Genomic DNA, 54,840 nt, shown 5'->3' on the forward strand with positions numbered 1-54,840 from the left:
CTCGTCACGGCAGCGCTCGACCCAGCGGGCGACGGCGGTCTTCAGCCCGGAGAACGAGAAGTCGTACCGGTGCGCCGCCATGTCCTTCGGCAGCGTCAGGCCGCGCGGGAACCGGATCGCGGTGGGGTCGCCGTCCGCCGCCGCCCGGTCGATCTGCGGTCCGCCGGGGTACGGCAGCCCGAGGAGTCGGGCGACCTTGTCGAACGCCTCGCCCGCCGCGTCGTCGATGGTCTCGCCGAGGAGCTCGACGTCGCCGACCAGGTCCCGCACGAGGAGCAGCGACGTGTGCCCGCCGGAGACCAGCAGCGCCACGGTCGGCAGGTCGATCTCGGACCCGTCCGGCCGCAGGACGTCCGCGCCCACGTGACCGACCAGGTGGTTCACGCCGTACAGCGGCTTGCCGGTCGCCACGGCGAGCGCCTTCGCGGCACCGACCCCGACCATCAGGGCACCGGCGAGCCCCGGACCCGCCGTCACGGCGACGGCGTCGAGCTCGTCGAGGGTGACACCGGCCTGTTCGAGTGCCTGCTGCAGGGTCGGGGTCATCGCCTCGAGGTGCGCCCGTGCGGCGACCTCGGGGACCACTCCGCCGTAGCGGGCGTGCTCGTCCATGCTCGACGCGATGACGTTCGCGAGCAGGGTGGTGCCGCGGACGATGCCGACGCCGGTCTCGTCGCAGCTCGTCTCGATGCCGAGCACCAGGGGTTCAGTCGCGCTCACCGAGCGCCTCCTGTCCGATCGGGCCCGGGGCGGACCGGGTCGCGGGCTCCAGCGCTGCACGCATCACCCACGCGTCGACCCCGTCGGGCTGGTAGTACCGCGGCCGGGTGGCGATGTGCTCGAACCCGAACCCGGTGTACATGGTCTGCGCGACGGGGTTGTCGGCGCGGACCTCGAGGAAGACCTCGTGGACGCCGCGGCGTCGGGATTCGTCGAGGAGCTCGGTGAAGAGCACCCGGCCGAGGCCCTTCCCCCGCTGCTCGGCGGCGACCGCGATGGTCTGCACGTCGGCGACCGGGTTGCCGGGCAGCGACGACAGTCCCGCGTACCCGACGACCGTCGGCGCCGAGCCCTCGTCGGTCGTCTCGACGACGACGTAGTACCCGTGCGGTGAGTACAGCTCTGCGGACATCTGCGACGTCGACCACGCGTCGGTCGGGAACGAGGCGCGTTCGAGCCACATGACGTCGTCGAGGTCCTGGGGGTGCGCCCGACGGATCCGCAGACCCTCCGGCAGCGCGGTCACCGAGCCACCCGCTTCGGTGCACCGGGCACCGTCACGTCGGGTTCGCGCAGGTACACCGGCGTGTCCGCGGCCAGGGGCGCATCGGAGGTGAGCCGGTCCGCGGCGAGCACCCCGAGCCTCCCGGCCGGGATCGTGGCGGCAGTGTGACGGGGCCAGTCCACGAGGTCGGGACGGGAGGCTCCCAGCACGTCGTCCAGGTCCGCCGGCCTGGCGAGACCCGGGCCGGCGACACGGACGCCGTCGGCGTCGTACGCGCTCCACGCGACCTCACGGCGGCGGGCGTCCGTCAGGACGACGAGCGGACCCTGCTGACCGGCGGCCACGGCGTCGTGGCTGACGAGCGGCAGGAACGGGACACCGCGGGCAGCGGCGAAGGTGCGGGCGGCGGCGATGCCGACGCGGAGGCCGGTGAACGGTCCGGGGCCCATGCCGGCGACGACGCCCGTGACGTCCGCGGGCGTGATGCCGGCGGCACGCAGGACCTCGTCGAGGAACGGCCCGATCACCTCGGCGTGACGGCGGGTGTCCTCGGTCCCGCGCTCGGCGAGGACCCGGCGGGTCGCCGGGTCGACGACGGCGACCGAGGTCCCGGCGGAGGTGTCGATCGCGAGCAGCACCCGACCATCGTAGGCGCGGACCGACGCCCGCCCTACGCTGGCCGGATGGACCGCGATGCCCTGATCGAGCACGTCCGGACACTCCGTGGATCGGCACGGTCGCCTCTCGTGATCGGGGTGTCCGGCCACTGCGGGTCCGGCAAGTCGACGCTCGCCCGTGCGCTCGTCGACGCGCTGCCGGGGGCGGTCCGGATCCGCGGCGACGACTTCCTCGACCCGACCCGGTCGCACCGGCGATCGACGGACTGGGACGGCGTGGAACGCCTGCGGCTCGCCGCCGAGGTCCTCGAGCCACACCGCGCCGGTCGTGCGAGCACGTTCCGCCGGTTCGACTGGTCGAGCCGTGCGCTCGGGACGCCGGAGCCGTTGCCGGCCACCGACCTGCTCGTGGTCGACCTGATCGGGCTCTTCCATCCGGAGGTCCGAGGGGCGCTGGACCTCACGGTCTGGTGCGACGTCGACCTCGACGAGGCGGCTCGGCGCGGGATCGCCCGGGACCACGAACTCGGACGGTCGCACGACGACCTGTGGCGGGATGTCTGGATCCCGAACGACTGCGACTTCGCCGAGCGTTTCGCCCCGCGGGAGTCCGCAGACGTCCGGTACCGCTCGCGCGCCTGACACCCGCTCATCCGGACGCCCGAGAACGGGTGAAGCCGCCGTGACCCGAGGGACTACGACGGCTTCCAGAACCCGAGCAGCCTTTCGACTGCGGGACTATGCATCGATAGTAGCGTGCCTGGGTGATCCCGCCTCCGACGTACGACGAACAGCGAGCTCTGATCGCGAGTCTCGCTCCCTCTCGCCTGCGACGCTTCCGCGCTGCAGTCGGTGGTGCAGACCGCGCAGCCGTCGAGCTGGCCCTCGTCGACGCGTCGCTGGCCTCGCACTTCCACGCCGTCCTCCGGCTCGTGGAGGTCGCGCTGCGCGAGCACCTGCACCGGTCTCTCGCAGCGCAGTTCGGTCCCCGCTGGTTCGAGAACCAGCGGCATGCGTTCGATGAAGACCTCCTCGGGCAGGTGGAGACGGCGATCGCACGCGTCGGCGTCGCTGCGCAACCGGGCCAGGTCGTCGCGCAACTCATGCTGGGGACGTGGGTGGCTGTGTTGGGTCGCGGTGGCCGGAAACCCGACGGGACGAAGGCGTCCTACTCCGAGTCCTTCTGGGAACCAGCTCTCGGCGTTGCGTTCCCGGGCCGAACCCGCCGCGAAGTCCACCGGCTGGCACTCCGCCTCAATTGGGCACGGAACCGCATCAACCACTGCGAGCCGGTCGTCTTCGGGTTCCCCCAACCCGGAACCGGGGCCGAGGGACGCCAGCTTCGCCGGTCCCCGGCGCTGGTCCTCGAGGATGCGCGCTCGCTCACTGCGGCGATCAGTCCTGAACTCGGTGCGTGGGCACGCCGCTGGGATGCGGTGGATGCCCTCATCCACGACAGGCGTGCTGAGGCGGCCCTCGACCACATCGCGACCCATCCGCACACGACGCTCGAACGCTGGCCGACACACTCGCGGCCTTCCGGGGACGAAGATGGAACTCCCCCACCCCGATCGGGCAACACCAATCGTGCCCAGCAACCATCCCCCGCCAGACGCCGCCGCCGAGCTCGGTCGCCAGTTCGACCTGCACGGCCGCCGCATCCTGCGCTACCTCGCCCGCCGCACGGACCTGCAAAGCGCCGAGGACATCCTCAGTGAGACGTTCGTCACCGCCCTGGTGCGGTGGGGTTCGTTCGACCCGGAGCGGCAGGAGCCGTTGCCGTGGCTGTTCGGCATCGCGACGAACCTGCTCAGCCGACACTGGCGATCGCAGCGACGGACGCTCCGGGCGATGTCCCGTTCCGCGACTCCGGAGCACGTCGAGGACGAGACCGGCGACCGCGTCGACGTGCAGCGTGCCGTGCAGGCGGTGGTCCGGGAGCTCGACCGGATGCGCCCCGCGGTCCGGGACACCGTGCTGCTGTACGCATGGGCCGAGCTCACCTACGAGCAGATCGCGGCGGCCACGGGCGTCCCCGTCGGGACCGTCCGCTCCCGACTGAACCGCGCCCGCACGGCCCTCCGTGCCGTCCCGGGCGCCACCGACTCCCTGAACGGACCCCTCCATGTCTGACGACGACCTCTCCACCCTCCGTCTGCTGCGGCGGGACGACGAGCCGCCCGAGGTCCTCGACGCGGCGCTCGACCGTGCACGTACGCGGTTCGACGCCGCCGCGCAGGCCGCGACGGTGACCGCCCCGGGGACGGGAGGCGCGGGTCCGGCCCGCACCGTCCCTCCCGTCCGTCCCCGTCGTCGGTTCCGACCCGTCCTGGTCGCCGGTGCCGCGGTGGTGCTCGCCGGCGGACTGGTCGCCTCCGGGATCGGGATCACGCACTGGTCGTCGCCCGCGCCGGCTGCTGCGGCGACGTTGCGCGAGGCCGCCCGTGCCGCCGCGGACGACCGGGCACCCGTCGGCGCCTTCACGAAGGTGGTCGAGACCGAGCGGGCGCTCGGGTACGCGACCTCGGACGGGGAGCACTACGACGAGGGGTACCTGGCGCCGACGACGAGCACGACGTGGGTGCCCGCCGACGTCTCCGGCACCTGGGTCCGCGAGACGTGGTCGGGGCCGGCGACGACCTTCTACGGCGGCGCCGCTGCCCGGAAGGCCGCGGCGGACGACTACGCGACCGAGGCGCACCGCGACGACCCCCGGTGGGAGCGTGCGGTCGGCGGGGACTTCACGGTCGGCGAGCTCGGCGGGGTCCGACCGGGCACGCTGACGGCGGCGGACATCGAGGGCCTGCCCCGCGATCCCGATGCCCTCGTCCGCCGGATCGAGGACGCGCCCCGAGCGGTGGACACGACGGACGCGGAGCACGTGTTCGACACCGTCCAGGAGCTCCTCCGGACCGGACTGGTGCCCGCCGACCTCCGCGCGGCGATGTACGAGGCACTGGCGACCCTGCCGGGCATCGTCGTCACCGAGGAGCAGGCGTCTCTCGACGGTCGGGTCGGGACGGCGGTCGGGCTGCCGGCCCGCACCGGCGGGGAACGCCAGGACGTGATCATCGACCGGACGTCCGGCACCTACCTGGGCGAACGGACCGTGCAGACGCAGCGGAACGGCAGCATCCCTGCGGGGACGCTGATCGACTCGGTGTCCGTCCGGGTCCTCCCGGTGGACGACCAGCCCTGACCGGTGCGCGGCAGACGCGCTCCAGTCGCGGCAGCGTGGTCCGGACGCCGGCGCGCCAGACGCGCGGACGCCGCGGGCAACGATTCGCGCTGAGCGACAGGCCTCGCGGTCTCGACCACGAACGGTGTCGCTCAGCGCGAAGTCGGGGGGAGCCCGCCCCTCACAACGGCGGGTCGACCACGAACGGTGTCGCTCAGCGAGAAGTCCCGGGGGAGCCTGCCGCCTCACAACCGCGGGTCGACCGCCTCGGACTCCATCGCCAGCACGCCGAACACGGCCTGGTGCACGCGCCACAGCGGCTCCCCCTCGACGAAGCGCTCGAGCGACTCCAGCCCGAGGGCGTACTCGCGGAGCGCCATCGACCGCTTGTGCCCGAGGTCCCGGTCCTTCAGCCGCGCCAGGTTGCCGGGCTCGGTGTACTCCGGGCCGTAGATGATCCGCAGGTACTCCCGCCCGCGGACCTTCACGCCCGGCTGCACGAGTCCCTTCGGCCCCCGGGTCAGGTTCGACTCCGGCTTCACGACGGCGCCCTCGCCGCCGGCACCGGTGCGTTCCTGCCACCACTCGGTCCCGGCCGCGCAGCTGGCCTCGTCGCGGACGTCGACGAGCAGCGACCGGGTCGCGCGCACCACGTCGGGTGCGGCGGCAGCCAGCCGGTCGGCGACCGCCGTGTGCCAGCCGTGCGGCCGGTCGGCGAACGTCCGTCCCTGGGCCGCGAGGACCTGGAACGGCGCGAACCGCACGTCGTCGAGGCCCGTCGCCGGGTCGGCGTACCGCCGGTAGGACTCCGTGTAGGCGGTCGCGTCGGCCGCGCGCTGCTCGGTCCGGGCCAGCAGGTCGCTGACGTCGACGCCGCTGTCGCGGGCTGCGGCGAGCGCGGCCAGGGCGTCCGGGAACGCCCCGCCGGCAGCGGCGCCCACCTCGGCGTACCAGTCGCGGATCATGCCCTCGGCCTTGACCGCCCACGGCAGCACCTCGCCGTCGAGCAGCAGCCAGTCGGTGTCGAGCTCGTCCCAGAGCCCGGCCGCCTCGACGGCCGCGTCGAGCCGTCCGAGGAAGGTCCGGGTGTCGGCAGCGTCGAAGAACGCCCGGCCGGTGCGGGTCGTGACGACGCCGTTCCAGTCGGCCGCAGCACCGAACCGTGCGGGGTCGCGTGCGAGCAGCACGGTCCCGCGGGAGCCCATGTGCTTCTCCTCCATCCGGACCTGGTCGACGCCCTGGCCCCGGTAGTACGCGAACGCCTCGTCCGGGTGCTCCAGGTGATCGGGGCGTGCAGAGGTCGCCACCGGGCTCATGGTCGGCGGCAGGTACGGCAGCCAACGCGGGTCGACGGCGAAGCGGCTCATCACCTCGAGGGCACCGGCGGCGTTCTCGGCGCGGATGCCGATCCGGCCGTGGTGCCGGGTCTCGACGATCTGTTTGCCGGTGACGTCCTCGATCGGCAGCAGTCCGGGGACGCGACGCGGTGCGGCGGGGCCGGCCACGGGCCTCCCGGCCGGACTGGAGGCCCGGCCCGCGTCCGCACCGTCGGCACCTGTCGTCGACGTGCCCGGTCCGCGCAGCGGCTCGAGCGGCTTGGCGGCGACGTAGTGGACCCGCTCGGCGTCGACCTGGACGACCTCGCGCTCGGGGTAGCGCAGCGCGGAGAGCTTCCCGCCGAACACGCACCCGGTGTCGAGGCACATGGTGCCGTTAATCCACTCGGCGTCGACGGTCGGGGTGTGCCCGTACAGGACCATCGCCGATCCGCGGTAGTCCTCCGCCCACGGCAGGCGGACGGGCAGGCCGTACTCGTCGCTCTCCCCGGTGGTGTCACCGTAGAGCGCGAAGGACCGCACCCGGCCGGAGGCCCGGCCCTGGTACTGCTCCTTCAGCCCGGCGTGCGCGACGACGAGCCGGCCGTCGTCGAGCACCAGGTGGCCGACGAGGGCGCGGCAGAACTCGCGGACCTCGTCGCGGAAGGCGTCCGGCTCGGCGGCGAGCTGGGCGAGGGTCTCGGCGAGCCCGTGCGCGGTCTGCACCTTGCGGCCGTCGAGCGCGCGGACGAGCTTGTCCTCGTGGTTGCCGGGCACGGCGAGGGCGTGGCCGTTCCGCACCATGCCCATCACGAGGCGGAGGACGCCCGGGGAGTCCGGTCCGCGGTCGACCAGGTCGCCGAGGAACAGCGCCTGACGGCCCTCCGGGTGAACGGCGTCGACGGGGCGACCGAGGTCGTCGCGGACCAGGCTCCAGCCGAGCCGACCGAGGAGCGTCTCGAGCTCGGAGCGGCAGCCGTGCACGTCCCCGATCACGTCGAACGGGCCGTGCTCGCCTGTCCGGTCGTTGAGCAGGGGCTCGCGGACGATCGTGGCGGCGGCGATCTCGTCCTCACCGTGCAGCACGTGGACGCGGCGGAAACCCTCCTTGCTCAGACTCTTGAGCCCGCGCCGGAGCTGCCCCTGCTGGCGGCGGATGACCTCGGGTCCGAAGTCCCGACCGGTGCGGGCGGCGTTCCGGGCGACACAGACCGACTCGGGGACGTCGAGGAGGATCGCGACCGGCAGGACGTCGTGCGCGCGGGCGAGCTCCACGAAGTCGCGGCGGGCCTCGGCCTGGACGTTCGTCGCGTCGACGACGGTGAGCAGTCCGGCGCGCAGACGCTGCGCGGCGACGTGCTTCAGGGCCTCGAAGGCGGCCGGGGTCGCGGCCTGGTCGTCCTCGTCGTTCGAGACGAGGCCGCGGAAGAAGTCGCTCGACAGGGTCTCGAACCGGCCGAAGTGCTGCGCGGCGAACGTGGACTTGCCGGAGCCGCTCGTGCCGACGAGGAGCACCAGGGACATGGTGGGGACGGTCAGGGCGGTCATGCGGCGGTGCCTCCGGTCGTCGTGCTGATGGTCGTCGGGCTGCCGTTCGTCGGGCTGCTGGTCGTGTGGCGGCGGAACAGGGCGAGCTGCGTGGGTGGGCCGACCTCGGGGTCGTCGTCACCGACGGGTCGGTGCTCGACCGTGTAGCCGTGCCGGTCGGCGACGGCCTGCGCCCAGGTGCGGAACTCGTCGCGCGTCCACTCGAACCGGTGGTCCGGGTGTCGGAACCGGCCGGCCGCCAGCGAGGCGAAGCGGACGTTGTGCTCGGCGTTCGGGGTGGTCACGACGACGGCGGCGGGTCGGGCGGCCCGGAACACCGACGCCTCGAGCGCCGGCAGCCGCTCGGGGTCGACGTGCTCGACGACCTCCATGAGCACCACCGCGTCGAGTCCGGCGATGCGGTCGTCGGAGTACGTGACCGACGACTGCAGCAGCCGCACCCGGGCACGCTGCTCGTCGCTGACGTCGTCGAGCCGCAGGCGCCGCTCGGCCCGTGCGAGTTCGCGGGGTGCCACGTCGGTGCCGATGATCGTCGTGAACGACCGGTCGGCGAACAGGTGTCGGAGCAGGGCACCCTCGCCGCAGCCGACGTCGGCGACGGTGTGGGCCTGCACGTCGGCGAGCGCCGTCAGGACGGCCTCGGCGCGGCGCCGGTACAGGGGCGTCTCGCGAGCCGACGTCCCGTCGTCCTCCGCGGACGCCTCGTCGACGGGCGCGTCCACCGCCCCGCCGTCGCCGGCCGTGCCGTCGAGCCCCAGCAGCCGGGACGTCGCATCGTCCACGAGCGACCGCTGGTGCGCGAGCGACCGGGTGGTGATGACCTCCCGGAGCGGGTGCTCGGCGAGCCACCCCTCGCCCCGGCGGAGCAGCATGCCGACCTCGTCGTCCCCGACCCAGTAGTGCTTCGCGTCGTCGAGCACCGGCAGCAGCACGGTGAGCTGCCGCAGCGCGTCCGAGAGCCGGACCCGCCCGCGGAGCCGCAGGCCGACCGTGGCAGCGTCGCCCCACTCCGGTCGCGTGTCGTCGAGCGGTCGCCGGGTCTCGTCGACGTCCCAGCCGAGGGGCGCGAACAGCCGCGAGGCCAGGCCGACGCCGTGCTCGTCGACCTCGCTCGGCACGCTGGTCAGGGCGAGCTCCAGGTCCATCGGTGCGGCCGCGCGCTCCGGCCGGGAGGTGCTCCGACCACCCATGGCGCTGCGGAAGACCTGCCCGATCGCGAGGGCGAGCATCGAGGTGGAGGCGTACGGCCGGTCGTTGACGTACCGGGACAGGGCCTGCGCGTCCGCGCCGTACCGCTTGCTGCGCGCGAGGGCGATCGCGTCGACCTCGAGCAGCAGGGCGGCGGAGCACACGTCCGGGGTGTCCGCCGGGTAGAAGACGTGCGCCGTGCCGACGCTGAGGTCGAAGGACTGCGCCCGACCGGGGTGCTTGTGCAGCAGGTGGGAGAGGTCCGGGGCCGCGTCGCCGCGGGTGGTGATGGTCACGAGCATGCGCGTGGCCTCCGATCGTCGTCGTCCGGCACCGCTGCCGGCCGGCTGGTCCGAGGCCGGAGAGCGAGCCTAGTACCAGCGAACGGCGCACAGGGAACCTCAGCAGACTGGGTGGTCGACCGTCCCGCCGTCCGCGGCGCCGGTCCTCACCACAGGAGACCCGAGACGGGTCCCGGACAGGAGGCCCGCGATGGTCGTCTACGACAGCCGCCCGACCCGACGTGCCCGGCAGGTCGTCGCCGACGTGCTCGTCCTGGTCGGCATGGTCCTGGCGGTGGTCATCGGCCGCGACGTCGCCGGTTCGATCGCGCGGCTCGCCACGATCGGAACGCGCGTGCAGTCCGAGGGGTCGGCGTTCCAGCAGCAGCTGTCCGCCACCGCCCGGGCACTGTCGCGGATCCCGCTGGCCGGCGACGCCGTCAGCACGCCGCTCCGGAAGGCGAGCGAGCACGCGGGCGCCGTCGCTGCCGCGGGCGCCCAGCAGCACGACACCGCACTGCACCTCGCGCACCTGGTCGGCGGTGGCCTGACCGTCGTCGTCATCGCGCTCCTGCTGCTGGTGTGGACGCGGACCCGTGGGCGTTTCGTCCGGGTGGCGACCGCGACCAGTCGGGTCGACCGGTCGCCGGACGGGGCGGAGTTGCTCGCGCTCCGGGCACTCGTCGGCCGGGACGCGGTCGTCACCCTCGGCCCCGGTGTGGTGGACCGGTGGCGTGGGCGGGACCCGCAGACGGTGGCGGCGTTGGCGGACCTGGAGCGTCGGAGCTGTGGCCTGCGGACCCGAGCGGCGGCTCGTCGCTGAGCGGTCCGCTCGCCCTTGTCGGTGCGCTGCTGCGGCGCTACCGTCGAGACACCGACGAAGGAGTCCGCCGTGCCCGCTCGGTTCGTGTACTGGATGAACGTCTCGCTCGACCTGCTCATCGAACGCGACCGTGACGACCACAGCGGCCTGGACGGCCCGGACTGGCTGCACATCGACGAGCCGCTGCACCGGGAGTTCAACGACCGGGCACGGTCGATGTCGATGTTCGTCGAGGGCCGGGTCGTCCGCGACATGATGGACCCGTTCTGGCCCGACGCCCGGCACGACGATTCACTGCCGCAGTGGTTGCGCGAGTTCGGCGAGATCTGGACCGACATCCCGAAGGTCCTGGTGTCCCGGACCCGGACGAGCGCCGAGCACCACACGCGCGTCATCGGCGGGGACGACGCGATCGAACAGCTCGCGGCGCTCCGTCGGGAGTCCCAGGGGGACATCGCGGTCGGCGGTGCCACCCTCGCCACGCAGCTGCTCACCGCCGGGCTCCTCGACGAGCTGCTGCTCTACACGCACCCCGCGGTCCTCGGCACCGGTCGGCCGCTCTTCGACGAGCCGGTCGCGGAACCCCTGCTGCTCGACCTGCTCGAACAGCGTTCCTTCCACAACGGCGTGACCCTCACCCGGTACGCGATCCGCTGAGTGACGCGTCGGCACACCCGTCTGCCGCGTCGTGATCCCCCGACATCGACAACTCGACGTTCGAGATGCGCGGATCGCGGGACCTCGGAGCGATCGGCGTGAGGTCGAGGGCGCCTGACTCGGGTTCGGGTCACGTGGCAGGCGCCCTCGCGCTACGACGCCGTCGGGTTCGACGTACGATCACGACGAGGCCGGCCCGGTAATGGGGGACGGGCATGCCGCGGCTAGGGACCGCGGTGTAGCCCGAGGGACGCTACGCGCTCCGTTCTCGATACCCAAGCGTTCCGAGATCATCGTCCGATCTCCGCGGGAACCGGACCGCACTTGTCCGTCGATGTGCCGACTTGGCAGCCGGCCGCCACGAGCAGGAGGCTTGCGCTCGTTCGACTCACGAGAGAAGGCAACGATGCCTCACATGACCATCACCCTGCGACGGGCGGCGCTCGCGTCGTTCGCGGTGTTCGCCGCCGCGGTCCTGCCGATCGCCTCCGTCACGGCGCCACAGGCCGCCCACGCCGCGATCCCGTCAGCACCTGCGGGCTTCACGCAGACCTGGAGCGACGACTTCACCGGTGCCGCCGGCACCGGACTCGACCAGGGGCAGTGGAAGTACGACACCGGACCGGGCAGCAGCTTCGGGACCGGTGAGATCGAGACCATGACGAGCAGCACGGCGAACGTCCGCCACGACGGTCAGGGCCACCTGGTGCTGCAGGCGCTGCACAGCGGCACGAACCCGTCGACCGGCTGGACCTCCGGCCGGGTGGAGACGCAGGCGGCCACCTTCGGGGCTGCTCCCGGCGGTGTGGTCCGGATCGAGTCCGTGCTGCAGCAGCCGAACGTCACCCCGGCGAACGGCATGGGCTACTGGCCCGCGTTCTGGATGCTCGGCGCGCCCCTCCGGTCCGGGGTCACATGGCCCGGTTCCGGCGAGGTCGACATCATGGAGGACGTCAACGGCCGCAGTTCCGTCTTCAGCACCATCCACTGCGGCGTCAACCCCGGCGGCCCCTGCAACGAGTCGACGGGCATCGGTTCGGGCGAACACGCCTGTGCCGGCTGCCAGACCGGGTTCCACGACTACGCGGTCGAGATCGACCGGTCGACGTCGCCGGAGCAGGTCCGCTTCTCCCTCGACGGCACGGTCTTCGCCACGGTGAAGGCGAACCAGGTCGATGCGACCACGTGGTCGAACGCCATCGACCACCCGTTCTTCATCATCTACGACCTGGCGATCGGTGGCGGCTTCCCGAACGCGTTCGGCGGTGGTCCGAACGCGTCGACCGTGTCCGGCGGTCAGCTGGTGATCGACTCCGTGGCGGTGTACAACAAGGGTCAGGTCGCCGGTGGTGGGACGGTCACCGGGCGGACCATCGCCGCGCCCGGGGGCACGTGCGTCGACGTCGCGGGTGACGACACCGGTGGGGACGGGTCCGCGGTGCAGCTCTGGGACTGCGCGGCGGCGGCGAAGGACCAGCACTGGACCGCCAGCGGGCAGACCCTGCAGACCCTGGGCAAGTGCCTCGACATCGCCGGAGGGGTGAGCGCCGCGGGCACGAAGCTCCAACTCGCGACCTGCAACGGCGGCGGCTACCAGAACTGGGTGGCGCAGTCGGACGGGTCGCTCCGGAACCCGACCAGCGGCCGGTGCGTCGACGCACCGGGCGGCGCCACGACGAACGGCACCCGGTTGCAGATCTGGGACTGCAACGGCACCCCGGCGCAGCGCTTCGTCCTCAGCTGAGCCGGGCCGGCCGGTCGGGGTCCGCGGGTCGGGGTCCCCGCTGGCCGGTGTCCCCGCTGGTCGGTGTCCCCGTTGGTCGGGCGTCAGAGCCTGGTGCCCGACCACCGGGGACCGGTGCCGGTCACCACCACGCGACGGGGTTCGTCGGGGACGTCGTCCGGATCGAGGTCGTCGCCGAGGCCGTCGCCACCGCCCGTCGGCCGGGTGATCTCGACGTCCAGGACACTGTCGCTGACCCCGTCGACCATGCCGCGGCCCCACTCCACGACGACGATCGAGCCGTCCCAGTCGAGGTCCAGGTCGTCGAGCTCGACCGGGTCCGACAGCCGGTACGCGTCCACGTGCACCAGGTCCGGGCCAGCCGTGGTCGGGTGCGTCCGCGCGAGCACGAACGTCGGACTCGACACCTGCCCGCGCGCACCGAGCGCCGTGCCGAGTCCCCGCGTCATCGTGGTCTTGCCGGCGCCCAGCGGCCCGGTGAGGACGACCAGGTCGCCGGCCCGGAGCACCCCCGCGATCCGGGCACCGAGAGCCCCCATCTCGTCCGTCGTCGCGACCGTGGTGTCGAGGAGGACGCTCACGAGCGTTCGCCCCGCAGGTACTCCCCCACCCGACCCTCGCCGAAGTGCCCCTCGTGGACGCGCTGGACCCGGCTGCCGATCCGGCAGACGATCTCCTCGCCGATGGTGTCGAGCGCACGGCCCCACTCGAGCACCGTGGACTCGCCGTCCTCGCCGGTGCCGAACAGCGTCACGGTGTCGCCCACCCGGACGTCGTCGTCCCCGACGTCGACCAGGAACTGGTCCATCGCGACCCGCCCCGCGATCGGGTAGCGGGTGTCGTTGATCGCGACCTCGATGCGACCCTGTGCCGCGCGGGGGACGCCGTCCGCGTAGCCGACGGGCACGAGCGCCAGGGTCGTCTCGGTGTCCGTGCGGTACGTGTAGTCGTAGGAGACGCCGGTACCGACCGGGACGCGCTTGGACTTCGCCACGGACGCGGTCAGGGTCATCACGGGAGTCAGGCCGAGGTCGGCGGCGGACACTCCGTCGGCACCGGGGATGCCGAACAGGTTGGCGCCCATCCGGACCATGTCCTTCCGGAACTCCTTGCGTTCCAGGCCCGCGAGCGATGCGGCGACGTGCTCCCACCGGATGTCGAGCCCCAGGTCCTCGGCCTGCTCGACCATCGCGTCGAAGTGCGCCACCGCCGAGGCGTCGTCGGCGTCCGAGGACTCCGCCAGGTGCGTGTAGGCGGCGACGACCTCGATCCGGCCGTCGCGCTGGGCGTCGCGCGCCAGTTCCACCAGCGCGGTCCAGTCCGCCGCCGTGGCACCGTCACGGTGCAGACCGCTGTCGACCCCCAGGTGCACCCGGGCCGGTCGCTGGTCCACCGCGTCGACGATGCGACGCAGCTCGGCGACGTTCGAGACACCCAGGTCGACCGCGGAGTCGATCGCGTCGCGGAAGTCCAGCCCCGGGTCGTGCTGCCAGGTGAACAGGTGGACGTCCTCGCCGACGCCGATCGAGCGCAGCCGCAGCGCTGCCGGCACCGTCAGTACCCCGATCCACCGGATCCCCGCGTCGACCGCGGTCAGCGCGATCGGTTCGAGGCCGTGGCCGTACGCGTCGGCCTTCATGATCGCCATCACCTCGACCGGGTCCATCCAGGAGCGGACGAGATCGAGGTTGGCACGGTAGGCGTCCAGGTCGATGACCGCCCGGCGCAGTCCTGCGCTCACGTCGTCCTCCGTTCGACGCTGCGGCCGACGCGGGCGACCACCTCGTAGTTGATGGTGCCGATCGCGTCGGCCCACTCCTCGACGGCGGGGTCACCGTTCGCCGGGTCGCCCCAGAGCACGACCTCGTCCCCGATCGCGACGTCCGCGTCCCCGATGTCGATGTGCATCGCGTTCATGGCCACCCGGCCGACGACCGGGAACCGGCGGTCCCCGATCCGCACCGAGACGTGGTTGCCGTAGGCACGGTCGAAGCCGTCGGCGTAGCCGAGCCCGATGACCGCGAGCCGGGTGTCCTGCTCGGCACGCCACGTGTACCCGTACGAGACGCCGTCCCCGGCGGGCACGGCGACCGTCCGCAGCACCGCGGCGGTCACCCGCATCGCCGGCCGCAGCCCGAGGTCGGCCGAGGTCCGGTCCGGGAACGGGCTGAGCCCGTAGAGCGCCAGGCCGACCCGGGTCAGGTCCCGTCGGGTCTCCGGCAGCGCCAGGCTGCCCGCGCTGGCCGCGAGGTGCACGACGTCGGGGCGGATGCCGACCGCCGCGAGGCCGTCGAGTGCCCGCTGCAGCGCCGCGTCCTGGTCCAGGTCGTCCGAGCGCGACGCGTTCGACAGGTGCGACATCACCCCCTCGATCCGGGTGCGGTCGCCGCCGCGGGACAGTGCGGCTGCGGTGGCGAACAACTCGGGCCACTCGGACTCCACCGCACCGTTGCGGCTGAGGCCGGTGTCCACGACCAGGTGCACCTCGGGGACGTCGGCGTCGGCCGCGGTGGAGAGCTGCTCAACGCTGGAGACCGCCGGGGTGATGCCGTACCGGGCCGCGCGACGGAAGTCCTCGTCGGGGGCGTGCAACCACGCCAGGATCCGGACGCCCTCGTCGATGCCGGCCTCGCGGAGTGCCACCGCCTCGTCGAGGTCCGCGACCCCGAGCCAGTCCGCACCCGCGTCCACCAGGGCCCGGGCGACCTCGACGGCGCCGTGCCCGTACGCGTCCGCCTTCACCACCGCGACGACGCCGGCCGGAGCCACCTGTTCCGCGACCGTGGCGTAGTTGGCGATCAACGCCTCCCGGTCGACGGTCACCCCCGTGAACGCGCTCACGCGATCGGTCCTTCCGTTGCGGGCCGGTCCCGGCCCTCGATGACGACGAACGCCGTCGCGATCCCACCGTCGTGCGACAGCGAGAGGTGCACTTGCGCGACGCCGCGCTCGTCGGCGACCCGCTGGGCGCCCTGGTGCAGGGTGAGGGACGGGTTCCGCTGGTCGTCGGCGACGACCTCGAGTTCCCGCCAGCTCAGGCCGGCGCTCGACCCGAAGGCCTTGATCAACGCCTCCTTCGCCGCGAACCGGGCGGCGAGCGACGCCACCGGGCGCGGCTCACCGTCCCGCAGCTGCTCGGCGTCGGTGAACAGCCGCGACCGCATCGCGGGGGTCCGTGTCAGGACCCGCTCGAACCGTTCCAGGTCGACCACGTCGACCCCGATGCCGATGATCATCGCCGACTACTCGACGGTGACCGACTTCGCGAGGTTGCGTGGCTGGTCCACGTCGAGCCCCTTCGCGGCCGCGAGCTCCATGCCGAACATGTGCAGCGGGGCGACGGCGAGCAGGGGCTCGAACAGCGGCGTCGCGAGCGGGATCCGCAGGACCTCGTCGGCGAAGGGCAGCACCGCGGCGTCGCCCTCTTCCGCGATCGCGATGACCCGGGCACCGCGGGCGCGGATCTCCTGGATGTTCGACACGACCTTCGGGTGCAGCGAGCGGGCGTCACGCGGCGACGGCACGATCACGAAGACGATCTGACCGGGCTCGATCAGGGCGATCGGACCGTGCTTGAGCTCACCGGCCGCGAAGCCCTCGGCGTGGATGTAGGCGAGCTCCTTGAGCTTGAGCGCACCCTCGAGTGCGATCGGGTACCCGACGTGGCGCCCGAGGAACAGCACGCTGCGGGTGTCGGCCATCCACTTGGCGAGCTCGGCGACCCCGGCGGCGTCCTCGATGGTCTGCTGGAGCTTGGCGGGCAGGCCCTCGAGCTCGGCGACCTGCTCGGCGATCTGCTCGGCGGTCAACGTGCCCCGGAGTGTGGCGAGGTGCAGCCCGAGCAGGTAGAGCGCGACGCCCTGGGCCAGGAACGCCTTCGTCGACGCCACGGCGACCTCGGGGCCGGCGTGCGTGTAGATCACCGCGTCAGATTCGCGCGGGATCGTCGCGCCCTGGGTGTTGCAGATCGAGAGGACCTGGGCGCCCTGCTCGCGCGCGTACTTGACGGCCATCAGCGTGTCCATGGTCTCGCCGGACTGGCTGATCGAGACGACGAGCGTGCGGTCGTTCAACACGGGGTCGCGGTAGCGGAACTCGTGGGCGAGCTCGACCTCCACCGGGATCCTGGACCACTGCTCGATCGCGTACTTGCCGAGCATGCCGGCGTAGGCCGCGGTGCCGCAGGCGATGACGATGACGCGGTCGACCTGCTGCAGGCGCTCCGCGATCGGGTCGAGGTCGGTCAGGGTGACTGCACCCTCGTGCACGCGGCCGAGGACCGTGTTGCGCACGGCCTCGGGCTCCTCGCTGATCTCCTTCGCCATGAAGGAGGACCAGCCGCCCTTGTCCGCGGCCGAGGCGTCCCAGTTCACCTCGAACTCGTTGCGGTCGGCGGGGGTTCCGTCGAAGTGGATGACGTCCACACCGTCGGGGCGGATCGTCGCGATCTCGTCCTGGCCGATCGCGAGCGCGCGCTGCGTGTACGCGACGAACGCGGCGACGTCGGAGCCCATGAAGTTCTCGCCGTCGCCCAGGCCCACCACGAGGGGCGAGTTGCGACGGGCGCCGACGACGACGCCCGGCTGGTCGGCGTGCACGACGAGGAGCGTGAAGGCGCCGTCGAGGCGGGCGACCGTGCGACGCATCGCCTCGGTCAGGTCGTGGGTGTCGCGGAACTCACGGGCGACGAGGTGTGCTGCGACCTCGGAGTCGGTCTCGCTGTGGAACACGACGCCCTCGGCCAGCAGTTCGTCCTTCAGCGGGGCGAAGTTCTCGATGATGCCGTTGTGGATCAGCGCGAGCTTGCCGCCGTCCGCCAGGTGCGGGTGCGCGTTCTCGTCCGTCGGGCCGCCGTGCGTCGCCCAGCGGGTGTGGCCGATGCCGGTGCCGCCGTCCGCGATCGGGTTCGTGTCGAGCTCGTCGACGAGCATCTGGAGCTTGCCGGCCTTCTTCGCCGAGGTCAGGTCCCCGGACGGGTCGACCACGGCGATGCCGGCCGAGTCGTAGCCGCGGTACTCGAGGCGCCGGAGGCCCCCGAGGAGGACGTCCGTGCTGCTGTTGCTGCCGACGTATCCGACGATTCCACACATGGGATCGATCCTACGGGCAGCGCGGGGAGCACCCTGCGAACCGCACGGCGGGTGGGGATAGCCTCCGGACATGGGACGCTTCGACGACATCGAGATCACCACCATCAAGGGCGAGACCACCACGTTCGGCAGCTTCGGTGACAAGGCGGTGCTCGTGGTGAACGTCGCCTCGCGCTGCGGCCTCGCCCCGCAGTACGAGCAGCTCGAGGAACTGCAGCGCACGTACGGGCCGCGGGGCTTCACCGTGCTGGGCTTCCCGAGCAACCAGTTCCTGCAGGAGCTCGGATCGTCCGAGGCCATCGAGGAGTACTGCTCCACCACGTGGGGCGTCAGCTTTCCGATGTCGGAGAAGGTCAAGGTCAACGGCCGCTCGGCGCACCCGCTCTACCGCGAACTCACCCAGGCTCCGGACGCCTCGGGCAAGGCCGGACGGGTCATCTGGAACTTCGAGAAGTTCCTCGTCGCCCCGGACGGCACGGTCACGCGCTTCCGCCCAACGGTCAAGCCGGACGCCCCCGAGGTGGTCGCCGCCATCGAGGCGGCGCTCCCCGCCTGATCCGGCACCGGCACCGGCACCGGCATCCTGACGGGAGGCCCGCCCACCGTCGGTGACGGCCCTGACCGGAGACGTGCCTCCCGGCTGAGTACGCTCGATCCCATGCCGATCCCGGAGACGACCGTCGCGCACCCCACCCCCTTCGTGGAGATCCCCCGGGACGAGTGGTCGCAGCTCGCGCCGAAGGAGCACCTCTCGCTCACGGAGACCGAGATCGTGCAGTTGCGCGGCCTGGGCGACCGGCTCGACATCACCGAGGTGCAGGACGTGTACCTGCCGCTCTCCCGGCTGTTGACGCTGTACGCCGCCGGTGCGCGGGACCTGCACGCGGAGACCAGCCGTTTCCTCGGTGAACGGGCCGGCCGGACGCCGTTCGTGATCGGGGTCGCCGGGTCGGTGGCCGTCGGCAAGAGCACCGTCGCCCGTCTGCTCCGCGAGCTCACGAAGCGCTGGCCGGACACCCCGCGGGTGGAGCTCGTGACCACCGACGGGTTCCTGTACCCGAACGCCGAGCTCGAACGTCGCGGGATCATGGACCGGAAGGGCTTCCCGGAGTCGTACGACCGCCGCTCCCTGCTGCGCTTCGTCAGCCAGGTGAAGAGCGGTGCCACCGAGGTCCGGGCGCCGTACTACTCGCACCTCGTCTACGACATCGTGCCGGACGCCGAGATCGTCGTGCGGCAGCCGGACATCCTCATCGTCGAGGGGCTCAACGTGCTCGCGCCGCCGGTGCACGGGCGGCTCGCGCTGAGTGACCTGTTCGACTTCACCATCTACGTCGACGCCAAGACCAAGGACATCGAGTCCTGGTACGTCGACCGGTTCCTGGCGTTGCAGGAGCAGGCGTTCTCGAGCCCGGACTCGTTCTTCCACCGCTTCGCCGCGCTGTCCCGCGAGGACGCGGTGCAGACGGCCACCGGGGTCTGGCGAGCGATCAACGAGCCGAACCTGCTCGAGAACGTGCTGCCCACGCGTTCCCGGGCGACCCTCGTGCTGAAGAAGGCCGCCGACCACAAGGTGACGAGCGTCCTGCTCCGCAAGATCTGACGCGCGGCGGTCCGGGCGGTCTCGGTTCGGACCGGCGCCGCACAACAGAAACCCGTTCGAACCGCTGAAGTCAGCGGTTCGAACGGGTTTCTGTTGTGCGAGTCGGGAACGCGCCGGGCGGCCCGGCGGGCCGGCGCGCCGGCGGTCCTACGCGGCGTCGAGCGTCAGGCGCTCACGGACGACGTCCGCGAGCTCCTCGGCGACGCGCTGGGCGTCCTCCTGCGAGGCGGCCTCGACCATCACGCGGACGACCGGCTCGGTGCCGGACGGGCGCAGCAGCACCCGGCCGGTGTCACCCAGCGCCAGCGTGGCGGCAGCGATCGCGTCCTGCACGCCCTGGTCCTGCAGTCCGTGCCGGTCCACGCCCTTGACGTTGAGCAGCACCTGCGGGAACACGGTCATGCACGCCGCCAGCTCGCCGAGCGTCTTGCCGGTCCGCGCCATCTCGGCGACGAGGTGGAGGCCCGTCAGGACCCCGTCGCCCGTCGTCGCGTAGTCGTTGAAGATGATGTGGCCGGACTGCTCGCCGCCGAGCGAGTAGCCGCCCTCGGTCATCTTCTCGAGCACGTAGCGGTCGCCGACGCCGGCCTCGATCACGGTGATGCCCGCGTCCGCCATCGCCCGCTTGAGCCCGAGGTTCGACATCACCGTCGCGACGAGGGTGTCGTCGATCAGTCGGCCGCGTTCCTTGAGGGACAGCGCGAGGATCGCCATGATCTGGTCGCCGTCCACCGCGTTGCCCTCGGCGTCCACCGCCAGGCACCGGTCGGCGTCGCCGTCGTGCGCGATGCCGACGTCGGCTCCGGCCTCGAGGACCGCACGAGCCAGGTTGTCGATGTGGGTCGAGCCGACACCGTCGTTGATGTTGATGCCGTTCGGGTCGGCACCGATCAGCGTCACCTTCGCGCCGGCGTTGACGAACACCTCGGGCGAGACCCCGGAGGCTGCCCCGTTGGCGCAGTCGAGCACGACGTGTATGCCGTCGAGCCGGTGCGGCAGCGTGCCGAGCAGGTGCACGACGTAGCGGTCCTCGGCGTCGGCGAAGCGCGTGATGCGCCCGACTTCGGCACCCGTGGGGGTGGGTGCGGACTGGTCGTGCATGGCCGCTTCGATGCGGTCCTCGACCTCGTCCGGCAGCTTGCGGCCGCCAGCGGCGAAGAACTTGATCCCGTTGTCCGGCGCGGGGTTGTGCGACGCCGAGATCATCACGCCGAAGTCGGCGTCGATGTCCGCGACGAGGTACGCCGCTGCGGGGGTGGGGATGACCCCGGCGTCGAGGACGTCGACGCCGGCGGAGGCGAGCCCGGCTGCCACGGCAGCACCCAGGAACTCGCCGGAGACGCGCGGGTCGCGCGCCAGCACGGCCTTGGGGCGCGTGCGACCGGACGCTCGACGAGCGTCCGCATGGTGTCCGTGCGTGAGCACGGCCGCGCTCGCCTGGGCAAGGCCCAGTGCGAGCGCGGCCGTCAACTCGCCGTTGGCGAGGCCACGAACGCCGTCGGTACCGAACAGACGCGGCATGCGATCTCCCGCCGTCAGGCGATCAGCGCTTCGAGAACTGCGACGCCTTGCGGGCCTTCTTGAGACCGGCCTTCTTGCGCTCGATGACGCGGGCGTCACGGGTGAGGAAGCCGGCCTTCTTGAGGGCCGCGCGGTTGTTCTCGCGGTCGATCTCGTTCAGGGTGCGGGCGATGGCGAGACGCAGCGCGCCGGCCTGACCCGAGGGGCCGCCACCCGTGATGCGGGCGGTGACGTCGTACGAGCCGAGAAGCTCGAGGACCTTGAACGGGTCGTTGATCAGCTGCTGGTGCAGCTTGTTCGGGAAGTAGTCCTCGAGGGAGCGGCCGTTCACGACGAACGTGCCGGAGCCCGGGACGAGACGGACGCGGGCGATGGCCTCCTTGCGGCGACCGACGGCACCGCCCGAGACGTTGAGGATCTGACGGGGAGCCGCCTCCGACGCGACGGGCGCGCTCTCGGTGGTGAAGGTCTCCGGGGTCTGGTCGATGGAGTCAGCGATCTGAGCCATGAGTGTTTTCTCGTTCCTGGAAGTCGTCGTGGCCGCTGTTACTGCGAGACCTGGTCGAAGGTGTACGGCTTGGGCTGCTGCGCCGCGTGGGGGTGCTCAGCGCCTGCGTAGACCTTGAGCTTCTTGAGCTGCTCGCGACCGAGGGTGTTCTTCGGCAGCATGCCGCGGATCGCCTTCTCGACGGCGCGGGTCGGGTGCTTCTCCAGCATCTCCGGGTAGGTGGTGGCCGTGAGGCCGCCCGGGTAACCGGAGTGACGGTAGTAGACCTTCTTGGCGAGCTTCGACCCGGTCAGGGCGACCTTGTCGGCGTTCACGATGATGACGTAGTCACCCATGTCCATGTGCTGGGCGAAGGTGGCCTTGTGCTTGCCGCGGAGGAGGGCGGCGACGTGCGAAGCGAGGCGGCCGAGCACGACGTCGGTCGCGTCGATGACGATCCAGTCGTGCTGGACGTCTGCCGGCTTCGGGGAGAACGTACGAGTCACAGGAGTGCTGCTTTCGTGTCGAGGTGAGGAGTCCGTGAATCCCACTCCGGTGGGCGTTCCCGCGGGCAGATGCCCGGTGAACGACCCGGTGGAGGGCCCATCTGACTGTCTGGCGCAACAGAGCGCGCAGACCAAGAGATGAGCCTAGTCGACGCCGATCCTCCCGGTCAACCGCGCATCGCTCCCCGACACCACGGACGGGAGGCGCGGCACGGGTCGGACCCGTGTCGCGCCTCCCGTCGGTGGCCGTGTCCAGTGCGCGGTCAGACTGCGCTGCGACCCGTCGTCCGACGACGACGGAGGGCGAGGAGCCCGCCACCGGCGGCGAGGAGCGCGAGCGCCGCCGCGAGGCCACCGCCGATCTCCGCACCGGTGAAGGCCAGGCCGCCCGCGGTCGTCCCACCCGCACCCGGGGTCGTGCCCGCACCACCGGCGATCGGCGCCGGGGTCGGGTCGGCCGTGGGTTCGTCGTCCGTGCCGGGCTCCGGCGTGGGCTCGGGCGTCGGGCCGCCCGGCGCCTCGGCCGCGGTCAGGTCGAAGCCGACCAGGATCGGGTCGTGGTCACTCGCGCGGTACACGTCGTCGGTGTAGAGGTCCGAGACGTTGACGTTGTACCGGCTGTACTCCAGGCCCACCGACTCGGTCGAGTTGATGTTCCAGATGTCCACGCCGGTGACGCTCGCCAGTGCTGCCGGTGATGCGAGCACGTGGTCGAGGGAACCGCTGAGACCGCTGAACACGTACGAGTACTCGCTCCGGTCGCGGGCCGGCGCCAGGTCGGTGTACCCGGCGTCGCGGAGGACGACCATCGGGTCCTCCTCGCTGTACGCGTTGAAGTCGCCGATCAGGAACGTCTTGTCGGTGCCGTACTGCGCCTGCATCGCGGCGGAGAAGGTCGTGAGGGCTCGGGCCTGGCGCACGCGGTCCGCGTTCGAGGCGCCCTGGCCGTCGCCCTGGTCGGCGTTCTCGCCGGTACCGGAGCCCTTCGACTTGAAGTGGTTCGCGATGACCAGGAAGTCGTCGTCCGCGGTCCCGCCGACCGGGCGGAACGCGTCCGCGACCGGCTGGCGCTGGAAGACGTCGGAGTCGGTGAGGATCGTCGACTCGGCGGTCGGGGCGACCCGGGCCTTCTTGTAGATCAGGGCCAGGCGGATCACGTCCTCGTCGGCGGCGAGCTCCGTCGGTGACGGGACGTACGCCCAGGTGTCGGAGCCGGTGGCGGCGTTGAGCGCGTCGACGAGGGTGGCGACCGCGGCGTCCCGGTCCTGCCCGAAGGCCGCCGAGTTCTCGATCTCCTCGAGCGAGACGACGTCGGCGCCCAGGCCGTTGATCGCCGTGACGATCTTCACCTGCTGGCGTGCCAGGTCCTCCGGCTCGGCAGCGCCGCGGGCGTCACAACCGGAGTCCACCGTGATCGGGTCACCCGTGCGGTCCCGGAAGTACGTGCAACCGGTCAGCTGGTCGCCCGTGGTCGGGAAGTAGTTCAGGACGTTGAACCCGGCGAGCTTCAGGTCCCCACCGACCGCGGCGGGCGCGGCGGTGCGCACGTCCGAGAACGTCGCGGGCAGGTCGGCCTTCGGGGTCGCGCCGGTGATCGGCGCCGTCGGCTGGAACTTCCAGGCGTTGTTCCGGTAGTCGAGCACCACGGGTGCGGTGAACGTCGTGGTGGCGCCGACCGTGACCGGGCCCGCGTTCGTCAGCCAGGGCACGGGGATCGACCGGGCCGACTGGTCCTGGTCGTCGCGGGGCAGGAAGTTCGTGCTCGCGCCGTCGTCGAGCGTGACCTTGCGCGCTGCGTTGTCGGCGGTCACCGCGGCGGCCTCGGCGCTGCCCGGGCGGGCGACCTCGGTCGGCTGCAGCAGACGTCCCGGGCCCGTGGCGAGCGCGATCTCGCCGTACTGGTTCGTCGTGTAGTTGTCGGCGACCGTGTAGTCACCCTGCGGGGCGACGAGCATGCTCTCGAGCATCTCCCGCTCGGCGTCCGTGCGGGGGAAGGCCACGGCGACCGGGACCGGGGCGGCGGCCGGGGTGGTGAGCTCCGTCAGCCCGGCGGCGCTCGGGACGGTGAGCTCGGTGAGGCCGTCGAACTCGGACACGGTGCCGGTGACCTGGACGTGGTCGCCGATCGCGACCAGTCCGGCCGTGGCGGCGGAGTAGACGTACAGGCCGTCGGAGGCGGTCCGCGCGGCCAGGGTGGTTGCGCCTCCCGTGCCCGGCGTCTGGATCGTGTACCCGTTGAGCCCACCGGTGGCGTACACCGCGGTCACGACACCGCTGGTGGTGACGGTCGAGCCGACGAGCGGCGAGGTGTCCGTCGTACCCTGGATCTCGGGGATGGTCGCGGCGACGGGGGTCGTCGGCGGGGTCGTGCCGCCACCGCCCGGAGTCGGCGTGGTGCCGCCTGGCGCCGTCTCGCCGGCGGCGTTCCGCGGGGTGATCGACCGCGTCAGCGTGAAGTCCGCCGCGTTCGCGTCGGTGTCGGTCGTCCCCTGCCGGACGAGGGCGTCCGGGGTGCTGTTCGCGCCCGAGGGGTTCGTGGCCGGGGCGGTCTCCGACGTGTTCGCGGCGCCGTACCCGAGCAGGTCCACCACGCCGGGCGTCGCCGTCGTGACCGCACCCGCGGGCAGCGACAGTGCCGTCGGCTGGTCGGAGAGGACGAGTGTCCCGCTCGCGCCGGAGGCGTTCAACGTCGAGACGACGTCGGGCGCGGGCAGTGCATCGCCGACCTTCCCGTTCGACGCTCCCTGCACGAGGTACGTGCCGTTCGCCGGGACGGAGCCGGTGAGCGGCACGACGGTGCTCGACGCTCCCGTGCCCGTCGCCGACCGGTACTGCAGCGACCACCCGTCGACGGACACCGCGGCGCCGGTCGGGTTGCCGATCTCGACGAACCGGTTGGTGAACGGCTGGTTCGCACTGCCGCCCTTGAGGTACGCCTCGGTGATGACGAGTCCGGTGCCCGTCGGGTTCGCGGAGGCGGCGGTGACGGTGACGAGCGGTGCGGCGACCAGGGTCGCGGCAGCCGTGGCGCACAGCAGGGTGCGTCCGACGCTTCGTGGCATGGGGACCTTCGGTTCGTGGTCGGGAGTGATCCCGTGAACCGTACGGGCCTGCGGGGACACACAGGTTACGACGAGGTGAAACCTCTCCCCCGGACGAGGGTCGACCGGGTGTTCCATCCGGCCCACGCGAGCAGCGACGCAGCCGCCGTCACCACGACGGGCTCGACCACTGCCTCACGACCCGGAGAGCACACGCAACAGCGCCACCCCCGCTGCAGCGACGTACCACCCCACGAGGTTCCCGCGTCTCCTCGCGAACGCCAGCGAGCCGGCCATGGCAGCCACCGTGACGACGGCCGCGACCCCGCGGATCGTCAGACCCTGGCCCGTCACGCCGACGACGCAGCACCCCAGGGTCGCGACGACCGCCAGGAGTGAGACGACGGCCTGGCGGATCCTGCCGCGTCCGAGCGACCCGGCGTCGGCCTCTCCAGTCATGCCCCTGCGGACGATGTCCATGGTGGTTCCCTCCTCGTCGCGGCTCCACTGCCGGTCGATCCCCATGTCACATCTGCCGTTCCGGTACCGGTCGCCGATGCCCGGGCAACGCCGTCACGCCTGGATCGGCACCCACTCCGACCCCACCCGGTGCACCGCCGGCCCGTGCCCCGGCAGCACGATCGCCGGGTAGGCCAGCGCCCGCGCCGACTCCACGGCGAGCGCCTGGTCCGCGGTGAAGAACGGTGTGATCATCCGCGGCCGTGGCGCCCACGCCGCGGGCTGCGTGTCGTGGTGCGTGACGACGGCGTCGCCGGTCACGATCGCGTCGGCAGCGGGCAGCAGGTACGCGGTGGAGCCGTCGGTGTGCCCCGGCACGGGCAGCGGCGTCATCGCCCGGCCCTCGAAGTCACGGGCGGTGAAGGCGCGCGCGCTCGGCACCGTCGTCGGGCGGAGGGCGTCCGAGGCGATCGCGCGGCCGAGCCAGCGCAGCACGCGGGGTGCGGCGAGGCGACCGCCGATCTCGGCCGGCGTCACCTGCTGGCGCGACGGCCCGCGGACGTTGTCGAGTTCGTCGGCGTGCGCCAGGACCTCGACGTGCGGGAAGCGCTCGAGGATCCCGGGCAGACCCCCGACGTGGTCGACGTGCCCGTGCGTGACGTAGACGCGGCGGAGCTCGTCGAGGTCGTGTCCGGCGAGCAGCACGCTGTCGAGCACCAGGTCGGTGTCGGCCGGGTAGCCCGCGTCGATGAGGGCGACGCCGTCCTCCTCCGCCAGGACGACCCAGTTCGACACCGGCCCCTCGACGAAGACCACACCGGGTGCGACGGAGACGACGGAGCGCGGAGCACGAGGAGCCATCCCCCGACGCTACCGTCAGGCGCTAGCGCCCGCCCTCGTCCGACAGGTCGCCGGGCCGGTGTCCCTCCGCGTCGCGACGGGCGCGTGTCTGGACGGCCCGCGCCTCCAGGGCGTCGTCGTCCGGGTACCCGACCTCGGTCAGGGTGAGTCCGCGGGCCGGGGCGGTGGTGAAGGCGCTGGTGCGTTCCGCCGCGACGCGGAGCCCGTCGAGTTCGTCCGGCGTCAGCCGGCCCTCGCCGACGGCGAGGGTGCCGCCGACCATCGCGCGCACCATGGAGTGGCAGAAGGCGTCGGCCTGGAGGCTCGCCACCAGCACGCCGTCCGGCTCACGCTCCCAGCGGAACTCCTGCAGGGTCCGGATCGTGGTCGCGCCGACCCGCGGCTTGCAGAACGCCGCGAAGTCGTGCAGCCCGAGCAGCCGCAGCGCACCGCGCTCCATCGACGCCGGGTCGAGGCGCCCCGGGTACCAGGTCGTGTGCCCACGGCGGAGGGGGTCGCGGAGGGCGTCGACGTCGGCGACCCGGTACCGGTAGCGCCGCCAGAGCGGGGAGAACCGGGCGTCGAAGCCGGCCGGGGCGACGCGCACGCTGCGGACGACGACGTCCCCGTCGGCGCCGGCGAGCCCGTTGAGCCGTCGGACGAGCCCGGTGAAGGCGTCGCGGACGGTGCCGTCGGCGCTCGGACGCTTCGGCCGGGTCAGGGCGGCCCACTGGTCCGGGCTGAGGTCGAGGTGCGCGACCTGTCCGGTGGCGTGGACGCCGGTATCGGTGCGCCCGGCGACCGTCAGCCGGGGTGGTTCGCCCCACCGGGTGAAGACGGTGGCGAGGGCGTCCTCGAGCACACCCTGCACGGTCCGGAGTGCGGGCTGCCGCGCCCATCCGGAGAAGCCGGAACCGTCGTACGCCAGGTCGATCCGCAGTCGCACGCCGGTGTCGTCTGCGCCGGTGTCGTCTGGTGTCCGGGCCGTCTCGCTCACGCCCTCCACGGTACCGATGTCAGCGCCGCGTCAGTGCCGCGTGAGCGGTGCTCGGCAGTGTCCTCCCCGTACACGACGTCGACGGAAGGACACGACGATGACCACGACACCGCTCGCGGTGGAGGCCTCGGGCCTCGTGAAGACGTTCGGCAGCAACCGGGCCGTGGACGGCGTCGACCTGCGGGTCGAGGCCGGCACGGTGTACGGCGTGCTCGGTCCGAACGGCGCCGGCAAGACCACCACGATCAGCATGCTCGCGACCCTGCTCCGCCTGGACGGCGGCGAGGCGCGGGTGTTCGGCCACGACGTCCGCCGGGAGCCGCACGTGGTGCGGCAGCTCATCGGTGTGACCGGCCAGTACGCCAGCGTCGACGAGACCCTGAGCGCGACCGAGAACCTCGTCGTCTTCGGCCGGCTGCTCGGGCTGTCCCGGACGGAGGCGAAGCGGAAGTCGACGGAGCTGCTCGAGCGCTTCGGGTTGAGCGAGGCCGCACGACGACCGCTCCGCGGGTTCTCCGGCGGCATGCGCCGACGGTTGGACCTGGCTGCGAGCCTCATCGCGCAGCCGCCGCTGATCTTCCTCGACGAGCCGACGACGGGCCTCGATCCCCGGACCCGCGCGCAGATGTGGGACACGATCCGGGAGCTCGTCGCGACCGGGTCGACGGTGCTGCTGACGACGCAGTACCTCGACGAGGCCGACCAGCTCGCGGACCGGATCGCGGTGATCGACCACGGCCGGGTCGTGGCCGAGGGCACGAGTGACGAGTTGAAGGCCTCGATCGGCACCGCGTCGCTGCAGCTCCGGCTGGCCGACTCGACGCCGGCACGACTGGCCGAGGCGTCCGACCTGGTGCTCCGCGTGCTCGGGACCGCGGCGGTGGCGAGCCCGGAGGGCTCCCGCCTGACCGCGCCGATGGCGGACCCCGACCGGGTCACCGACCTGCTCGTGTCCTTCCGGGACGCCGGCATCTCCCTCGCTGAGATGAGCGTGCAGAAGCCGACGCTCGACGAGGTCTTCCTCACCATCACCGGCGAGGGGGCGGGCGCTGGCACGCCTGCACCCGCCGCCCGCGCGCTCGAAGGGAGCAACGCATGAGCACGCTCACCACCCCCGACCTGGCCGCCGCACCGTCGGGTGCCCCGCGGGTCGCCCCGCGGCCGGGTGTCGGCGGATCCGGCCTGGCCGCGACCGTCCGACAGTCGCTGACGATGGCGTACCGCGGCCTGGTCAAGGTCCGACGCACGCCGGAGCAGCTCTTCGACGTGACGCTCATGCCGATCGTGTTCACCGTGATGTTCACGTACATCTTCGGGGGCGCGATCGCCGGGGACGTCAGCAGCTACCTGCCGATCATCATCCCGGGCATCCTCGTGCAGACGAACATCACGTCGTCGATCGTCACCGGCGTGCAGCTCCGTGAGGACATGGACAAGGGCGTGTTCGACCGCTTCCGGTCGCTGCCGATCGCCCGTATCGCCCCGCTCGCCGGAGCGCTGCTCGCCGACACCGTCCGCTACGCGATCGCCACCACGATCACCTTCACCGTCGGGTTCATCATGGGGCTGCGTCCCGCCGGTGGCATCGGCGCGGTGCTGGTCGCCGGCCTGCTCGTCGTCGTCGTGGCCTGGGCGATCAGCTGGGTCTTCGCCTACTTCGGTGTCGTCGCCCGCACCGCGTCGAGCGTGTCGGGCATCTCGAACCTGGTGCTCTTCCCGCTGACGTTCCTGTCGAACGCGTTCGTCCCGGCGGACACGCTGCCGGACTGGCTGCACTGGTTCTCCGACGTGAACCCGATCTCGCACCTCATCACCGCGGTCCGCGACCTGGTCAACCACGGCACGGTCGGCGGCGACCTGTGGTTGAGCCTGCTCGGCGCAGCGGTCGTCGTCACGGTGTTCGCCCCGCTCACCGTCCGGGCCTACATGCGGAAGGCCTGACCGCCTCGAGCGCCCCTCGCGCGGCAGCGACGGCCTCGGCCCGGGACATCCCGGCCGAGGCCGTCTCGGCGTCCACCACGAGGGCCTCGCCGACCGCGGCCACGACCAGCGGCCGGAGCCGTCCGTGACCGAGGACCGCGAAGTCCTGTCGGGCACCCAGACGGAGCGCACTGCCCCAGGCAGCGGCGACGAGGGCCGGATCGACTCCGCGGTCGATCGCCTCGAGCGCGGCGCCGAGGACGGCCGTCCCGACGACCGGCAGGTCGTTCCACAGCGACGGCATGCGGAGCGCGACCAGGGCGCTCACCCGGACCTGCCGGGCGAGGTCCGCACGGGCCTCCCGACCGGCGTCCTGGAGGCCCGCTGCGGCCCCGGCGGACCGGCCCCGCGCCGCCTCGTCCTGCGCGGCCTCGTCCTGCGCGGCCAGGAGCGCCGCACCGATGACCATCACCCACTGGCTCGCCTCGCGCCGGTGCGGCACCACCTGGTCCCAGGCACGCCGGTACTCGACGACCGCGCGTGCGGGGTCCCCCTCGGTCCGTGCGACCTCGGCCCGGACCGCGTGCGCGAGCAGCGTCATCTGTGCCCGCTCCCCGCCGGGGCCGCCACCCGGGCCACCGACCGGTCCGGAACCGGGGGACGCCGGGAGCGCGGCGAGTTCGGCCGCCAACGAGCGGGCGCGATCGACGTCCCCGGTCGCCGCGGCGCTCAACCCGACGCTCCACCCGACCTCGACCAGGTCGTCCTCGGCGCCGAACTGCTCGAGCCGTTCGCGGGCTGTGGCCGCCGCGGCGAGTGCCTGCTCGTACCGACCGAGCTGCCCGGCGAGCTGCGTCACCGAGACGGCCGCGGTGCCCGAGGTCCAGACGTCACCGGCCTGCTCGGCGAGCAGCCGCGCGCGGGTCGAGAAGCCGAGGGCGCGTTCGAGTTCACCGTCGTTCTCGGTCAACGGTGCGCTGAGCAGGTGCGCCAGGCACGCCACCCCGGTGTCCGGGTCCTCGCGGAGTCGGGTCAGGGCGCTCTCACCCGCGGCCCGACGGCCGAGGGTGAGGAGCAGCTCGGCCTGGGCATCGACCACCGGGACGCCGGTCACGCCGGCCCGGCGCAGGCGGCGGAGCGCGGCGCGGGCGCGCACCGAGGTGCGGCGGTCGGAGAAGGCGGCGGTCGCGCAGGCGATGACGAGGCCGAGGACGGCGGCCGTCCGCACGCCGGTCGCGGTCTCGTGCTCGTGCTCGGCCTCGGCCTCGGGTGGGACGGTGCGGAGGACGGCCACGACGTCGGACGCGATCGCCGCGACCTCACCGTGCGCCCCGCGGAACGACCAGTACCCGGCGAGTGCCGAGAAGAGCGGCGCGACCGCGACGGCGTCCCCTGCGCGCAGGCTCCAGCGCAGCATCGTGACGAGGTTGTCGGCCTCGCGTTCGAGCACCCGGAAGCGCGCGACCTGGTCCGTGGTCCGCACGATGAACAGGTCGTGTCCGGCCGCGACCCGGCAGGCCCAGCGGGTCATCGCGGCGCGGACGTCCCCGGTGGCGCCGGACTCCTCCAGCCGTGCGGCACCGAACTCGCGGACGGTCTCGAGCAGGCGGTAGCGGACGGGCTCGCCCTCCTGCTCGACGAGCTGCACGAGGGACTGCTCGACCAGTTCGGCCAGGTCGTCGAGGGCGTCGTGCACCCGTGACGGTGCGGCGACCGCTTCGACGGCGTCGACGGACAGGCCGTCCGGGAAGAGCGCGAGTCGGGTCAGCAGGTCGCGGGCCCCGTCGTCGAGCAGTCGCCAGCTCCACTCGATGACGGCGAGCAGGGTCCGGTGCCGTTCCGGGGCCGACCGGTCGCCACCGCGGAGCAGCGCGAAACGGTCGTCGAGTCGTCGTTCGATCTCGTCGACGCTCATCCCGCGGATCCGCGCGGCGGCCAGCTCGATCGCCAGCGGTGACCCGTCGAGCCGGGTGCAGATCCGGCGGACCGCGTCGACCGGCAGCACCGCACCCGGTCGTGCCGCGCGTGCCCGGTCTGTGAACAGGCGGACGGCGGCCCCGTCGGCTTCCACCGGCAGTGGCGCCAGCGGTGCGACGACCTCGCCGGCGACCGCGAGCGGCGCACGCGAGGTCGTCAGGACCCGCAGTCCGGGCAGCTCCGCGAGCAGGTCGGCGGTGAACGCGGCGACGGGTTCGAGGATGTGCTCGCAGTTGTCGAGCACGAGCAGGGTGGGTTCCTCACCGAGCGCTCGGACAACCCGGCTCCGCAGGTCGGCCACCACGGCGTCCCGCAGGCTCCGTGCACTGCGGACCTCGGCGATCCCCAGCAGCGCACCGATCGCGGGCACCACGTCCTCGCCGGTGGTGAGCGGCGCGAGCTCGACCACGACGACGCCGCAGGCAGGCGGGACCGTCGTCGCCGCGGCCTGCGCGAGTCGCGTCTTGCCGAGACCGCCGGCACCGAGGATCGTCACCAGCCGCGCCTGGGACAGGAGGCGCGTGACGGTGGCGAGGTCGGCCTCCCGTCCGATGAGCGCGTTCGGCGCGGCCCGCAGCCCGACCCGCCGGACCGAGCCGCTGACGGGACCGGTGCTGCGGAGCACCTCGGCGTTGAGCCGCACCAGGTCGGCGGACGGGTCGGCGCCGAGTTCGTCGGACAACCGGTCGCGGTGTGCGGCGAACACGGCGAGCGCCTCGGCTGCCTGTCCGGCATCGGCGAGGGCACGGACCAGCCCGGCGACGGCTGCCTCGTCGAACGGGTCGGCCGCGGCCTCGTCGCGCCAGAGGGCTGCGGCGGCATCCGGGTCGCCACTGGACTGGAGGGCCGTGGCGAGCCGACGACGGAGGTCCCGTCGGACCGCGCCCGCCCGGTCGGCGAGCTCCTCGGCGACGGAACCCTCGAGGTCCCCTCCGGGCTCGCCGCGCCAGCGGTCCAGGGCCGCGCGCAGCACCGGCGCGTCCGGGGTGCCACCGAGCATCCGTTCGGCCGCACCGAGGTCGGTCTCGTCGGTGTCCACGCCGAGGACGTACCCGGACGCGGTGGAGACGACGAGCCCGTCGGCGGTGGCGCGGCGGAGGCGCGAGACGAGCGTCTGCAGGGCCGCGCGGGCGCCCCTCGGTGGTTCGTCGGCCCACAGGTCGTCGATGAGGGACTCCGTGGTCACGGCGCGGCCACGCGCCAGGACGAGTGCGGTGAGGAACGTCCGAGCCAGCGTCCCGGGGACCGGGACGAGGGCACCGGTCGGGTCCTCGGCGAGCACCGGACCGAGGACGGCGACACGGAGCTCGGGCACGCTCGGAGTCTAGGCGCGCCCCGTCACCCGATCGTGGTGGGAACGGCCTCTGCTGCCGTCGTGCCCACCCGTACCCTGAGCATGTGTTCACACGCCTCCGCCGCATCACGACCGCCGCCGTCGCGGTCACGGTCGTCCTCGGTCTGACCGCCTGCTCCGGCACCGACTCGTCGTCCGCGCCGGGTCCGACGTCGGGAGCTGCGAGCGGGACGACCTCCACGCCGGACAACGGGGCTGCCGGGTCCGACCGGGAGGGTGCCGACCAGCGGATCTCCTTCGGGCGTACCCCGGACAGCGCCGGATGGCCGAGCTGTGCGCAGCTGCTGCCGGGTGGCCTGGTCGAGGCGGTCGTCCCGGGCGTCGCCGTCGAGGACCCGCTCACCGGGCAGGCGCACACCCTGGGCGCGTGGGCGTTCGCGCAGGCCGCCGGTGGCGCATCCTGCTGGGCCACCAACGGGGTGGCCACGCTCGACGACGTCGCGGAAGCCCGGCGGGACGACCCCGTGTTCCAGGGCGTCCACGTGTCGGTGCTCCCCGACGCGACCCCCGAGTTCCGGGCTGCGGGCGGGAACGACGCCGCGGGCGCGAGCATGTCCACGACCGAGGTCCGCTGTGACGCGACGGATGCCGCACGCGTGCAGTGCCAGGGTGGCGTCCTGGCCGGTGACGCCTGGGTCGACGTCACGGCCGTCCAGGCGCAGGACAGCGCCGCTGCGACGCCCGAGGCCGTGCTGCCCGCCTTCCGGACCCTCCTCGGACACGTGCAGCAGGACGTGGCGGGCTCCGCCGGAGCGTCGGTGTCCACCGGTCATGCCGCAGCGAGCAGCCGACTGACGGTGTGCGACAGCAGCCGAGTGGACGACGTCAGCGACGTCAACCTCTCGACGCCGTCCGACGTGGCCACCGACACCGCCGCCGAACTCGGCGACTTCGCGATGCACCGGGTCGAGGGCGCCGTGTGTGTCTTCCGCTACGACGGCTCGGGGCGCTACCCGCTGACCGGTGCCGCGTACTCCGACCTGCCCGACGGCGGGTGGGTGCTCGAACAGCGGCTCGGCAGCGGCACGGTCGACCGGTCCGGCCGACTCGACCTCGACGGACTCGAGAGCGGCGACGCCGCCTGGCGCACCTGCGACGACATGCTCTGCTCGGTGGACGTCCTGCGGGACGGCACCTGGGAGCACTTCGCGCTCTGGCGTGCGGTCGCGCCGGACACCACCTCGGCGATCGTCCGCTGGGTGGAGGCCTCGCTGGCCGCCTGAGCCGGCTACCGCTCCCGGGGGCGCTGCGGACGGCCCGTTCGCGGCCGTCGCCCGACCCGGTCGCGGACCCGCTCGCGGATCGGTCGCCGGTCCGTGTCGTCCGAGGGCCCGGTCGCGGTGTCCAGGTCCTGCGTCGCCTGGCGCTCGGACTCGACGATGCCGCGGAGCGACACCAACGCGGACGAGGTCACCGCCACGTCCGACGGGTACTCGCGCGATGCGTCGAGCGCCCGCTCGAGTTCGGAGATCGCCCGGTCGCCCTCCTCCGGCGGGTGGTCGCCCCGGATCATCGCCGCCACCTGCCGGACCGCCGTCGTGAGCGGCACGGTGAACGCCTCGTCCGGCCGACCGAGATTCGACGACACCGGGCCTGACCGGGCGACGAGTTCGGTGAGGTCCGTCGTGTACCAGGCGACCCGCTCGAGTGCGCGGAACCGGGAACCGTCGCGCTGCAACCGCGCACGCGATCCCCGGAGCGCTCCGCGGGGGTTGATGCGACGACTCTCCTGCGCGATCGACACCCGGCTCCGCACGTCGGCGATGGCACGGTCCAGGCGGTCCTGCGCGCGGTCCCACGCCCGCTCGTCGCGCTGCCCCTGCTCGAGCACGTCGGCCAGTCCGTCGAGGTGTTCGGCCAGCACGCTGTTCACCTGGTCGATCCGACGTTCGGCGTCCCAGAAGCGCAGCGGTGGGAACACCAGGAAGTTCACCAGCAGGCCGACGACCACACCGACCGCCATCTGCACGAGGTACCCGAGCGAGTACCCCTCGGCGTGGGCGCCGCCGACGAGCAGCACGAAGAGCGCCGCCGTGGAGACCCACGAACTGCCCTCGCCGAGGATCCGGAACCCACCGACGAGCACACCGACGCCGACCGCGAGGGCGACCGCCAGGACTCCCGGCTCGCCCACCCACATCGTGAAGGCGGCGACGGCGATGCCCAGGGCGATGCCGACCAGGGTCTGCACGCCGCTCCGGAGGCCGGCGAACACCGTCGTCTGCATGGCCACCACCGCACCGAGCGGGGCGTAGTACGGGTAGTCGGACGCAACGCCCGGGACGTGCCGGGCGACCGTCCATGCGAGTGCTCCGGCGGCGGCGGCCTTGCCGGCGTGCAGCAGGCGCGGCTGCGTGCCGGAGCTCCGACTCCACCGCCAGACTCGCGTGCCGACCCCGGCGATGTGCTGGAACTGCATGGGTGCTCTCGTCTCGTCGGCCGGCACCGTGCCGGGGGCGCAGGGCGTGCCTCCCGGCCGGGCGGGTGCACGCACGAACACGGGAGGGCCCCCGCAGCCTGCGCTGCGAGGGCCCTCCGGTGTGGTGCGGTGTGACTACTTGGACGTGTCCGCGGCGTCGTCCGACTTGGCGGCGGCGTCGGCCTCGACCTCAGCGGCAGCGTCGGTCGTGGTCTCCTCGGCGACCGGGGCCGACTCCTCGGTGGTCTCGGTCTCCTCGACCGGGGCCTCCGTGATGTCGGACTCCGTCGCGGCCGGCGCTGCGGCGGCCGGAGCAGCCGTGCGCGAGACCGGAGCCGGCGTGCTCGACACGGGCTCGAGGACGAGCTCGATCGAGGCGAGCGGCGCGTTGTCGCCCTTGCGGAAGCCGAGCTTCGTGATGCGGGTGTAACCGCCCTGGCGGTCGGCCACCTGCGGCGCGATCTCGGTGAACAGCGTGTGCACGACGGTCTTGTCGCGCAGGGCTGCGATCACACGACGACGAGCGTGCAGGTCGCCACGCTTCGCGAACGTGATGAGCCGCTCGGCGACCGGGCGGAGGCGCTTGGCCTTCGTCTCGGTTGTGGTGATGCGGCCGTGCGTGAACAGGGCGTTGGCGAGGTTGCTCAGGAGCAGGCGCTCGTGGGCGGGACCGCCACCGAGGCGGGGGCCCTTGGTGGGCTTCGGCATGTCAGTTCTCCAGTGGTGATGGTGGTGCGCCCCGTGTCAGGAGCGCGTGCGCGTCAGCGCGAGGTCAGTTGCTGGACTCGTCCTCGTCGTACCCGCTGTAGAAGTGGGCACCATCGAATCCGGGGACGGTGTCCTTGAGGGACAGGCCGAGCTCGGTGAGCTTGTCCTTGACCTCGTCCACCGACTTCTGGCCGAAGTTGCGGATGTTCATGAGCTGCGTCTCCGAGAGGGCGACGAGCTCGGACACCGTGTTGATGCCCTCGCGCTTCAGGCAGTTGTAGCTCCGGACCGACAGGTCGAGGTCCTCGATCGGCGTCTGCAGCTCGTTCGACAGCACGGCGTCGACCGGCGCGGGGCCGATCTCGATGCCTTCAGCCGCCGTGTTGAGCTCGCGGGCGAGCCCGAACAGCTCGACGAGCGTGCGACCGGCCGACGCGATGGCGTCGCGCGGCGTGATCGCGGGCTTCGACTCGACGTCGACGACCAGACGGTCGAAGTCCGTCCGCTCACCGGCACGCGTCGCCTCGACGCGGTAGGTGACCTTGAGCACGGGCGAGTAGATCGAGTCGATCGGGATCTGACCGGCTTCGCTGAACTCCGAACGGTTCTGCGTCGCCGAGACGTAGCCGCGGCCACGCTCGATGGTCAGTTCCAGCTCGAAGCGAGCTGCGTCGTTCAGGGTCGCGATGACGAGGTCCGGGTTGTGGATCTCGACACCGGCCGGCGCGGAGATGTCCGCAGCGGTGACCTGTCCGGCGCCCTGCTTGCGCAGGTAGGCCGTGATCGGCTCGTCGTGCTCACTGGAGACGACCAGGCTCTTGATGTTCAGGATGATCTCGGTGACGTCCTCCTTGACACCGGGAACGGTGCTGAACTCGTGGAGGACACCGTCGATGCGGATGCTCGTGACGGCAGCACCCGGGATGGACGAGAGGAGCGTGCGGCGCAGCGAGTTGCCGAGGGTGTACCCGAAGCCCGGCTCGAGCGGTTCGATGACGAAGCGCGAGCGGAATTCGGAGATGGACTCCTCGTTCAGGGTGGGGCGCTGTGCAATGAGCACTGTGGAATTCCTTTCGGCGAAGTGTCCGCTATATGACACTTGGCGGTACGACGGGGCCGGCCGGGCCCCGACGGGTCTGTTTCAGTTGTGATCACGCGCACAGGAGTGCGCGATCGAACGACCAGGAATGGCCGCCCCCACTCGTCCCGGTCAGGGAACGAGCGGGGAACGGCCGGTTGCTCCTCGCGTCAGACGCGGCGGCGCTTCGGCGGGCGGCACCCGTTGTGCGCCTGCGGCGTCACGTCGTTGATCGAGCCGACCTCGAGGCCAGCGGCCTGGAGCGAACGGATCGCCGTCTCGCGACCCGAACCCGGGCCCTTGACGAAGACGTCGACCTTCTTGACGCCGTGCTCCGCTGCCTGGCGGGCAGCCGACTCGGCGGCGAGCTGCGCCGCGAACGGCGTCGACTTGCGCGAGCCCTTGAAGCCGACGGCCCCGGAGGACGCCCAGCTGAGGACGGCACCCGACGGGTCGGTGATGCTGACGATGGTGTTGTTGAACGTGCTCTTGATGTGGGCCTGGCCCACAGCGACGTTCTTCTTCTCCTTGCGGCGCGGCTTGCGCGCGGCGGTCTTGGGGGTAGCCATCGTGATCTCCTATCGAGCCTTCTTCTTGCCTGCCACGGTGCGCTTCGGACCCTTGCGGGTACGAGCGTTCGTCTTGGTGCGCTGACCGCGCACCGGGAGACCGCGACGGTGGCGGAGACCCTCGTAGCTACCGATCTCGACCTTGCGGCGGATGTCGGCGGCGACCTCACGGCGGAGGTCACCCTCCACCTTGAAGGTGCCCTCGATGAAGTCACGGAGGGCGACGAGCTGGTCGTCGGTGAGGTCCTTGACGCGGATGTCGCCGGAGATGCCGGTCTCCGCGAGCGTCTGGACGGCGCGGGTACGGCCGACCCCGTAGATGTAGGTGAGTGCGATCTCCACGCGCTTCTCGCGCGGGATGTCGACGCCTGCTAGACGTGCCATTGTGCTGGCTGCTCCTGTTGTCGATGGAGGTGTGGCGCAGTGCCGGTGCCCGGGCCTCCGACCCGAGGTGTCCCCCGACCGCTGGTGCGGACGGGATCTGACACTGCGTTGTCGATGTTCAGTTGTGGGTCGTGCTCGAGCCGCTGGCAGTCTCTCGACTGGCGGCCCCGGTCGTGCAACCGGACCGGAGTCCGTTCCGGAGCAGCTCTCGCTGGTCCGTCAGGGACTAACCCTGGCGCTGCTTGTGACGCGGGTTGCTCTTGCAGATCACCATGACGCGGCCCTTGCGGCGGATGACGCGGCAGTGCTCGCAGATGACCTTGACGCTGGGGTTGACCTTCATTGTTCCTTCCTCGTGCTCGCTGGCTTCGTGCTCGGCGGGTTCGCCTTGCCGTTCCTTTCCAGCTCGCGGATCACTTGTAGCGGTAGACGATCCGGCCGCGGGTCAGGTCGTACGGGCTCAGCTCCACGATCACGCGGTCCTCGGGGAGGATGCGGATGTAGTGCTGGCGCATCTTCCCGGAGATGTGCGCGAGGACCTTGTGTCCGTTGGTCAGCTCAACGCGGAACATCGCGTTGGGCAGAGCTTCGAGCACCGAGCCTTCGATCTCGATGACGCCGTCTTTCTTGGCCATAGCCTCACTGTCGCTTGGTTGGATTACCGGTGTGATCCCCGAGCCGGTCTGCGGGTTCGGGCGCCACGCCAGAAGGCATGGCACACCAAAGATCGATCTTATGTGGTAGTCGGCGGATTGCCAAGTGCGGGTTCCGCGCTGCGCACGTCGGGCCCCGGTCCGGCGTGCGGTGAGCACCCGTGCGGCAGGGGTCATGCACCCCAGTGCAGGGGGTGGATCGTCCGTCCGGGTCCGCAGATGCGCTGTTCCACAGGGATCTCCTGGCCACACCGTCGTCGCCACCGAGCCCGGAGCCGTACGGTGACGGGAGCAGTGACCGAAGGAGAACCCCGTGCCCGACGCCCCCGGCCGCACGCGCCCTGTCGCGCGACACGGTCGCCTCCCCCGCCGACGCGGGTGGACGACCCTGCTCACCGTCGTCGCCGCCGCCGCCGCGGTGGTGCTGGTCAGCGGCACCAGCGTCGCCACCATCGCCGCAGCGCAGCTCGCCGCCGCACCGCGGACCGTGCAGCTGAGCACCGACGACCAGAGCACCGCGAAGACAGCCGACGTCACCGCGATCAAGGGCGGTGCGAACATCCTGCTCATCGGCAGCGACACCCGCATCGGACAGTTCGACTCCGACGAGGACGTCGAGGGCGCCCGGAACGACGTCACGATGCTCATCCACGTGTCCGAGGACCACCAGCAGCTCACCGCAGTCAGCTTCCCCCGCGACCTCATGGTCCCGATCCCGGCCTGCACCAACCCGGAGACCGGCACCACCTACCCGGCGGCGTCGTCCGCGCAGTTCAACACGGCGCTCGGGAACGGTGGTGTCTCCTGCGTCGTCGACACGGTCGAGAACCTCACCGGCCTGACGGTCCCGTACGCCGGACTCATCACCTTCGACGGCGTGATCGAGATGTCGAACGCCCTCGGCGGGGTCGACGTCTGCGTGGCCTCCCCGATCGACGACACGTACACGGGGCTGCACCTCAGCGCCGGTGCCCACTCGCTGCAGGGCTCGGACGCCCTCGCCTTCCTGCGGTCCCGCCACGGCGTCGGCGACGGCAGCGACCTGGCGCGGATCAGCTCGCAGCAGGTGTTCCTGTCGGCGCTGCTCCGCCAGGTGACGTCGAACGGCACGCTCTCGAACCCGATCACGCTCTACAAGCTCGCCGGTGCGGCGCTGTCGAACATGACGCTCTCGGACGGCCTCGCCCAGACCCGCACCCTGGTCGGGCTCGCCTCCGCACTCCGGGGGATGAGCACGTCGAGCATGTTGTTCGTCCAGTACCCCGTCGTCGACGACCCGGCGGACTCCGCCCGCGTGGTCGTCGACGAGGCGAACGCCCACACCCTCAACGTCGCCCTGCAGACGGACGAGCGGACGACGCTCAACGACTCCTCCACGGGTCGAGCCTCGCGGGAGTCGTCCGACACCGCGAGCCCGTCGGCCTCCGCGTCACCGTCGGACCCCGCGACGACGCCCGGTGCTGCGACGACGGCTCCCGAGACACCCGCTCCGGAGACCACGACGACCAGCAGCCCGTCCTCGACGCCGCTCCCCTCGTCCATCACCGGCCAGAGTGCCGCCGAGCAGACCTGCTCTGTGGGGAACTGACCCCGACGGCCCACGGTCACGACGCGGCGCGTCCACGACTCGACGGGAGGCCCGTCGCCAGCAGGCGACGGGCCTCCCGTCATGTGGGCCGGTGCGTCGGCAGGCCGCGAAGCACGACCCCGACGCGGGTGGAGTCGGGTTCCGCGGCTCCGTGGACCCTGTGGCCGTCCGGCTCCTGGGCGCAGTCCGCTACGGGACCGGGACCGGCGTCACGCCGAGCGGCTCGAGGCCGGCGGCACCACCGTCGGCCGCCGTGAGGACCCAGATCCCACCGGCGTGGACCGCGACGCTGTGCTCCCAGTGGGCGGCGTCGGAACCGTCGAGCGTCCGCACGGTCCACTCGTCGGCGTCGGTCGAGCTGTCGATCGTGCCCGCGGTGACCATCGGTTCGATGGCGACGGCCAAGCCCGGCTTGACGGCAGGCCCGGCGCCACGGACCCGGTGGTTGAACACCGGTGGTTCCTCGTGCATCGAACGCCCGATGCCGTGCCCCGTGTAGTCCTCGACGATGCCCCAGTCACCGGTCTCGTCGATGGCGTCCTCGACCGCCGCGCCGACCTCGTGCAGGTGCTTCGCGTGCGCGAGGGCGGCGACCCCGTGCCAGAGCGCGCGTTCGGTGGTGTCGCAGAGCTTCTGACGCGCCGTGGCCGTGGCGGCGTCACCACCGGGCACGACGACGGTGAAGGCGCTGTCGCCGTTCCACCCGTCGACCTCGGCGCCGGCGTCGACCGAGACGATGTCACCCGGCTCGAGGGTGCGGTCCCCCGGGATGCCGTGCACGATCTCGTCGTTCACCGAGACGCACAGCGTGTGTCGGTAGCCCGGGACCAGCTGGAAGTTCGGCACACCGCCGCCGTCGCGGATGGTGCGCTCCGCGATCGCGTCGAGCTCACCCGTGGTGACGCCCGGCCGGACAGCGGCGCGGACGGCGTCGAGCGCCTGCGCCGTGAGCAGCCCGGGGCGCACCATGGCGCGGAGCTCCTCGGGCGTCTTGTAGATCGATGGCTTCCGGAGACGCGACACGGAACTCAGACCGAGGCTGCGAGGCCGCGGGCAGAGAGCGCCGCAGCGATCCGGTCGCCGACCTCGTCGACCGCGCCGAGGCCGTCAACGTCCACGACCAGCCCACGCTCCTGGTAGACCGCCACGAGCGGAGCGGTCTGCTCCTGGTACACCTGCTGGCGGCGGCGGATGGTCTGCTCGTTGTCGTCGGCGCGGCCCTGGTCGGCCGCGCGGTTGAGCAGTCGCCCGACCAGCGCGTCCTGGTCCGCGACGAGCTGCACGACGGCGTCGATCCCGGTGCCCTGCTCAGCGAGCAACCCGTCCAGGTACTCGACCTGGGCCGGCGTCCGCGGGTAACCGTCGAGGAGGAACCCGTCAGCGGCATCCGACTCGGCGAGGCGGTCGCGGACCAGCTCGTTCGTCAGGTCGTCCGGGACGTAGTCGCCCGCGTCCATGATCGCCTTCGCACGCTGACCGAGGGGCGTGCCCTCGGAGACGTTCTTCCGGAAGATGTCCCCGGTCGAGATCGCGGGGATCCCAAAGGACGACGCGATCCGACCGGCCTGCGTGCCCTTCCCGGCTCCGGGAGGTCCGACGATGACGAGACGTGCGCTCAACGGAGAAGCCCTTCGTAGTGACGTTGCTGCAGCTGCGAGTCGATCTGCTTCACCGTCTCGAGGCCGACACCCACGATGATCAGGATGCTGGCACCGCCGAACGGGAAGTTCTGGTTCGCCCCGAACAGCGCCAGTGCTGCGAGCGGGATGAGTGCGATGAGACCGAGGTAGAGCGCACCGGGCAACGTCACCCGGGTCAGGACGTAGTCGAGGTACTCGGCGGTCGGACGTCCGGCACGGATGCCCGGGATGAACCCGCCGTACTTCTTCATGTTGTCGGCGACCTCTTCGGGGTTGAAGGTGATCGCGACGTAGAAGTACGTGAAGCCGACGATGAGCAGGAAGTACAGGACCATGTAGAACCAGTTGTCACCCGAGGTCAGGTTGCTCTGGATCCAGGTCACCCACGGGGCCGGCGCGGAGCCGTCCGAGGGCTGGTTGAACTGCGCGATCAGCGCCGGCAGGTAGAGCAGCGACGACGCGAAGATGACGGGCACGACGCCGGCCATGTTCACCTTGATCGGGATGTACGTGTTGTTGCCGCCGTACGTACGCCGCCCGACCATGCGCTTGGCGTACTGCACCGGGATCCGTCGTTGCGACTGCTCGACGAACACGACGGCCATCATGATCACCAGTCCGACCAGGATCACGAAGAGGAACAGCTCGAAGGACTGCGACTGCTCGATCGCCCAGAGGGCCGACGGGAACTGCGCGGCGATCGAGGTGAAGATGAGCAGCGACATGCCGTTGCCGATGCCGCGCTCGGTGACCAGCTCGCCCATCCACATGATGAGGCCGGTACCGGCGGTCAGGGTGATGACCATGAGCAGGATCGCGTACCAGCTGTCGTTCGAGATGATCGACGTGCAGGACGCCGAGGCGCTCGTGCCGAACAGCGCGCCCGAGCGGGCGACGGTGATCAGGGTGGTGGACTGCAGCACGCCCAGCGCGATGGTGAGGTAGCGCGTGTACTGCGTCAGCTTGGCCTGACCCGACTGACCCTCCTTGTAGAGGGAGTCGAAGTGCGGGATGACCACGCGCAGGAGCTGCACGATGATCGACGACGTGATGTACGGCATGATCCCGAGCGCGAACACCGACAGCTTCAGGAGCGCGCCGCCGGAGAACAGGTTGATCAGGTCGTAGAGCCCGCCGGAGGACGACGCGGACGCCAGGCAGGCCTGGACGCTGGCGTAGTCGACGAACGGTGCGGGGATGTACGAGCCCAGGCGGAACAGCGCGATGATCGCCAGGGTGAAGCCGATCTTCTTGCGAAGATCTGGGGTGCGCATGATGCGCGCGACCGCTCTGAACACGAGTTACTCCGAACTTCTGTGACCGGTCGAGCCGGTCGAGCCGGGCGAGGTGCCCGTGGCCGGAAGCGCCGACCCCGTGGCCCGTTGACGCACGTCGAACGACGCAGTCTTGCCGGGCCTGCCATCAAGGAAACCGTAACGGCGGCCCGCGCGCAATGCGCGGGCCGCCGACGGGGACTACTTGGTGACGGTGCCGCCCGCCGCCACGATCTTCTCCTCGGCGGATGCCGAGACCTTGTCGACCGTGACCGTGAGCTTCACGCTGATGTCACCCTGACCGAGAACCTTGACCTTCTCGTTCTTGCGGACGGCGCCCTTGGCGACCAGGTCCGCGACGGTGACGTCGCCACCGTTCGGGTAGAGCTCCGCGATCTTGTCCAGGTTCACGGGCTGGTACTCGACGCGGAACGGGTTCTTGAACCCGCGGAGCTTCGGGGTGCGCATGTGCAGCGGCATCTGCCCACCCTCAAAGCCGACCTTGACCTGGTACCGGGCCTTCTGACCCTTGGTACCACGGCCGGCGGTCTTGCCCTTCGAGCCCTCACCGCGACCCACACGGGTGCGGTCCTTCTTCGAGCCAGCGGCCGGACGAAGGTGGTGCACCTTCAGGATCTGGACGCGCTCGTTCTTCTCGTCGCTCATGCGTCGACCTCCTCGACCTTCACGAGGTGCGCCACCGTGGCGACGTACCCGCGGTTCTGGGCGTTGTCCTCACGCAGGACCGTACGGCCGATGCGCTTGAGACCCAGGCTGCGGAGCGTGTCGCGCTGGTACTGCTTCTCGCTGATGACGGACTTCGTCTGCGTGATCTTCAGCATGGCCATCAGGCACCTGCCTTCTCGTTCGCGGCGGCACGCGCGGCTGCCTCGGCGTGCAGCAGGCGAGCCGGCACGACGTGGTCGACGGGGAGGCCACGACGTGCTGCGACGGCGCGGGGCTCCTCGAGCTGCTTGAGGGCCTCGACCGTGGCGTGCACGATGTTGATGGTGTTCGACGAGCCGAGCGACTTGCTCAGGACGTCGTGGATACCGGCGCACTCGAGAACGGCGCGGACCGGACCACCGGCGATGACACCGGTACCGGCAGCGGCCGGACGCAGGAGGACGACGCCAGCAGCGGCTTCACCCTGCACCGGGTGCGGGATCGTGTTGCCGACGCGGGGGACGCGGAAGAAGTTCTTCTTGGCCTCTTCGACGCCCTTCGAGATGGCGGTCGGGACCTCGCGGGCCTTGCCGTAGCCGACGCCCACCAGACCGTTGCCGTCACCGACGACGACGAGCGCGGTGAAGCTGAAGCGACGACCACCCTTGACGACCTTGGAGACGCGGTTGATGGTGACGACGCGCTCGAGGAACTGGCTGTCGCCACCCCGCCCGTTGCGGTCGCCGCCACGGCCACCCTGCTGGCGGTCACGGCCGCCACCGCTGCCGCCACCACGGCGACCACGGTTGTCGACGGAGTCGCGGTTGTTCGAAGCCGAACCCGCCGCGGTCTCGACGGGACGCTCGACGACGGGGACCTCAGGCTCCTTGACCGCGGGGGCCTTGGCGTCTGCGTCGGTCGTCTCGGCAGCGTCGCTGCTCTCCGTGGCGGTGTCCGCCTCGGTCGGCGCCGCAGCGGTCGTGTCGACCTCGGCGTCGGTCGTGGCCTCGGCCTTGACCTCGGCGTCGTCGTTGGTGTTCGCGATGTCGCTCACAGGTTCAGCCCTCCTTCACGGGCACCGTCGGCGATCGCGGCGACGCGACCGGCGTACTTGCTACCACCGCGGTCGAAGACCACGGCCTCGACGCCAGCCGACTTCGCGCGCTCGGCGACGAGCTCGCCGACACGACGGGCCTTGGCGGTCTTGTCGCCGTCGAACGAGCGGAGGTCGGCCTCCATCGTCGATGCGCTGGCGAGGGTGTGACCCTTCGCGTCGTCGATGACCTGGACGAACACGTGACGTGACGAACGGGTGACGGCGAGGCGGGGACGGGTCTCGGTCCCGGTGATCTTCTTCCGGAGACGGTTGTGGCGGCGGGCCTTGGCTGCCGCCTTGCTCTTGCCTCGAGTACGAGTTCCGATGGCCATGATCACTTACCTGACTTTCCGGCCTTGCGGCGCACGATCTCGCCGGCGTAGCGGACACCCTTGCCCTTGTAGGGCTCGGGCTTGCGCAGCTTGCGGATGTTGGCCGCGACCTCACCGACGAGCTGCTTGTCGATGCCGTTCACGGTGACCCGGTTGTTGCCCTCGACGGCGAAGCTGATGCCTGCCGGCGGGTTGACCGTGATCGGGTGGGAGTACCCGAGCGCGAACTCGAGGTCGCTGCCCTTGGCGGCCACGCGGTAACCGGTACCGACAACCTCGAGGCCCTTGGAGTAGCCCTGGGTCACGCCGATGATCTGGTTCGCGATGAGCGACCGGGTCAGGCCGTGCAGCGCGCGGGAGGAACGCTCGTCGTCCGGACGGCTGACGAGGACCTGGTTGTCCTCGACAGTGGCCTGGATGGGCTCAGCGATGACGAGCGTGAGCTCGCCCTTCGGGCCCTTGACGGCGACGTTCTGGCCGTCGACCGAGACGGTCGCTCCGGCCGGGATGTCGATGGGGAGACGTCCGATACGAGACATGATCGATCACCAAACGTAGGCGAGGACTTCCCCACCCACGCCCTTCTGCTCGGCTTCGCGGTCGGTCAGGAGCCCCGAGGAGGTCGACAGGATCGCCACGCCGAGGCCACCGAGGACACGGGGCAGCTCGGTCGACTTCGCGTAGACACGGAGGCCCGGCTTCGAGACGCGCTTGATGCCGGCGATCGAGCGCTCGCGATCGGGGCCGTACTTGAGTTCGATGGTCAGGGTCTGCCCGACACGGGCGTCCTCGACCTTCCACTCGCTGATGTAACCCTCGCGCTTGAGGATGTCAGCGATGGTCTGCTTGAGCTTGGAGCTCGGAAGCGAGACGGCGTCGTGGTGCGCCGAGTTCGCGTTCCGCAATCTGGTCAGCATGTCTGCGACCGGATCGGTCATCGTCATGATGCGTATCCGTTCTTCGTCCGGTTTCGATCACCCGTTCCACGAGTGCCGACCTCGACGATCGATGTGATCCCAGGGCGGTTCCCCGGGATCGGTGTGACTTCGTGCGTGCGGGCCGGAGGAGATGAACTCCTCCGGCCCGCACCGCCCGGAGTAGCTTAGACCGTCTGCTCGCCCGAACGGAACGGGAAGCCGAGCTGGCGGAGCAGCGCGCGGCCTTCGTCGTCCGTCTTCGCGGTGGTCACGACGGTGATGTCGAAGCCACGCACGCGGTCGATGCGGTCCTGGTCGATCTCGTGGAACACGCTCTGCTCCGAGAGACCGAAGGTGTAGTTGCCGTTGCCGTCGAACTGGCGGTCGCTCAGGCCACGGAAGTCGCGGATGCGCGGGAGCGCCAGCGACAGCAGGCGGTCCAGGAACTCCCACGCACGGTCACCGCGGAGGGTGACGTGTGCGCCGATGGCCTGGCCCTCGCGCAGCTTGAACTGCGCGATCGACTTGCGGGCCAGCGTGACCTGCGGCTTCTGACCGGTGATCGCCGTGAGGTCCTTGATGGCACCCTCGATGATCTTCGAGTCGCGCGCGGCCTCACCGACACCGGTGTTGACGACGACCTTGACCAGGCCGGGGACCTGGTTGACGTTCGCGTAACCGAACTGCTCGGTCAGCGCCGCCTTGATCTCGTCGCGGTACTTCTGCTTGAGGCGCGGCTGAACTTTCTCAGTCGTCGCGGCAGTCGTGTCAGTCATCAGAGCTTCTCACCAGACTTCTTGGCGTAGCGGACGCGGACGGTCTTGGTGACGCCGTCCTTCTCCACCTCTTCGTTGCGGAAACCGACGCGGGTCGGCTTCTTGGTCGTCGGGTCGACGATCGCGACGTTGGACACGTGGATCGGAGCTTCGTGCTGCTCGATGCCACCGGTCTTCGAACCGCGCTGGGTCTGACCGACGCGGACGTGCTTGGTCACGAAGTTGATGCCCTCGACGACCAGACGGTCGCCGCGGACCTCGATGACCTTGCCCTGCTTGCCGCGGTCGCCGCCACGCTCCTGCGTGGCACCGGTGATGACCTGGACCAGGTCACCCTTCTTGATGTTCGCCATGGCTTACAGCACCTCCGGCGCGAGCGAGATGATCTTCATGAACTTCTTGTCACGGAGCTCGCGACCGATCGGCCCGAAGATGCGCGTACCGCGCGGGTCGCCGTCAGCCTTGAGGATCACTGCCGCGTTCTCATCGAACTTGATGTAGGAGCCGTCGGCACGACGGGTCTCCTTCTTGGTGCGAACGATGACCGCCTTGACGACGTCACCCTTCTTCACGTTGCCGCCGGGGATGGCGTCCTTCACCGTGGCGACGATGACGTCACCGAGGCCGGCGTAGCGACGACCCGAGCCGCCGAGAACACGGATGGTGAGGATCTCCTTGGCGCCCGTGTTGTCAGCCACCTTCAGGCGGGATTCCTGCTGAATCACTGCTGTCTCCTATTCCGAAGCGGGCCGAGGCCTACTTGGCCTTCTCGAGGATCTCGACCAGGCGCCAGCGCTTCGTGGCGCTGAGGGGACGGGTCTCGCTGATGACGACCAGGTCGCCGATGCCGGCGGAACCCTGCTCGTCGTGGGCCTTGACCTTCGACGTGCGACGGATGACCTTGCCGTAGAGGGGGTGCTTCACGCGGTCCTCGACCTCGACGACGATCGTCTTGTCCATCTTGTCGCTCGTGACGTAGCCACGACGGGTCTTGCGGTAGCCGCGGGTGACGGCGGCGGAGTCCTTCTCTTCGGTGGCCATCAGTTCTCCTCGGCGGTCGCGGCCTCGGTCGACTCAGCCGGCTTCTCGGCCTTCTTCGACGACTTCTTGGCCTTCGGGGCGGTCTCGACGGGCGCGGGCGTGGCACGGATGCCGAGCTCGCGCTCACGGAGCACGGTGTAGATGCGCGCGATGTCGCGCTTGACGGCACGGAGACGGCCGTGGCTCTCCAGCTGGCCGGTGGCCGACTGGAAGCGGAGGTTGAACAGCTCCTCCTTGGCCTTCTTCAGCTCGTCAGCGAGACGCTCGTTCTCGAACGTGTCGAGCTCCGTCGGACGGAGCTCCTTGGAACCGATCGCCATTATGCGTCGCCCTCCTCGCGCTTGATGATGCGTGCCTTGAGGGGCAGCTTGTGAATTGCACGGGTCAGTGCCTCGCGAGCGACGTCGTCGCTCACACCGGCGAGCTCGAAGAGCACGCGACCCGGCTTGACGTTGGCGACCCACCACTCGGGCGAACCCTTACCGGAACCCATTCGGGTCTCAGCCGGCTTCTTGGTCAGCGGGCGGTCCGGGTAGATGTTGATCCACACCTTGCCGCCACGCTTGATGTGACGCGTCATGGCGATACGAGCGGACTCGATCTGACGGTTGGTCACGTAGGCCGGGGTGAGCGCCTGGATTCCGTACTCACCGAAGGAGACCTTCGTGCCACCGGTCGCCTGACCCGAACGCTTCGGGTGGTGCTGCTTGCGGTGCTTGACTCGACGGGGGATAAGCATGGTTACGCCTCAACTCCTGCGCCGGCCGGCGCGTCCTGCGGGGCCTGCTGCTCGCGACGGTCGCCACCGCGGTCGTTGCGGTCGCCACGGGGGCCGCCGCCACGACGGTCGTTGCCGCCGCCACGACGCTCCGGGCGGGACGAACGCTGGTTCGCCTGCTCGCGAGCGAGCTCCTTGTTCGTGATGTCGCCCTTGTAGATCCAGACCTTCACGCCGATGCGGCCGAACGTGGTCCGGGCCTCGTAGAAGCCGTAGTCGATGTTCGCGCGGAGGGTGTGCAGGGGCACGCGGCCCTCGCGGTAGAACTCCGAACGGGACATCTCGGCGCCGCCGAGGCGGCCCGACACCTGGATGCGGACACCCTTGGCACCGGCGCGCTGCGCACCCTGCAGGCCCTTGCGCATGGCGCGTCGGAACGCGACACGAGCGGAGAGCTGCTCGGCGATGCCCTGCGCGACGAGCTGGGCCTCGGTCTCGGGGTTCTTGACCTCGAGGATGTTGAGCTGGATCTGCTTCTTGGTGAGCTTCTCGAGCTCGCTCCGGATGCGCTCGGCCTCGGCGCCGCGGCGACCGATGACGATGCCCGGGCGCGCCGTGTGGATGTCCACGCGGACGCGGTCACGGGTGCGCTCCAGCTCGATGCGGGCAACGCCCGCGCGGTCGAGGCTCTTCGTCAGGAACTGACGGATCTTGACGTCCTCGGCCACGAAGTCGGCGTAACGCTGACCCTTCTTCGTGCTGTCGGCGAACCAGTGGGAGATGTGGTCCGTCGTGATCCCGAGACGGAAGCCGTACGGGTTGACCTTCTGGCCCATTACTTGCTCGCCTTCTTGCTCGTCGCGGCGGCCTCGGCCTCATCCGGCGTCGCGAGGACGACCGTGATGTGGCTGGTGCGCTTGTTGATGCGGAAGGCGCGGCCCTGGGCGCGCGGCTGGAACCGCTTCAGGGTCGTGCCCTCGTCGACGAAGACGCTGCTCACGTAGAGATCGCGCTCGTCAAGGAAGCTGTTCGTCGAGTCCGCCTTGACCCGTGCGTTCGCGATCGCCGAGGCGACCAGCTTGTACACGGGCTCCGAAGCGCCCTGGGGGGCGAACTTCAGGATGGCGAGCGCCTCGTGGGCCTGCTTGCCGCGGATCAGCTGGATGACGCGACGGGCCTTCTGAGGCGTGACGCGGATGTGTCGCACGCGTGCGATCGACTCCACCATTTCGTTCCTCCTCTTCGTCGCCGCCTTAGCGGCGACGGCCCTTCTTGTCGTCCTTCACGTGGCCGCGGAAGGTGCGGGTCGGCGCGAACTCGCCGAGCTTGTGACCGACCATCGACTCGGTGACGAACACCGGGATGTGCTTCCGGCCGTCGTGCACCGCGATGGTGTGACCGAGCATGTTCGGGACGATCATCGACCGTCGCGACCACGTGCGGATCACGTTCTTGGTGTTGGCCTCGTTCTGCGTGACGACCTTGCGGAGCAGGTGCTCGTCGACGAAGGGGCCCTTCTTCAGACTGCGTGGCATCTTCGGAACTCCTACTTGCGCTTCTTGCCGGCGTTACGGCGACGGACGATGAGCTTGTCGCTCGGCTTGTTCGGCTTGCGCGTACGGCCCTCGGACTGGCCCCACGGGCTGACCGGGTGACGGCCACCGGAGGTCTTGCCTTCACCACCACCGTGCGGGTGGTCGACCGGGTTCATCGCGACACCACGCACCGTCGGGCGGACGCCCTTCCAGCGCATGCGGCCGGCCTTGCCCCAGTTGATGTTCGACTGTTCGGCGTTGCCGACCTCGCCGATCGTGGCGCGGCAGCGGGCGTCGACGTTCCGGACTTCACCCGACGGCAGACGGAGCTGCGCGTAGGGGCCGTCCTTGGCGACGAGACGCACCGAGGCGCCGGCGGAGCGGGCGAGCTTGGCGCCGCCACCGGGGCGGAGCTCGATCGCGTGCACGACCGTACCCACGGGGATGTTGCGCAGCGGCAGGTTGTTGCCGGGCTTGATGTCGGCGCCGGGGCCCGTCTCGACGACGTCGCCCTGCTTGAGCTTGTTCGGCGCGATGATGTAGCGCTTGGTGCCGTCCACGAAGTGCAGGAGCGCGATGCGCGCCGTGCGGTTCGGGTCGTACTCGATGTGTGCGACCTTCGCGTCGACACCGTCCTTGTCGGCACGACGGAAGTCGATCACGCGGTACTGGCGCTTGTGGCCACCACCGATGTGACGCGTCGTGATGCGACCCGAGCTGTTCCGGCCACCGGTCTTCGGCAGCGGGCGCAGCAGGGACTTCTCCGGGGTGGAACGGGTGATCTCGGCGAAGTCGGCGACCGAGGAGCCGCGACGACCGGGGGTCGTGGGCTTGTAGTTACGAATAGCCATGATTTATCCCTCTGGTCCTCAGCCGACAGCCGTGAAGATGTCGATCGAACCGGACTTGAGCGTCACGATGGCGCGCTTGGTGTCCTTGCGCTTGCCGATCCCGAACTTGGTCCGGCGGGTCTTGCCCGGACGGTTCAGCGTGTTGATGCCGGCGACCTTGACGTCGAAGATCTTCTCGATCGCGAGCTTGATCTCGGTCTTGTTCGCACGGGGGTCCACGAGGAACGTGTACTTGCCCTGGTCGATGAGGCCGTAGCTCTTCTCCGACACGACCGGCGAGATGATGATGTCGCGCGGGTCCTTGTTGAAGCCGCTCATGCGGTGATCTCCTTCGCGGTCTTCGACGCGATGAAGGCGTCGAGGGCGCTCTTGCTGAAGACGACGGCGTCCGCACGGAGGACGTCGTAGGCGTTCAGCTGGCCGTACGAGAGCGCGTGGACGTTCGGCAGGTTGCGGACGCTCTTGAGCGTCAGCTCGTCGCCCGACTCGAGCACGATGAGCACGTGCTTGACGGGTGCGACCTTCTCGAGCAGCGTGCGGGCGGTCTTGGTCGACGGCAGTTCTGCCTCGACGAAGCCCTCCACAGCGGAGATGCGGCCACCGCGGGCACGGTCCGAGAGCGAGCCGAGCAGAGCTGCGGCGATCATCTTCTTCGGGGTGCGCTGCGAGTAGTCACGCGGGGTCGGTCCGTGGACGACGCCACCACCGGTGTGCTCCGGGGCGCGGACCGAACCCTGACGGGCGCGGCCGGTGCCCTTCTGCTTGAACGGCTTGCGACCGGCACCGCGGACTTCGCCACGGTTCTTGGTCTTGTGGGTGCCCTGACGCGCGGCGGCGAGCTGCGCGGTGACGACCTGGTGGATGAGCGGGACGTTGGTCTCGACGTCGAAGATCGCTGCGGGGAGCTCGACGGAGCCGGACTTCACGCCCGAGGCGTCGAGGACGTCGATCGTGGTTGCGGTCGTGGTGGCCATGATCACTTACCCTTCACGGCGGTGCGGACGAAGACGGAACGGCCACGAGCACCGGGGACGGCGCCCTTGACGAGCAGCAGACCCTTCTCGGCGTCGACGGCGTGGACCGTGAGGTTGAGGACGGTCACGCGGTCGCCACCCATACGACCGGCCATGCGCATGCCCTTGAAGACACGCGACGGGGTCGAGGAGGCGCCGATGGAACCGGGCTTGCGGTGGTTGCGGTGCGAACCGTGCGAGGCGGAGACACCGGCGAAGTTGTGACGCTTCATGACACCGGCGAAGCCCTTGCCCTTGCTGGTGCCGACGACGTCGACCTTCTGGCCGGCCTCGAACGTGTCGACGGTCAGCTCCTGACCGAGCGAGTACTCCGCGGAGTCGTTCGTGCGGATCTCGGTGAGGGTGCGTCGCGGCGTGACACCGGCGGCCTCGAAGTGGCCAGCGGCCGGCTTGTTCACCTTGCGGGGGTCGATCTGGCCCGCGGCGATTTGGATCGCCTCGTAGCCGTCGCGCTCGATGTTGCGGATCTGGGTGACCACGTTCGGGCCGACCTCGATCACGGTGACGGGGATGAACTTGTTGTTCTCGTCCCACACCTGGGTCATCCCGAGCTTCTTGCCGAGGAGGCCCTTGACGGTCTTGGTTGAGTTCGCCATGAGTTCCAGCCCCCTTACAGCTTGATCTCGATGTTGACGTCGGCCGGGAGGTCGAGACGCATGAGCGAGTCGACGGCCTTCGGCGTCGGGTCGACGATGTCGATGACCCGCTTGTGCGTGCGCTTCTCGAAGTGCTCGCGCGAGTCCTTGTACTTGTGAGGGGAACGGATCACGGGGATCACGTTCTTCTCGGTGGGGAGCGGCACCGGGCCGACCACGGTCGCACCGGCACGGGTCACCGTGTCGACGATCTTCCGGGCCGACGTGTCGATGACCTCGTGGTCGTACGACTTGAGCCGGATGCGGATCTTCTGTCCCGCCATGTGTTTTCCTGTCCTCTCTGCGCCGCGCACCCTCAGGCCGCCTGACGCCGCCGGGGCTCCGCTGTCGCGTGCCCGGCTGTTTACGTGAACCACCGGCTCCATCCGCAGGGATGACCGCTGTTCTCCTGTCAACCGCGCGAGTACCCGGGGCACACGCGTGGGCATGTCGTCACCCGCGCACCGTGGTGCTGGCGGATGTCGAGCGTGTTCTGCTGCCTGCGGCCCAACCCAGCCCTGCTGAACAGGGGGGTTGTGCACTGCCAGAGCAGTGACCCCACGGGCGCGAACGCCCGCGGAATTTCGGAACCGGACAAGTCTCGCATAGGCCATGCCTCCGTGCAACCCGGGCGTGTCGCGATCTCGACGGCGTGTTGCGGAGCCCGCCACGGGCCTCCCGGCCGGGCTCCCACCGCCGGTCCGGAGCCGGACTGGAGGCACTGCCCGCACCCGCCAGGTCGGCTCCCGTCGGGCCCTCCGAACGCCGCTGCTAGCCTTCGCGCATGCCCGATCTCGATGTGCTCGCCGATCCTTCCGACCCCGCCGTCCAGCGGCTCAGCGACCTCGCCAAGCCCGCCCGCGGGGCCGTCCGGACCGCGATCATCGAGGACCAGGAGCCGCTCGTGCAGGCCCTCCGCGCGGGAGTCCGGTTCATCGAGGTCTACGGCGAGTCCACGCGGGAGTTCCCCGACGACCTCGCGGCTCTCTGCGCCGAGCTCCGGGTGCCGGTCCGCCTCGTCGAACCGGCCGTGCTCACCAAGGTGTTCCGCAGCGAGAAGCGCCCGAAGGTCTTCGGCGTCGCGAACATCCCCGCACCCGCCCGTTTCTCGGCGCTGGCAGAGGGCACCGGCGACGTGCTGGTCCTCGACGGGGTGAAGATCGTCGGCAACATCGGTGCCATCGTCCGGACCGCCGTCGGCCTCGGCGCACGCGGGGTCGTCCTCGTCGACAGCGACCTGCCGACCATCGCCGACCGCCGGGTCGTCCGCGCGAGCCGCGGTCACGTGTTCTCGGTCCCGGTGCTGCTGGAGTCACGGGAGCGGGTCGCCCGCTGGCTCGCCGAGTCCGGCCTGCGGGTCGTCGACGTCGACATGGACGGGTCGCTGTCGCCCGAGTCGCTCGGTGAGCTCGAGGGCGACGTGGCCCTGCTGCTCGGTGCCGAGAAGACCGGCGCTTCGGACGTGCTGCAGGACCTCGCGGCGGACACGGTCTCGGTACCGATCGACAGCCGGGTCGAGTCGCTCAACGTGTCCGTGGTCGCCGGCATCGTCCTCTACGCCCGCAGCCGGCGCAGCGCCTGAAACAGGGACACTCGACACCCGGACACCGGATGCACAGAACGCCCCGGCCCGCACGTGCGGTCCGGGGCGTTCTGTCGTCCGGGGATCAGTCCTCGGGCAGCGGCGGGACGAACCACGGCGGGAAGACGGCCACGCGCGGAGCGGGCCCACCGTGTTCGGCGAAGACGGCCTTCACCTGCTGACGGACCTTGTCGTTCGGCACCCCCACCAGGGCGACCGAGGACATCGGCACCTGTGGGCCGGCGAGCAGCTCCACACCGTGCATGGACGGGTCGGTGATGTCGGTGCGGCGGAGGAGGTTGGTCGCTGCGTCCGGGCCGACGGCGAAGCGCACGTCCGGGTCGTCGGCGTCGGTGTCGGCCAGGATCACGGACGCACCGAACGCGGTCGTCGGGACGACGAGGACGACGAACTCGGTCGCGCGGGTGCGCCGGGCGGCGTCGGACCAGCGGTCCTCCTCGGCGCCGGAGCGCAGCTCGTCCCACCGGCGGGCGTCGGGCGAGAGGGTGAACGGGACGTGGCCGGCCACGCTGGAACCGTCGGGGGCGGTGGCCGCAGCACGGGCCCCCCGGGTGGCGGCGGAGCTGACGTCCACGGCCGGCGTGGCCTGGTCCGACGCGACGATCGCGCCGTCCGCCACGATGCCGGGGAGGTTGTCGATGTGGGTGACGTGGTGCGCGCGGAGCGCACCGAAGTCACGGGTCGCCGGCAGCACCTGCTCCGGGACCTTGCCGCCCGGCGTCGACGGCGTCGACCGCAGTGACGTGGTCACGCGGGTCCGACGCGGCGTCGGGGTCTTGATGATGTCCTCCGGATCACGCTGCCGTGGGGAGCAGATGTCGCAGAGTTCGATGGGGAAACCGTGGATGCACTCGTCGGTCACGACTGATGGGTCCTTCCGTGCCTCGTGGGGTGGGCGGGCACGACCACCAACGCTACGTCATCACGGCACTGCCGGCGACCGTTCACCAC

General features: G+C 71.0%; 63 protein-coding genes (1 of these 63 cut by a window edge). 13 read left to right on the forward strand and 50 right to left on the reverse strand.

Translation table 11 applies throughout. From position 1 onward, the window contains the following. The 3 genes in view from tsaD to tsaB are tightly spaced (each overlapping or abutting the next) and all read right to left on the reverse strand, a layout consistent with a single transcriptional unit that may run on beyond the window. On the reverse strand, positions 1–720 hold the 5' portion of the coding sequence (gene tsaD / locus DEJ24_RS11400; protein ID WP_111043468.1) for a tRNA (adenosine(37)-N6)-threonylcarbamoyltransferase complex transferase subunit TsaD. The gene continues 336 nt to the left of window position 1, outside the view; only the first 720 of its 1,056 coding nucleotides appear in the window; it begins with the start codon at positions 718–720; the stop codon falls past the left edge of the window. Then, positions 707–1,246: a ribosomal protein S18-alanine N-acetyltransferase gene (rimI, locus tag DEJ24_RS11405; protein ID WP_258374798.1), complete on the reverse strand. Its 540-nt coding sequence runs from the start codon at positions 1,244–1,246 to the stop codon at positions 707–709. Before rimI ends, tsaD begins: the two co-directional genes overlap by 14 nt. Further along, complete coding sequence (gene tsaB / locus DEJ24_RS11410; RefSeq protein ID WP_111078742.1) at positions 1,243–1,863, reverse strand: tRNA (adenosine(37)-N6)-threonylcarbamoyltransferase complex dimerization subunit type 1 TsaB; 621 nt, start codon at positions 1,861–1,863, stop codon at positions 1,243–1,245. The genes rimI and tsaB overlap by 4 nt, the downstream gene beginning before the upstream one ends. A 45-nt stretch (positions 1,864–1,908) precedes the next feature. Between tsaB and DEJ24_RS11415 the strand changes: the two genes are divergently transcribed. Next, the gene (locus DEJ24_RS11415; protein ID WP_111078743.1) at positions 1,909–2,484 is read left to right on the forward strand and encodes a uridine kinase; all 576 of its coding nucleotides are present in this window, start codon (positions 1,909–1,911) and stop codon (positions 2,482–2,484) included. Positions 2,485–2,537: 53 nt separating this feature from the next. On the opposite strand, the gene DEJ24_RS16925 is transcribed toward DEJ24_RS11415, so the two are convergent. Beyond that, complete coding sequence (locus DEJ24_RS16925) at positions 2,538–2,942, reverse strand: hypothetical protein (RefSeq protein ID WP_181432735.1); 405 nt, start codon at positions 2,940–2,942, stop codon at positions 2,538–2,540. Between the two features lie 487 nt (positions 2,943–3,429). Here DEJ24_RS16925 and DEJ24_RS16930 point away from each other — a divergent pair, with 487 nt between their 5' ends. Beyond that, entirely contained in the window at positions 3,430–3,975 is a 546-nt protein-coding gene (locus DEJ24_RS16930) for an RNA polymerase sigma factor (protein ID WP_181432736.1), read from the forward strand. Next, entirely contained in the window at positions 3,968–5,041 is a 1,074-nt protein-coding gene (locus tag DEJ24_RS11430; RefSeq protein ID WP_111078746.1) for a CU044_5270 family protein, read from the forward strand. The genes DEJ24_RS16930 and DEJ24_RS11430 overlap by 8 nt, the downstream gene beginning before the upstream one ends. 224 nt (positions 5,042–5,265) lie before the next feature. Here the strand turns inward: DEJ24_RS11430 and DEJ24_RS11435 are convergent, their stop codons facing one another. Together DEJ24_RS11435 and DEJ24_RS11440 are read right to left on the reverse strand one after the other, a co-directional pair. Then, positions 5,266–7,884: a polynucleotide kinase-phosphatase gene (locus DEJ24_RS11435; RefSeq protein ID WP_111078747.1), complete on the reverse strand. Its 2,619-nt coding sequence runs from the start codon at positions 7,882–7,884 to the stop codon at positions 5,266–5,268. After that, positions 7,881–9,374: a 3' terminal RNA ribose 2'-O-methyltransferase Hen1 gene (locus DEJ24_RS11440; RefSeq protein WP_111078748.1), complete on the reverse strand. Its 1,494-nt coding sequence runs from the start codon at positions 9,372–9,374 to the stop codon at positions 7,881–7,883. Before DEJ24_RS11440 ends, DEJ24_RS11435 begins: the two co-directional genes overlap by 4 nt. Before the next feature lie 190 nt (positions 9,375–9,564). Between DEJ24_RS11440 and DEJ24_RS11445 the strand changes: the two genes are divergently transcribed. The 3 genes from DEJ24_RS11445 to DEJ24_RS11455 all read left to right on the forward strand — a co-directional run bounded on the left by DEJ24_RS11445 (position 9,565) and on the right by DEJ24_RS11455 (position 12,577). Next, on the forward strand, positions 9,565–10,176 hold the full coding sequence (locus DEJ24_RS11445) for a hypothetical protein (protein ID WP_111078749.1): 612 nt from the start codon (positions 9,565–9,567) through the stop codon (positions 10,174–10,176). Between the two features lie 69 nt (positions 10,177–10,245). Further along, positions 10,246–10,833, forward strand: a complete 588-nt coding sequence (locus tag DEJ24_RS11450; RefSeq protein ID WP_111078750.1) for a dihydrofolate reductase family protein — start codon at positions 10,246–10,248, stop codon at positions 10,831–10,833. Between the two features lie 415 nt (positions 10,834–11,248). After that, positions 11,249–12,577, forward strand: a complete 1,329-nt coding sequence (locus DEJ24_RS11455; RefSeq protein WP_220033960.1) for a glycoside hydrolase family 16 protein — start codon at positions 11,249–11,251, stop codon at positions 12,575–12,577. A gap of 83 nt (positions 12,578–12,660) precedes the next feature. Here the strand turns inward: DEJ24_RS11455 and tsaE are convergent, their stop codons facing one another. Genes tsaE through glmS form a run of 5 tightly spaced genes read right to left on the reverse strand, consistent with a single transcriptional unit; the run spans position 12,661 to position 17,667 of the window. Next, positions 12,661–13,116, reverse strand: coding sequence for a tRNA (adenosine(37)-N6)-threonylcarbamoyltransferase complex ATPase subunit type 1 TsaE (tsaE, locus tag DEJ24_RS11460; protein WP_111078780.1), 456 nt, complete (start codon positions 13,114–13,116; stop codon positions 12,661–12,663). A gap of 38 nt (positions 13,117–13,154) precedes the next feature. Further along, a complete protein-coding gene (gene alr, locus DEJ24_RS11465; RefSeq protein ID WP_181436592.1) occupies positions 13,155–14,318 on the reverse strand; it encodes an alanine racemase in 1,164 nt (387 codons plus the stop codon). Next, positions 14,315–15,418 carry an alanine racemase gene (gene alr, locus DEJ24_RS11470; RefSeq protein WP_111078753.1) on the reverse strand — a complete coding sequence of 368 codons (1,104 nt, stop codon included), beginning with the start codon at positions 15,416–15,418 and terminating at the stop codon, positions 14,315–14,317. The genes alr (DEJ24_RS11465) and alr (DEJ24_RS11470) overlap by 4 nt, the downstream gene beginning before the upstream one ends. Continuing rightward, on the reverse strand, positions 15,415–15,813 hold the full coding sequence (locus tag DEJ24_RS11475) for a holo-ACP synthase (RefSeq protein WP_111078754.1): 399 nt from the start codon (positions 15,811–15,813) through the stop codon (positions 15,415–15,417). The genes alr (DEJ24_RS11470) and DEJ24_RS11475 overlap by 4 nt, the downstream gene beginning before the upstream one ends. A gap of 6 nt (positions 15,814–15,819) precedes the next feature. Then, complete coding sequence (gene glmS / locus DEJ24_RS11480; protein WP_111078755.1) at positions 15,820–17,667, reverse strand: glutamine--fructose-6-phosphate transaminase (isomerizing); 1,848 nt, start codon at positions 17,665–17,667, stop codon at positions 15,820–15,822. Between the two features lie 70 nt (positions 17,668–17,737). Here glmS and DEJ24_RS11485 point away from each other — a divergent pair, with 70 nt between their 5' ends. Together DEJ24_RS11485 and coaA are read left to right on the forward strand one after the other, a co-directional pair. Continuing rightward, complete coding sequence (locus tag DEJ24_RS11485) at positions 17,738–18,223, forward strand: glutathione peroxidase (protein WP_111073912.1); 486 nt, start codon at positions 17,738–17,740, stop codon at positions 18,221–18,223. Positions 18,224–18,325: 102 nt separating this feature from the next. Beyond that, complete coding sequence (coaA, locus tag DEJ24_RS11490; RefSeq protein WP_110903536.1) at positions 18,326–19,270, forward strand: type I pantothenate kinase; 945 nt, start codon at positions 18,326–18,328, stop codon at positions 19,268–19,270. A 147-nt stretch (positions 19,271–19,417) separates the two neighbouring features. On the opposite strand, the gene glmM is transcribed toward coaA, so the two are convergent. The 7 genes from glmM to DEJ24_RS11530 form a co-directional block, all read right to left on the reverse strand. Continuing rightward, entirely contained in the window at positions 19,418–20,791 is a 1,374-nt protein-coding gene (glmM, locus tag DEJ24_RS11495) for a phosphoglucosamine mutase (protein WP_111078756.1), read from the reverse strand. Between the two features lie 22 nt (positions 20,792–20,813). Next, on the reverse strand, positions 20,814–21,299 hold the full coding sequence (rpsI, locus tag DEJ24_RS11500) for a 30S ribosomal protein S9 (RefSeq protein WP_110903538.1): 486 nt from the start codon (positions 21,297–21,299) through the stop codon (positions 20,814–20,816). A gap of 38 nt (positions 21,300–21,337) precedes the next feature. Then, entirely contained in the window at positions 21,338–21,784 is a 447-nt protein-coding gene (rplM, locus tag DEJ24_RS11505; RefSeq protein WP_110824221.1) for a 50S ribosomal protein L13, read from the reverse strand. 263 nt (positions 21,785–22,047) lie between these two features. Beyond that, positions 22,048–24,846: an ExeM/NucH family extracellular endonuclease gene (locus DEJ24_RS11515; RefSeq protein ID WP_220036713.1), complete on the reverse strand. Its 2,799-nt coding sequence runs from the start codon at positions 24,844–24,846 to the stop codon at positions 22,048–22,050. Positions 24,847–25,020: 174 nt separating this feature from the next. Then, positions 25,021–25,305, reverse strand: coding sequence for a hypothetical protein (locus tag DEJ24_RS11520; RefSeq protein WP_146245978.1), 285 nt, complete (start codon positions 25,303–25,305; stop codon positions 25,021–25,023). A 93-nt stretch (positions 25,306–25,398) separates the two neighbouring features. Beyond that, positions 25,399–26,145 (reverse strand): MBL fold metallo-hydrolase, encoded by a 747-nt coding sequence (locus tag DEJ24_RS11525; protein ID WP_111078758.1) that lies wholly within the window; start codon positions 26,143–26,145, stop codon positions 25,399–25,401. Between the two features lie 22 nt (positions 26,146–26,167). Continuing rightward, a complete protein-coding gene (locus DEJ24_RS11530; RefSeq protein ID WP_375334706.1) occupies positions 26,168–27,121 on the reverse strand; it encodes a tRNA pseudouridine synthase A in 954 nt (317 codons plus the stop codon). Between the two features lie 97 nt (positions 27,122–27,218). Here DEJ24_RS11530 and DEJ24_RS11535 point away from each other — a divergent pair, with 97 nt between their 5' ends. Beyond that, positions 27,219–28,220, forward strand: a complete 1,002-nt coding sequence (locus DEJ24_RS11535) for an ATP-binding cassette domain-containing protein (protein WP_111078759.1) — start codon at positions 27,219–27,221, stop codon at positions 28,218–28,220. After that, positions 28,217–29,062 carry an ABC transporter permease gene (locus DEJ24_RS11540; RefSeq protein ID WP_111078760.1) on the forward strand — a complete coding sequence of 282 codons (846 nt, stop codon included), beginning with the start codon at positions 28,217–28,219 and terminating at the stop codon, positions 29,060–29,062. Before DEJ24_RS11535 ends, DEJ24_RS11540 begins: the two co-directional genes overlap by 4 nt. Here DEJ24_RS11540 and DEJ24_RS11545 read toward each other — a convergent pair. Further along, a complete protein-coding gene (locus tag DEJ24_RS11545; protein WP_111078761.1) occupies positions 29,031–32,333 on the reverse strand; it encodes a BTAD domain-containing putative transcriptional regulator in 3,303 nt (1,100 codons plus the stop codon). The two genes, DEJ24_RS11540 and DEJ24_RS11545, sit on opposite strands and share 32 nt — an antisense overlap. An 83-nt stretch (positions 32,334–32,416) precedes the next feature. Here DEJ24_RS11545 and DEJ24_RS11550 point away from each other — a divergent pair, with 83 nt between their 5' ends. Then, complete coding sequence (locus tag DEJ24_RS11550) at positions 32,417–33,595, forward strand: hypothetical protein (RefSeq protein ID WP_111078762.1); 1,179 nt, start codon at positions 32,417–32,419, stop codon at positions 33,593–33,595. A 5-nt stretch (positions 33,596–33,600) separates the two neighbouring features. Here DEJ24_RS11550 and DEJ24_RS11555 read toward each other — a convergent pair whose 3' ends face one another. From DEJ24_RS11555 to infA, 7 genes are all read right to left on the reverse strand, one after another. Beyond that, positions 33,601–34,791 carry an FUSC family protein gene (locus tag DEJ24_RS11555; protein ID WP_111078763.1) on the reverse strand — a complete coding sequence of 397 codons (1,191 nt, stop codon included), beginning with the start codon at positions 34,789–34,791 and terminating at the stop codon, positions 33,601–33,603. A 135-nt stretch (positions 34,792–34,926) separates the two neighbouring features. After that, positions 34,927–35,499, reverse strand: a complete 573-nt coding sequence (gene rplQ / locus DEJ24_RS11560) for a 50S ribosomal protein L17 (protein ID WP_111078764.1) — start codon at positions 35,497–35,499, stop codon at positions 34,927–34,929. 64 nt (positions 35,500–35,563) lie between these two features. Further along, positions 35,564–36,559, reverse strand: coding sequence for a DNA-directed RNA polymerase subunit alpha (locus DEJ24_RS11565; protein WP_110903551.1), 996 nt, complete (start codon positions 36,557–36,559; stop codon positions 35,564–35,566). 188 nt (positions 36,560–36,747) lie between these two features. Continuing rightward, positions 36,748–37,146, reverse strand: coding sequence for a 30S ribosomal protein S11 (gene rpsK, locus DEJ24_RS11570; RefSeq protein ID WP_110824227.1), 399 nt, complete (start codon positions 37,144–37,146; stop codon positions 36,748–36,750). A gap of 9 nt (positions 37,147–37,155) precedes the next feature. Then, a complete protein-coding gene (gene rpsM / locus DEJ24_RS11575) occupies positions 37,156–37,530 on the reverse strand; it encodes a 30S ribosomal protein S13 (RefSeq protein WP_110903552.1) in 375 nt (124 codons plus the stop codon). 226 nt (positions 37,531–37,756) lie between these two features. Next, positions 37,757–37,873 (reverse strand): 50S ribosomal protein L36, encoded by a 117-nt coding sequence (rpmJ, locus tag DEJ24_RS11580; RefSeq protein ID WP_111073925.1) that lies wholly within the window; start codon positions 37,871–37,873, stop codon positions 37,757–37,759. A gap of 70 nt (positions 37,874–37,943) precedes the next feature. Continuing rightward, on the reverse strand, positions 37,944–38,165 hold the full coding sequence (infA, locus tag DEJ24_RS11585) for a translation initiation factor IF-1 (RefSeq protein ID WP_017885509.1): 222 nt from the start codon (positions 38,163–38,165) through the stop codon (positions 37,944–37,946). 331 nt (positions 38,166–38,496) lie between these two features. Between infA and DEJ24_RS11590 the strand changes: the two genes are divergently transcribed. Beyond that, positions 38,497–39,771, forward strand: coding sequence for an LCP family protein (locus tag DEJ24_RS11590; protein WP_111078765.1), 1,275 nt, complete (start codon positions 38,497–38,499; stop codon positions 39,769–39,771). A gap of 189 nt (positions 39,772–39,960) precedes the next feature. Here the strand turns inward: DEJ24_RS11590 and map are convergent, their stop codons facing one another. The 23 genes from map to rpsJ form a co-directional block, all read right to left on the reverse strand. Beyond that, a complete protein-coding gene (map, locus tag DEJ24_RS11595) occupies positions 39,961–40,740 on the reverse strand; it encodes a type I methionyl aminopeptidase (RefSeq protein WP_375334707.1) in 780 nt (259 codons plus the stop codon). Positions 40,741–40,799: 59 nt separating this feature from the next. After that, entirely contained in the window at positions 40,800–41,390 is a 591-nt protein-coding gene (locus DEJ24_RS11600) for an adenylate kinase (protein ID WP_110903555.1), read from the reverse strand. Next, positions 41,387–42,709 (reverse strand): preprotein translocase subunit SecY, encoded by a 1,323-nt coding sequence (gene secY, locus DEJ24_RS11605; RefSeq protein WP_110824231.1) that lies wholly within the window; start codon positions 42,707–42,709, stop codon positions 41,387–41,389. Before secY ends, DEJ24_RS11600 begins: the two co-directional genes overlap by 4 nt. A gap of 177 nt (positions 42,710–42,886) precedes the next feature. After that, positions 42,887–43,351, reverse strand: coding sequence for a 50S ribosomal protein L15 (gene rplO, locus DEJ24_RS11610; RefSeq protein ID WP_110903556.1), 465 nt, complete (start codon positions 43,349–43,351; stop codon positions 42,887–42,889). Then, positions 43,348–43,533 carry a 50S ribosomal protein L30 gene (gene rpmD / locus DEJ24_RS11615; protein ID WP_022906355.1) on the reverse strand — a complete coding sequence of 62 codons (186 nt, stop codon included), beginning with the start codon at positions 43,531–43,533 and terminating at the stop codon, positions 43,348–43,350. The genes rplO and rpmD overlap by 4 nt, the downstream gene beginning before the upstream one ends. Beyond that, positions 43,533–44,405 (reverse strand): 30S ribosomal protein S5, encoded by an 873-nt coding sequence (gene rpsE, locus DEJ24_RS11620; RefSeq protein ID WP_111078767.1) that lies wholly within the window; start codon positions 44,403–44,405, stop codon positions 43,533–43,535. The genes rpmD and rpsE overlap by 1 nt, the downstream gene beginning before the upstream one ends. Continuing rightward, entirely contained in the window at positions 44,402–44,779 is a 378-nt protein-coding gene (rplR, locus tag DEJ24_RS11625; protein WP_110824233.1) for a 50S ribosomal protein L18, read from the reverse strand. The genes rpsE and rplR overlap by 4 nt, the downstream gene beginning before the upstream one ends. Positions 44,780–44,781: 2 nt before the next feature. Further along, a complete protein-coding gene (gene rplF / locus DEJ24_RS11630) occupies positions 44,782–45,318 on the reverse strand; it encodes a 50S ribosomal protein L6 (protein ID WP_110903558.1) in 537 nt (178 codons plus the stop codon). A 6-nt stretch (positions 45,319–45,324) separates the two neighbouring features. Continuing rightward, positions 45,325–45,723 carry a 30S ribosomal protein S8 gene (rpsH, locus tag DEJ24_RS11635; RefSeq protein WP_110903559.1) on the reverse strand — a complete coding sequence of 133 codons (399 nt, stop codon included), beginning with the start codon at positions 45,721–45,723 and terminating at the stop codon, positions 45,325–45,327. Positions 45,724–45,881: 158 nt separating this feature from the next. Next, on the reverse strand, positions 45,882–46,472 hold the full coding sequence (gene rplE / locus DEJ24_RS11640) for a 50S ribosomal protein L5 (RefSeq protein WP_110903560.1): 591 nt from the start codon (positions 46,470–46,472) through the stop codon (positions 45,882–45,884). Beyond that, complete coding sequence (gene rplX / locus DEJ24_RS11645) at positions 46,472–46,825, reverse strand: 50S ribosomal protein L24 (protein WP_110903561.1); 354 nt, start codon at positions 46,823–46,825, stop codon at positions 46,472–46,474. Before rplX ends, rplE begins: the two co-directional genes overlap by 1 nt. 3 nt (positions 46,826–46,828) lie before the next feature. Beyond that, positions 46,829–47,197, reverse strand: a complete 369-nt coding sequence (rplN, locus tag DEJ24_RS11650; protein ID WP_110903562.1) for a 50S ribosomal protein L14 — start codon at positions 47,195–47,197, stop codon at positions 46,829–46,831. A 31-nt stretch (positions 47,198–47,228) separates the two neighbouring features. Beyond that, on the reverse strand, positions 47,229–47,513 hold the full coding sequence (gene rpsQ / locus DEJ24_RS11655) for a 30S ribosomal protein S17 (RefSeq protein WP_110903563.1): 285 nt from the start codon (positions 47,511–47,513) through the stop codon (positions 47,229–47,231). Next, on the reverse strand, positions 47,513–47,833 hold the full coding sequence (rpmC, locus tag DEJ24_RS11660; protein ID WP_110903564.1) for a 50S ribosomal protein L29: 321 nt from the start codon (positions 47,831–47,833) through the stop codon (positions 47,513–47,515). Before rpmC ends, rpsQ begins: the two co-directional genes overlap by 1 nt. Continuing rightward, positions 47,833–48,252, reverse strand: coding sequence for a 50S ribosomal protein L16 (gene rplP / locus DEJ24_RS11665; protein WP_110903565.1), 420 nt, complete (start codon positions 48,250–48,252; stop codon positions 47,833–47,835). Before rplP ends, rpmC begins: the two co-directional genes overlap by 1 nt. Before the next feature lie 2 nt (positions 48,253–48,254). Continuing rightward, positions 48,255–49,067: a 30S ribosomal protein S3 gene (gene rpsC / locus DEJ24_RS11670; RefSeq protein WP_110903566.1), complete on the reverse strand. Its 813-nt coding sequence runs from the start codon at positions 49,065–49,067 to the stop codon at positions 48,255–48,257. Continuing rightward, a complete protein-coding gene (gene rplV / locus DEJ24_RS11675; RefSeq protein WP_110903567.1) occupies positions 49,067–49,459 on the reverse strand; it encodes a 50S ribosomal protein L22 in 393 nt (130 codons plus the stop codon). The genes rpsC and rplV overlap by 1 nt, the downstream gene beginning before the upstream one ends. 25 nt (positions 49,460–49,484) lie before the next feature. Further along, the gene (gene rpsS / locus DEJ24_RS11680) at positions 49,485–49,766 is read right to left on the reverse strand and encodes a 30S ribosomal protein S19 (protein ID WP_017885529.1); all 282 of its coding nucleotides are present in this window, start codon (positions 49,764–49,766) and stop codon (positions 49,485–49,487) included. A gap of 11 nt (positions 49,767–49,777) precedes the next feature. Then, positions 49,778–50,617: a 50S ribosomal protein L2 gene (gene rplB, locus DEJ24_RS11685; protein ID WP_110903568.1), complete on the reverse strand. Its 840-nt coding sequence runs from the start codon at positions 50,615–50,617 to the stop codon at positions 49,778–49,780. An 18-nt stretch (positions 50,618–50,635) separates the two neighbouring features. Next, the gene (gene rplW / locus DEJ24_RS11690; RefSeq protein WP_110824245.1) at positions 50,636–50,935 is read right to left on the reverse strand and encodes a 50S ribosomal protein L23; all 300 of its coding nucleotides are present in this window, start codon (positions 50,933–50,935) and stop codon (positions 50,636–50,638) included. Continuing rightward, on the reverse strand, positions 50,932–51,591 hold the full coding sequence (rplD, locus tag DEJ24_RS11695; RefSeq protein WP_110903569.1) for a 50S ribosomal protein L4: 660 nt from the start codon (positions 51,589–51,591) through the stop codon (positions 50,932–50,934). The genes rplW and rplD overlap by 4 nt, the downstream gene beginning before the upstream one ends. A 2-nt stretch (positions 51,592–51,593) precedes the next feature. Beyond that, positions 51,594–52,247 (reverse strand): 50S ribosomal protein L3, encoded by a 654-nt coding sequence (rplC, locus tag DEJ24_RS11700; RefSeq protein ID WP_110903570.1) that lies wholly within the window; start codon positions 52,245–52,247, stop codon positions 51,594–51,596. A gap of 14 nt (positions 52,248–52,261) precedes the next feature. Next, positions 52,262–52,570: a 30S ribosomal protein S10 gene (gene rpsJ, locus DEJ24_RS11705; protein ID WP_110824248.1), complete on the reverse strand. Its 309-nt coding sequence runs from the start codon at positions 52,568–52,570 to the stop codon at positions 52,262–52,264. A gap of 500 nt (positions 52,571–53,070) precedes the next feature. On the opposite strand from rpsJ, the gene DEJ24_RS11710 reads away from it, so the two are divergent. Then, positions 53,071–53,868: a TrmH family RNA methyltransferase gene (locus DEJ24_RS11710; RefSeq protein ID WP_111078768.1), complete on the forward strand. Its 798-nt coding sequence runs from the start codon at positions 53,071–53,073 to the stop codon at positions 53,866–53,868. 85 nt (positions 53,869–53,953) lie between these two features. On the opposite strand, the gene DEJ24_RS11715 is transcribed toward DEJ24_RS11710, so the two are convergent. Then, positions 53,954–54,751 (reverse strand): DarT ssDNA thymidine ADP-ribosyltransferase family protein, encoded by a 798-nt coding sequence (locus DEJ24_RS11715; protein WP_111078769.1) that lies wholly within the window; start codon positions 54,749–54,751, stop codon positions 53,954–53,956. Positions 54,752–54,840 lie beyond the last annotated feature (89 nt).

It is taken from the genome of Curtobacterium sp. MCPF17_001 (genome assembly GCF_003234615.1).
Lineage (GTDB): Bacteria > Actinomycetota > Actinomycetes > Actinomycetales > Microbacteriaceae > Curtobacterium.

Coding starts and splice junctions, on each gene's coding strand:
- rpmC (WP_110903564.1), bottom strand. CDS start 47,833: ATGGCGATCGGTTCCAAGGAGCTCCGTCCGACGGAGCTCGACACGTTC.
- rplR (WP_110824233.1), bottom strand. CDS start 44,779: ATGGCCATCGGAACTCGTACTCGAGGCAAGAGCAAGGCGGCAGCCAAG.
- rpsJ (WP_110824248.1), bottom strand. CDS start 52,570: ATGGCGGGACAGAAGATCCGCATCCGGCTCAAGTCGTACGACCACGAG.
- coaA (WP_110903536.1), top strand. CDS start 18,326: ATGCCGATCCCGGAGACGACCGTCGCGCACCCCACCCCCTTCGTGGAG.
- DEJ24_RS11445 (WP_111078749.1), top strand. CDS start 9,565: ATGGTCGTCTACGACAGCCGCCCGACCCGACGTGCCCGGCAGGTCGTC.
- rpmD (WP_022906355.1), bottom strand. CDS start 43,533: ATGGCCATGCTGAAGATCACGCAGACGAAGTCCGTCATCAGCGAGAAG.
- DEJ24_RS11520 (WP_146245978.1), bottom strand. CDS start 25,305: ATGGACATCGTCCGCAGGGGCATGACTGGAGAGGCCGACGCCGGGTCG.
- DEJ24_RS11540 (WP_111078760.1), top strand. CDS start 28,217: ATGAGCACGCTCACCACCCCCGACCTGGCCGCCGCACCGTCGGGTGCC.
- rpsI (WP_110903538.1), bottom strand. CDS start 21,299: ATGGCTCAGATCGCTGACTCCATCGACCAGACCCCGGAGACCTTCACC.
- rpmJ (WP_111073925.1), bottom strand. CDS start 37,873: ATGAAGGTCAACCCCAGCGTCAAGGTCATCTGCGAGCACTGCCGCGTC.
- rplW (WP_110824245.1), bottom strand. CDS start 50,935: ATGAGCGGCTTCAACAAGGACCCGCGCGACATCATCATCTCGCCGGTC.
- rpsC (WP_110903566.1), bottom strand. CDS start 49,067: ATGGGCCAGAAGGTCAACCCGTACGGCTTCCGTCTCGGGATCACGACG.
- rplX (WP_110903561.1), bottom strand. CDS start 46,825: ATGGCGAACATCAAGAAGGGTGACCTGGTCCAGGTCATCACCGGTGCC.
- rplO (WP_110903556.1), bottom strand. CDS start 43,351: ATGAGCGACGAGAAGAACGAGCGCGTCCAGATCCTGAAGGTGCACCAC.
- rplC (WP_110903570.1), bottom strand. CDS start 52,247: ATGGCGAACTCAACCAAGACCGTCAAGGGCCTCCTCGGCAAGAAGCTC.
- DEJ24_RS11415 (WP_111078743.1), top strand. CDS start 1,909: ATGGACCGCGATGCCCTGATCGAGCACGTCCGGACACTCCGTGGATCG.
- DEJ24_RS11455 (WP_220033960.1), top strand. CDS start 11,249: ATGACCATCACCCTGCGACGGGCGGCGCTCGCGTCGTTCGCGGTGTTC.
- rplD (WP_110903569.1), bottom strand. CDS start 51,591: ATGGCCACCACGACCGCAACCACGATCGACGTCCTCGACGCCTCGGGC.
- rpsH (WP_110903559.1), bottom strand. CDS start 45,723: ATGACGATGACCGATCCGGTCGCAGACATGCTGACCAGATTGCGGAAC.
- DEJ24_RS11535 (WP_111078759.1), top strand. CDS start 27,219: ATGACCACGACACCGCTCGCGGTGGAGGCCTCGGGCCTCGTGAAGACG.
- tsaE (WP_111078780.1), bottom strand. CDS start 13,116: ATGGGGGCTCTCGGTGCCCGGATCGCGGGGGTGCTCCGGGCCGGCGAC.
- rpsK (WP_110824227.1), bottom strand. CDS start 37,146: ATGGCTACCCCCAAGACCGCCGCGCGCAAGCCGCGCCGCAAGGAGAAG.
- rplV (WP_110903567.1), bottom strand. CDS start 49,459: ATGGTGGAGTCGATCGCACGCGTGCGACACATCCGCGTCACGCCTCAG.
- rplQ (WP_111078764.1), bottom strand. CDS start 35,499: ATGCCGAAGCCCACCAAGGGCCCCCGCCTCGGTGGCGGTCCCGCCCAC.
- rplP (WP_110903565.1), bottom strand. CDS start 48,252: ATGCTTATCCCCCGTCGAGTCAAGCACCGCAAGCAGCACCACCCGAAG.
- rpsM (WP_110903552.1), bottom strand. CDS start 37,530: ATGGCACGTCTAGCAGGCGTCGACATCCCGCGCGAGAAGCGCGTGGAG.
- DEJ24_RS11435 (WP_111078747.1), bottom strand. CDS start 7,884: ATGACCGCCCTGACCGTCCCCACCATGTCCCTGGTGCTCCTCGTCGGC.
- rpsS (WP_017885529.1), bottom strand. CDS start 49,766: ATGCCACGCAGTCTGAAGAAGGGCCCCTTCGTCGACGAGCACCTGCTC.
- DEJ24_RS11515 (WP_220036713.1), bottom strand. CDS start 24,846: ATGCCACGAAGCGTCGGACGCACCCTGCTGTGCGCCACGGCTGCCGCG.
- glmM (WP_111078756.1), bottom strand. CDS start 20,791: ATGCCGCGTCTGTTCGGTACCGACGGCGTTCGTGGCCTCGCCAACGGC.
- DEJ24_RS11525 (WP_111078758.1), bottom strand. CDS start 26,145: ATGGCTCCTCGTGCTCCGCGCTCCGTCGTCTCCGTCGCACCCGGTGTG.
- rplB (WP_110903568.1), bottom strand. CDS start 50,617: ATGGCTATTCGTAACTACAAGCCCACGACCCCCGGTCGTCGCGGCTCC.
- DEJ24_RS11710 (WP_111078768.1), top strand. CDS start 53,071: ATGCCCGATCTCGATGTGCTCGCCGATCCTTCCGACCCCGCCGTCCAG.
- DEJ24_RS11475 (WP_111078754.1), bottom strand. CDS start 15,813: ATGATCATCGGCATCGGGGTCGACGTGGTCGACCTGGAACGGTTCGAG.
- map (WP_375334707.1), bottom strand. CDS start 40,740: ATGGTGCGCCCCGGGCTGCTCACGGCGCAGGCGCTCGACGCCGTCCGC.
- rplE (WP_110903560.1), bottom strand. CDS start 46,472: ATGACTGACACGACTGCCGCGACGACTGAGAAAGTTCAGCCGCGCCTC.
- DEJ24_RS11440 (WP_111078748.1), bottom strand. CDS start 9,374: ATGCTCGTGACCATCACCACCCGCGGCGACGCGGCCCCGGACCTCTCC.
- DEJ24_RS11555 (WP_111078763.1), bottom strand. CDS start 34,791: ATGCAGTTCCAGCACATCGCCGGGGTCGGCACGCGAGTCTGGCGGTGG.
- DEJ24_RS11430 (WP_111078746.1), top strand. CDS start 3,968: ATGTCTGACGACGACCTCTCCACCCTCCGTCTGCTGCGGCGGGACGAC.
- glmS (WP_111078755.1), bottom strand. CDS start 17,667: ATGTGTGGAATCGTCGGATACGTCGGCAGCAACAGCAGCACGGACGTC.
- DEJ24_RS11485 (WP_111073912.1), top strand. CDS start 17,738: ATGGGACGCTTCGACGACATCGAGATCACCACCATCAAGGGCGAGACC.
- rplF (WP_110903558.1), bottom strand. CDS start 45,318: ATGTCTCGTATCGGACGTCTCCCCATCGACATCCCGGCCGGAGCGACC.
- infA (WP_017885509.1), bottom strand. CDS start 38,165: ATGGCCAAGAAAGACGGCGTCATCGAGATCGAAGGCTCGGTGCTCGAA.
- rpsQ (WP_110903563.1), bottom strand. CDS start 47,513: ATGGCCACCGAAGAGAAGGACTCCGCCGCCGTCACCCGCGGCTACCGC.